The organism is Gimesia alba (assembly GCF_007744675.1).
In the GTDB taxonomy this organism is placed as follows: Bacteria; Planctomycetota; Planctomycetia; order Planctomycetales; family Planctomycetaceae; genus Gimesia; species Gimesia alba.
In genome coordinates this window covers 5626224-5683894 of the sequence record NZ_CP036269.1, presented here as the reverse complement: position 1 = coordinate 5683894, position 57671 = coordinate 5626224, and the positions used below count along the sequence as shown (strand labels likewise).

The window sequence follows — 57671 nt, the reverse complement described above, 5'->3', positions numbered from 1 at the left end:
CTCTGTAAGTAGAAAATAGAGCCCTGTTAAGAAAAAAGCGGCTTCTGTGAGAGGCTTAATGTCTCTCACAGGAGATTTGCTTAATTTGAAAAGGCGATCTGCAGGCTATCCAGAATATCCTGTTCCAGTGCCGGGTCGCGTCCCAGAGGAAGCCAGCCAGGAGTATCACTTCGCTGTTTGACCAGGTTTAAATCGCGTCGTAAGCTCAAATCCTGTTGAAACGTGGCTCCGCCGGGGGCGCTTGAAGTCTGGGTCGGCACGTCTTCAATTTCTTTGAAGGCCTCAACTCCCAGCAGATAGCCTCCTTCGACGGGTGTCACGCTGACAAAGACACGACGACGAATTGATTGCAGGCTGCTTTCCAGTCGATTATCAAAGCCGACAGAATCACCGTGCCAGGGCTCCAACAGATTTGCCCCGACTTTGTAATCGGTCTCAATTCTTCCATCCAGCTTATTTTCTCGTGCAATTGCGAATTTATAGTTATGAATCGTATCAACGACCCGCTCCCAGACCACATCCTGATTTGTGCCTGAGATTTGAATCGGATTTGACAGCGCAGCAGGCGCAGCCTGAAACCCACCTGATGCACAGCCAGTGCATAGAACACATAACATGATTAAATTGATAAGGTTACGAGTCATTACCGGTTGCCGTCACTCAGACTGCGATGCAGTAAATCTATGCCAAGACAGGCGAAATCAGAGTGTTTTCATCTGTTGTGTTATTCGACAAGGCAGGTGAAAGGGGATTGGCTGGGATTTCTTAAACAGCCGCGAAGTTTCCCAGATTGAGAATTTTGAGGCAAGATCACTTTGAAAATCCATTTGTAATGTTTGTTCAATAACTTCCCGAGCCTACACGCGGCAATTGATTCTGTTTAGAATCCTTGTTTGAAGTGATTGTCTTAAAACGTTTTAACCACTTTACAGGTAAGCACCATGGAATACTTTGCAGACGTCCCCAAAATTGAATACGAAGGCCCTCAGAGCAAAAATCCACTTGCATTCAAGCAGTACAACCCGGAAGAAGAAATCGAAGGCAAATCGATGCGAGATCTCTTTCGGTTTAGTATCTGTTACTGGCACACGTTTCGGGGTACCGGAAGTGACCCGTTTGGTGCAGCAACGCTCCAACGTCCCTGGGACGATGGCACTAATTCTGTAGAAAATGCGCTGAAACGTGTGGATGTTGCGTTTGAATTTTTTGAAAAGCTTCAGGCTCCTTATTATTGTTTCCACGATAAAGATGTGTCTCCTGACGGCGAGACCTTGAAAGAGGCAAACGACAATTTCGACCGCATCGCCGATAAGCTGCTCGAAGCCCAGGAACGAACGGGCATCAAGCTTCTATGGGGAACAGCCAATCTGTTTTCACACCCCCGCTTCATGCACGGTGCTGCTACCAGTCCTAATGCTGATGTGTTTGCATATGCAGCCGCTCAGGTCAAAAAAGCGATGGAAATCACACATCGTCTGGGGGGAGAGAACTATGTATTCTGGGGCGGCCGTGAAGGTTACATGAATCTGTTCAATACCGACATGAAACGCGAACTGGATCATCTAGCACAGTTCATGCATATGGCGGTGGAACATGCTCAGAAGATCGGTTTCACAGGACAGTTTTTGTTCGAGCCGAAACCAAAAGAACCCACGAAGCATCAGTATGATTTTGATGCGGCTGCCTGTCTGAATTTCCTGCGCGCTTACGATCTGCAGGATCATGTGAAATTGAATATCGAAACGAACCACGCTACGCTTGCCGGTCATACCATGATGCATGAGTTGGTTTATTCTTCGATACAGGGAGCACTCGGAAGTATCGATGCCAATACGGGAGACCTTTTACTCGGCTGGGATACAGACCAGTTCCCAACGGACATTTATCTGACCACGCAATGTATGCTGGCCATTCTCGATCAGGGTGGTCTGGCTCCCGGCGGTGTCAATTTTGATGCCAAAGTCAGACGCGAAAGCTTTGAGCCGATCGATCTGTTTTATGCTCACATTGGTGGTATGGATGCATTTGCCCGCGGTGCAAAAATTGCAGCACAGATTCGTAAGGACGGCGTGCTGTCCGACTTCGTCGCCAAACGCTACGCCAGCTACAATGAAGGAATCGGAAAGCAGATCGAGGACGGTAGCGTTTCTTTTGCTGATCTCGAAACCTACATGCTGGAGAAGGGGGATTCCGCTCCGAATCTCAGTGGTCGTCAGGAATGGATTGAAAACGTGATCAACGAATATCTCTGATCGCCTGCTTTTCCAGAAAATTGAACGAGAATAACCCTCTGTATTCGCTGAGATTACAGAGGGTTGTTTGTTGTTGATTCTCAAGAATAATAACTTTTCACCACTAGCTTCCGAATCACGAACTAAGATTAATAAAGGCTTCTATAGTACGCTTTCTAAAATGATGGGTTTATCGATTATGCCGTTTATTAAATCTGTACTGATTCGGCATGAAAATAAGATTTTGATCTCGTTGTCAGAAGATGACCTGTTGATTTCACGTAGTGGGGGGGTAAGTGATGATCGAGTCTATTATGGATACCTGTCGTGAGTATTCCACTTTTTATATCAATTACCTGAATAAACGGTGGGATAATATTTCTCCGATGGAATACGGACTGGTTCTGGTTGCGATTGCCTTCATTGGCTGGGTTTTGATGAGAAACGGTACCCGCAAAATCTGAATCCGATATTGAACTGGTTGCGCAATACGCAGGTTGAAAAAATTAAATTTCCCCTGCCGAACCCGTTCTATTTCTTCTCCTCGAATTCCCCTTGCCAGCATCCCGAAAATGGTTAAGATTCCTGCTCTTCCTGAGGCACGACTGTTTGACGGCATCGTACAGGATCGACTTGTTTTTTCGTTTTTTTTGAAAAACGATGCAATCAGTCAGACCACTGAATGCCGATGAATTTTACAACCTTTGGGAAACAGAGACCCACTTTCAATCAATCTGTCGGAGTTGTGGTGAAATTTTGGTTTTTGAATCAAATCACCCGTCGACGACAAGATTGACACCGCATACAATGGAAACAGTATTCTGTCATTTCAAATTCCGTCGGAGGATCCTAAACCTTAGCATGGACCGGAATCATTAGTGGTGAGTGCCAGGCACTACCCGATTCACCGTCCTTCTTGCAGCGACCCCACCGTCGCAATGTTATGACAGCAATACGACAAAAGTCGTGACCTCCTGGAGGCACGGCTTTTTTTATTGAGTGACAAATTTGCATTAACTCCCATCGTCGTGGTGGTCCGGTTCTCAAAGAAAGTCCATTCGGTTCTTGAAGCCTGCTAGGGAACATGCCACAATCAAAGCTCATTGTTATGTTTCACTCATTCGTAGCGGGCGTTTTTCCATAATTGGGGGCTCTCAAGGTTTGGGAGACGGAACCGGATTCGGGGTAGTGTCACGCATCAGAATTCTCTGAGATCGATCTTTTTTCATGAATGCATCAAAGTCTTCGCTCGGTAGATCTTTTTCCCAGTCGTTTATGAAGTCCTTTTCCCGTTCCCGACTTTTTTCGAAAGGGAGCATGTGGGTCTGGCCGATTGCCGGGACTGTCCTGTTACTGGTCCTGGCATTCATCGTTCGCTCCGTTGTAGAACAGTCGAGTAAACAGACTGTTGCTGATAATCTGGAGACGATTCTCAACGCGGATGTGGCGGCTTTAAATATCTGGCTGGAACGCGAAGAATCACTGGCAGAAGTTTTAGCTGAAGAACCGCGCATTCAGAAATTGACAGCCGAACTCATTGATATTTCCCAGCAGAACCCGGATGACCGTGAAGCCTTGCTGCGTTCAACTTCGCTGACAGAACTCCGGGCTGAGTTCGAGTCCGAACTGGAACATCTGGGATATCTGGACGTCGGGCTCTTTAGTCTGAATGGGAGAGTCATCGCTTCTTCGCGAGATGAACCGATCGGAAGAGCCGATCTGCCGATTCAGAAATCCGCTTTAGAAAAAGTCGCTCAGGGAGAAGCCACCGTCACGCGCCCTTTCGAGAGCCTGTTTGCACGCCAGACAGATTCGGGTGAATTAAAGGCAGGCCTGCCGACCATGCTGGCGATGGCACCGGTCAAGGATGATGCTGGAAAGCCAATCGCAGCATTGGCCCTGTTGATTCGACCTGATGTTAATTTTACACGAATTCTGTCTGTGGCGCGAGCAGGAAAAACGGGAGAAACCTACGCCTTCGACAAAGAAGGGCTCCTGTTATCTCAAAGTCGCTTTGATGAAGATTTAAAAATGATCGGTTTGATTCCGGACCGCGAAGATGCTCACTCGATTCTGAATATTCAAATTCGAGATCCTCAAGTCGATATGGTCAGTGGGAATCGCCCTACTTTGAGGCTGGCAGATCGTCCGCTAACGCACATGGCCGCTGCCGCCGTTCAGAATCAGAGTGGTGTGAATGTCGACGGTTACAGAGATTATCGAGGCGTCCCCGTTGTGGGCGCCTGGACGTGGCTGCCCGAATACGAGATGGGTGTCGCGACAGAGATGGACAAGGCGGAAGCGTTTCGTCCCCTGTATTTATTACGCTATAGTTTCTGGGGGCTGTTTACACTCCTGGTAGTCGGGGCAATCGCCATCTTTATCTTTACCGTGATTGTCGCCAGAAAGGAACAGGAAACCCGTCGCGCCGTGATCAAGGCGAAGCAGTTAGGACAGTACGCACTAGAAGAAAAACTGGGTGAAGGCGGCATGGGCGTTGTGTATCGTGGTCATCATGCCATGCTCAGACGGCCGACCGCGATTAAACTTCTGGATATCGAAAAAACAACAGATGAAGCCGTTGCCAGGTTTGAACGAGAAGTGCAGTTAACCAGTCAGCTAAACCATCCGAATACGATTGCCATCTATGATTACGGCCGAACGCCCGAGGGAGTGTTTTATTATGCGATGGAATTGCTGGAAGGCATCAATCTGGATGATCTGGTCAAACAGTTTGGTCCCTTGCCGGAAGACCGTGTGATTCATTTGCTGAAGCAGATAGCCGGTTCGCTTTCTGAAGCACATCAACTGGGTGTGATTCACCGGGATGTCAAGCCGGCCAATATCTTTTTGACACATCGCGGTGGCGTCTACGATTTCGTCAAGCTGCTCGATTTTGGTCTGGTCAAAGCCGTTGATGGACGCGAACAGGCTTCGTTGACTTCGACGAATGCCATGGCAGGTACCCCCATGTATCTTTCGCCGGAAGGCATCAACCACCCGGATCAAGTCGATGCCCGGAGTGATATTTATGCGTTCGGAGCCGTCGGGTTTTATCTCCTGACGGGAACAACGGTCTTTGAAGGGGACTCCATTATTGAGATCTGTATGAAGCACAGCCAGGAGCAGCCGGAAACTCCTTCTAAACGACTGGGAAAACCTGTCGCGGAAGATCTGGAACAGATTATTATGAAGTGTCTGGAGAAAGATCCTGCAAAACGACCTCAGACGGCAGCAGAACTCGTCCAGTCACTTTCTGAATGCCAGTCTGACGGAAAGTGGACGATTCAGGATGCCAGCGACTGGTGGAGGCAGAAAATGGAACAGAAACTGAATGCGACGTTGATTCAATCCGCGTCTGCGGTACAGGCAACAACCTCTTCGAGCGCGGATGCTACGTTGATCGTTAATCTTTCGAAAGAAGAGTAAACCGGCAATCCAATGGGGGCGTCTCTTTGGTTAAGCAGCCAGATTGGCTTACTTTTTCATTGCTTCCAATGGAATGAAATGTGGTGGATCATCACTTGCGTTAGCGGTAGAACTGGCTTGATTCGCCAGAATGCCCGGTGCAGCTGTCTGGCTATGATCGGCACCCTGGTAGACGCCGAAATCGTTAAAGAAGAATTTCTTGGCGATCCGATAGACGAGACTCTTTTCGGGAACCTCGTTTCCGGGAGAATATTGTGATGTTCTCGTTTCCAGGTTTTGCAGTTCCTGCATCGCCTGCTTTCGGGCAGTGGAGTCTTTGGCGCCATGTTTTTTGACGAGATTTTCCAGCAGATCGGGGCGTTCCAGAATGATACAGCCACGCGTGTTTTGCTGCACCACCTCGCGAAAATCTTTCAGGAACTCGGATTGCACGAATTTTTCTTTCAGCGTTTTGGTTTCATCGTGAATCGAATCGGTGGCAAACTGGATTACAGGACAGGGTTCGATATCGCCCCAGGGATTGATGTGATGGCTGAGCCCGGTTGCCGCAGGGCAGAGGGCTGTGCCGTTATGATCAAAATAAGCATCGATCACGCCGATTGGTTTTTTGGCCCGCATCTCTACGACAAATTTTCGGGCGCGTAATTGCTCTTCCGGAGAAAGTGCCAACTCGGGATTTGGTTCCGGTCCGGCGACGCGATAGATGTGATACCAGGTATACATCACACCCATGTCGATCAGCTTATCAACCCATTCTTCGGTAAGCAGATCGTCGATGTTGGATTTGCATAAGCTGGTACAGACACCTGTGAGCAGTTTATTGTCCAGGCAATTCTGAATGCCACGCATAGTTTTTTCATAGACATCATTGCGACCTCGGCGCTGGTTGCTGATGATTTCGTTGCCTTCCACACTGATCAGAGGAGTGGCATTCCCCAGCTTGCGAAGTTTTTTGGCGATTTCGTCGGTAATGAATTGGCCGTTGGTAAAAATCTGAAAATAACAGTCGGGGTGGCGTTCCAGAATTTCCAGCAATTGAGGGTGCATGAAAGGCTCGCCCCCCAGGATTCCGAAAAAGGAGTTCCCCATTTCTTTCGCTTCTGAAATCAGACGCGACATTGCTTCGACGTCGATTTTTTCCTGCTTGGCGGCGACATCAACCCAGCAACCCTGGCAGCGCAAGTTGCAGCTGTTAATGACAGAGACGTAAAGAAACGGGGGAAAGAATTCACCGCGTTTCAGTCGCTTTTTGTGCTTGTGAACTGAGAGCGCGCCTTTGAAACCGAAATTATAAGCCAGCTTCCAGACAAGTCGTTTGTCTGTCTCTAGTAAGACGCGTTTGGCCATTTTGAAATACATGCAAGGGCTCAGTTCTGTAGGATAAGCTGGGGGTAGTGAACAAAAATGGTTCTGTAGTTAATTTTACTCACTCGGGGGTCAGGAAGCACCTGTTTGTCTTAAAAAATACTTAGAATTTTTGCATAGTACACAAACATTTCATCTCTCACTGTAAATTGCATGAATTTCATGGTATAACGCATTGTTCTAAAAATTCTTTTTTTGACTTTGGAGTATAATTCTTATACTTTCTAAGTTTAAATAAAACAGTTCTGCCGCTCAGAAGTAAAACCCTTTTTCATTTCGATTCAAATTGTTTAAGAGCTCGAGGCAATTGATGGAGTTAGTTGGACGACGATACGATACATTTGAAGCTGTCAGCATTAAGATCAACGGAGATAAAATTACTTCGATTGAACTGTTGCCCGACTCGGAAGCAGCAGGCTTACCTTTTATCGCTCCCTCAATGTTTGATCTGCAGATCAATGGATATGGCGGCATCTGGTTTAATAAACCTGGTTTGACGGTTGATGAAGTCTGTCAAGTTTTGGAAAAACATTATCAGTATGGCATCACTCGACTCTGCCCGACATTAATCACCAGTTCTTTTGACGATTATGTCAGTGGCTTTACTGCGATTCGAGAAGCGTGTGAAGCATTTGACTGGGTAAATCAAATGGTTCCTGGTTGTCATCTTGAAGGGCCTTATATTTCACCGATTCAGGGGCCGCGCGGTGCGCATCCGTTAGATCAGGTGCGTCCTGCTGACTGGGATGAATTCTGTAAACTTCAGGAGCTTTCGGGGAATCGGATTCGACTGGTTACATTAGCGCCTGAAGTTGATAATGCAATTTCTTTTATCAAGAAAGCAGTCGCTTCAGGGGTCGTCGTCTCGATTGGTCATACTGCAGCCGAGCCTGAGCAGATCACCGAAGCCGTTGATGCAGGAGCACGATTAAGCACTCATCTGGGCAATGGCGCGCATGGCACACTCCGCAGACATCCAAATTATATTTGGGAACAATTGGGCGAACCCCGTCTGATGGCCAGTATTATTAGCGATGGATATCATCTCCCTGCCAGCGTGGTGAGAACCATCATCAAAACCAAAGGTGTCGAGAATACGATTATTACCTGCGATGCTTCCGGTTTAGCAGGTTCACCTCCCGGGATTTATGAAGAAGGTTCCGTCAAAATGGAAGTCCTCGAAGATGGTCCGATTGTGATTGCCGGTCAGCGGCAACTCCTGGCCGGGTCCGGGGTGGAGACGGATACCTGCGTTACAACTGCCATCGATATGGCGGGAATTACATTGCAGGAATCGCTCGATATGGCGGGGTTAAATCCCGCACGATTATTAGGGTTTGAGGAAATTCGGCTCGAAGTCGGGGCAAGGGCGGATCTGATTCTGTTCCATTATGAAGGTCCCGGATCCCGGATGAATCTGCAAACCACCTTATCTGGCGGTGCTGTGAAATATGGGACCCTGCTGGTCAATTCCTGAATCTGTTCTGTCTGGAACGAATACGCTCACCGCGCCGCAGAAAAAATGAAAAAAACTTTCTGCTCGCGTGTTCACTGATTCCCTTCCCCTATTTTTGATGTTATAATTGGGTATTCTTACTCTGGACATTGAAACTTCATACGAAAAATTTTGTATCTATTTCAGGGCCGTCTTTATATTATTTTATTGGCTCTTTCTACAGATAGAGATGACATCAGGCTGTTGGAATTCAGGTAAACGAGGCGCTTTTTTATTATTCGCGAAACTTTCAGGTCATTTTGATCAAATGTTCCTGTTCTGTTTCCATCAGGTTTACAGCAAATTTCATTAATTGTCAGGTGTGCATCTGCAGATCATGGACCGCGAATGATTTTTTTTAATAAGAAGTCACCAAAGAAAAAACTCAGTGAGCAGATCGTCGATCTTCGCCTTGTGACTCAACAAGAGATGGACGCATGCCTGCAGGAATTGCAGGAAAAATCCACTGACGATGGCAAGTTGATTCGTTTGTTAGAACGAAAAAACCTGATCACATCTTTTCAGGCTGGCCGTTTAAAAAGTAATGAATTCGAAGATCTGGTACTCGGCGATAATAAATTAATGTACCAGAACGCTTCGGGTAGTTTCGCGCGCGTCTATCGAGCTGCCTCTCTGACTGATGGTCGCATGATTGGCGTCAAAGTCCTCAGACAACGCTGGGCTCAGGATCCTGATACGGTCAAAATGTTTCATCGGGAAGCCGAAGTCTGCAAACAGTTTCAGCATAAAAATATTGTTCCCATCTTTGATGTCGGCGTTCAAGACGGCATTCATTATTTCACGATGGAATTTGTGGAAGGCGGAAATCTGCGTGATTTCATTACCATTCGCAAAAAATTGTCCCCAACTGAAGCAATCAAGTATACAGTCGATATTTGCGAAGGTCTGGAGTATGCCAACCGTCTGGGATACACTCACCGTGATATGAAGCCGACGAATGTCTTGATGTCTATTCAGGGCGTCGCGAAGCTGATTGATTTTGGTCTGGCTGGCGAAGACGATGCCAGCGGTGCCGGCGAGGCCCATCAACGGGCAGTTGAATATGGGACGCTCGAAAAGTCGACTGGCGCGCCACGAAATGATCCACGTAGTGACCTCTATTTTGTCGGTACCATTTTTTATGAGTTGCTCAGCGGCAAACCTCCCTTCCCGCGTACCAAGGACGTCGAAGAGCGAAAAAGACCCTCGCGTTATTCGCAGATTCCTTCTATCACAACTCTAGAGCCGAACCTCCCCACTCCGATTGTGAATGTTCTGGAAAAGTTGATGGCCTATCAGCCGCAAGAACGCTACCAGTCGGCGACTGAGGCGATTCAGGACTTGCTTGAAGTGCGTGCCCAGCTCGATGATTCCGATTCAGAAGGCAAGCCGCCTGCAAATACAGCAGACGTTAAGACGGCTGCTGAGCAGGAATTGCAGATGGCAATAGCTCCTCCCACAGTCTTGTGTGTCGAAAGCCGACCTAAGCATCAGGATGTATTACGGGACTATCTGACCAAACATGGTTACCGGGTTTTGATTCTGAGCGATATCGATCGGGCGATGAATCGGATTAAAGAGAATGCCCCCGATTGTGTCGTGTTTATGGAAGATTCGATTGGAGCAGGAGCCGTCGAAGCTTTCAATAATGCGTTGGGAATGAATGCGGATCTGGCCGCAGTTCTGGTGCTGTCAGAGAAGAATGCCAGCGTCAAGAAAACGCTACAAAAAACGGATCGCTCCCGGATTCTGGTTCAGCCTATCAAAATCCGGAACTTACGATCAAAAATTCAGAAAGTCTTACAGCACCAGCTCAATGATTCTGCAGAGCTCACCGCCTATTAAACTCACGAGTGCGGTTGCTTCAGGTCACTCGTATTTAGGAATATTAGGCTCAGGGATTTCTTCGATCAGCCGTGCCACAATGTCCTCAGTCACCATTCCCTCTGCCTGCGCCTGAAAGTTCGTGGAAATTCGGTGTCGGAGTACCGGGACCGCAACGCGGCGGATATCATTGAGTGAAACACTGGCGCGTCCTGACATCGCAGCAATCGCTTTACCACCGGCAATGAGATATTGCCCGGCACGAGGACCGGCGCCCCAGTCAACCATCTGTTTGATAAAGGCAGGCGCGGACCCATCCGACGGACGCGTTGCCCGCACCAGCCGGGTGACATAGTTAATCGTCATCGGCCCGACTTCAATCTGGTTAATTTGCCGCTGGAGATAGATGATCGATTTCGCCGACAACACTTTGCGAATCTCCGGTTTTTCACTGATACTTGTCGAGGCTAGAATTTTTTCTTCCTCTTCCAGATTTGGATATTCGACTTTGATATTGAACATGAAACGGTCTAATTGTGCTTCGGGAAGCGGGTAAGTCCCTTCCTGCTCAATCGGATTCTGAGTGGCAATCACAAAAAACGGATCGGGTAAATCATACGTCGTCTGTCCCACGGTCACTTCACGTTCCTGCATCGACTGCAATAACGCGGCCTGAGTCTTAGGAGGGGTTCGGTTAATTTCATCAGCCAATAGAATGTTCGTAAAGACCGGGCCTTGCACAAATCGGAACGAACGTCTGCCGGAATCTTCTTCTTCAAGCACATTCGTTCCTGTGATGTCGGATGGCATCAGGTCCGGAGTAAACTGAATTCGTTTGAACTCACAGTCAAGAATCCGGGCAATTGTACTCACCAGCAAGGTCTTTGCCAGCCCGGGCACTCCAACCAGCAGACAGTGTCCGCCGGTAAAGATGGCGGCCAGAATCTGTTCAATCACATCGTCCTGCCCGATAATGACTTTATGCAGTTCGTCGACCATGACATCATGGTGGCGTTTTAGCTTTTCAAGGAAATCGTCGAAGTCGCGTTTTTCGTTAGCCAATGTTTTTCCATTCTCTTTATTAAATGATGAAGCTGGTCTGATTTGACTCCGCCAATCTTTTTCCAACGTCGGCAGTTGCTTCTGGCTGAAGTGAAAATATGCTGTCCGAGAACCCAATTATAGTCATCTTAAATGCCAAGAGAAACAGAGACCTCTGTCTTGCACAAGCAAATCTGGTACAATTAGAAAAACCACTCGAAAAGGGCTGGAATCACAAAAAATAGCATGATTTTGGTAAATCGGGATATTTGTTAAACTATAATAGGTTTCATGTCAGTTCTAGATCATGTCAGCTTCTGCTTTTGTCTAAAAGTCTTCTCACGGCATAGAAAGAAAGATGCGATGGATCGTTCACATCTTAAACCAATACAACGGGCATTGCGCTGGATCTTAACAGGTGCCATTTGCATCTCCTGGGGATTGCAGCCTTTGAGGTCAGTGTCCGCACAAGAACTTACTGCCAGATCGGTCTCTGATTCCATAGAACGGGGACGGGATTTTCTTGTGAAGAATCAGAATGAAAATGGCTCATGGCCCGTTTCCGGCAACTCTTATAAAGTGGGAATGAGCTGCCTGGCTTTGATGGCTTTGATTAATTGTGGGATGAAAGCCGATGAGGAACCAATTCAGCGCGGTTTGAAATATTTAAGATCACTGCGGGCTCCCAGCCCCAAAGGAACCTACCAGACCAGTCTGATGATCATGGCTCTGGCTGCTGCCAAGGACGGGAAAAGGGATTTAACCCTGATCTCATCACTTGTTCAACGTCTGGAAAAAAGTCAGGTAACAACAGGGCCTGACGCCGGAGGCTGGGGCTATGGCCCCGGTATGGCGATTGGTGGAGGCGGAGTCGCAGATCGGAGTAACAGTCAGTATGCCGTGCTGGCGCTGCGCGATGCGGTTCACGCAGGAGTCCCCGTTAATCTCAAAACATGGAGATTAATCAAACAGTATTGGAGCACACAGCAAAGCGGTGATGGCGGTTGGGGATATCAGTCAAGAGCTGGCAGCAGTCGAGGCAGTATGACTGTTGCTGGAATTGCGACAATGGTGATTGTCAATTCCATGATGGGAGATGAACTGGAAATCAATCCGGATGGGACTCCCGTTTGTTGTGATCAAAATGAAGCAGACGAATCGATCGATCGAGCTGTTCGCTGGATGGCCAATCATTTTTCAGTGGGTAGTAATCCCGGTGTCAATTCCTGGTTACTCTATTACCTGTATGGTCTTGAGCGGGCTGGCCGACTCAGTGGGACCCGATTCTTTGGTAAGCATGACTGGTATCGGGAAGGTGCTGCATTTCTGATCAAAAGGCAGTCTCAACGAGATGGCTCCTGGAGAGGTACGGGACTGGAATCAGATCCCATTTTAGGGACCAGTTTTGTTTTGCTGTTTCTTTCCAAAGGTCTGGCACCCGTTTTGATCAATAAACTGGAATACAAAACGAATCAGCAGGTGAATCTGAAACCGGGTAGCATTCCGAACTGGAATCACCATCAAAATGATATCCTGAATTTGACCGATGCCTTATCAGGCCGTCCAGACTGGCCGAAATTGCTCACCTGGCAGACCGTCAACCTGGAGCTTGCCATTCAGGGAGGGGGCGTGCAGGTTCTTCGGCAGGCTCCTGTGTTGTTTATCAGCGGATTAGATAATCCGCAATTCGGCGAAAAGCAGGTCGCGATGCTGAAACAGTACGTCGAGCAGGGCGGCTTCATTTTTGCGGTGGATAATTGCAATGGAGCTGGTTTCGATCTGGGTTTTCGTACCTTGATCAAAAAAATGTATCCACAGGGAGAGGTGCAGCTCAAAAGACTGACTGCAGAGCACCCTGTATTTCGCTGTGAATATCTGCTCGATGCAGAAAGTGTTGAACTCTATGGAGTGGATGTCGGCTGCCGCACTTCGATTATTTATTGTCCTGATGATCTGGCCTGTTTGTGGGACAAGTGGATGCGATTTCCAACGAAAGCTCGCACTCCCCAGGCCAATTCGATGATTACACGGGCCATCCGGATTGGTACGAATGTCATCGCTTATGCTACCGGACGTGAACCACCGAACAAACTGGATCAGGAAGAGCTGGCGAATCAGGGAGGGGCGCAGGATCAAATTGAACGAGGTTTTTTGCAAATCGCTAAGCTCCGTCATACAGGGACCTGGGATGCTGCTCCGCGAGCGCTGCGAAATCTGTTGAAAGCGCTCAATCAAAAAGCAGGTATGATTGCGTCAACCAAAACACCAACGTTACCCGCCAGTGATCCCAACCTGATGAAATACCCGCTGCTGTATATGCACGGGCGGAGTCAGTTCAGTTTTTCCAAAACAGAAATCGCGACCTTGAAGCAGGCATTGGAAAACGGCGCTGTCCTGTTTGCTGATGCGTGCTGTGGCTCAGAGCCCTTTGATCGGAGTTTCCGACAATTAATGAGCGAGATGTTTCCCACCAAACAGTTGAAACGCATTCCTGTCAGTCATCCATTATTTTCAGATCAGACTGGCTATGATGTTCGCAAGGTGAGACGCCGCCAGATGGAAGTCGATGATGTCAATCAACCGCTCAAGGCGAAAACGCTGGTTGTGGAGCCCTTACTGGAAGGCATTGAAATTGATGGGCACCTGGCTGTGATCTATAGTAAGTACGATATCAGTTGTGCCTTGGAACAGCAGGCTTCGGTTGCCTGCGCAGGTTATATCCCTCAGGATGCAGTGAATCTGGCGTTAAATATCGTCCGCTATGCATTACTGCAGGATATTGCCTTCAAAGAAAAAGTAGAGGGAATGAAAGTCGATTAAGTTCGCAACGGAAATGACAGAGATTCAAATCTGGAAAAAGAAATAGAGAGATGAACGATCAGGAAGAGTTACAGAAAAATATTACAACAGGCGCCAGGTTTGTTGGAGCGGTGATCGGTTGTGTGTTTGCCGGGATCGGTATTTGTGTAATCGGCTTTTTGTGGTTACAACCCTTTGGCAGCTTTCACTCCCCTCCCTTGTTTTTTCGAGTTTTTGGATCGTTTGTCGCGATTCCCTTCATCGCGATTGGAAGTTTCACCGCCTATAGTTCAATCAAGGCGAAGGGGATTTTACCAAAAGCAAATTTTGAACGGTCCGAATCGGCGAGCGCAAAATCCGTTTCTTATACCTGCCCCAAATGTAATGCACCTCTGTCAGATAATATTGATGTTTCACCTCACGGAGATGTGAAATGTAATTACTGTAACAGCTGGTTTAATATCCATCATGAATAGTGGATCAAAGCGACCGGTAAGACGACCCTCATTGAAAGTCGTCGTCCCCGTCATCTTGTTTTGTACTTACTATCCTTATTCCTGGTTAATTTTATCTAAGGGAAGCTGGACCGGCTATCGCTGGACCTGGATCAAGATGTGGCCCGCCTTACCGGGGTTAATGCCACGAGCGATGTTATTTCATCACATTCCAGATGCTCTGGCGCTGGCAGGTATGTTGGCGATTACTGTTATACTGGTAGGGCTGCTGATTTATCTCGCCTCACGACGTAACTGGCTGTTTGCCGTCGTGGCACCGCTGACGTTTATTCTGTCGGCTTTGAACTCAATGGTCGCGTATAGCCTATATCGCATGTAGAAAATGAAGTGGAGAGAAAAATCTTAAGCAGCTTTGCGAGTCTCTTCTCTCGCCGATGCAGCGGCTAGTTCTGCAAATGGGGCTTTGATCGACGGCCTGAGATAGTTCCAGTAAATCGAACTCAGCTCGAAAAATGCTTTCAGGAAATCATGCGGTTTGACTTTCGAACCAGCGACGTCCATCCAGCGGGGCAGGGGAAGTTCGTAAACGGTTTCTTCCAGAGCCGGGCATTGATAGAATTTTTCCAGCTGGCGTGCCCGCGCCAAAAGTTCCACATCGAAAATCCAGTTGGTGAGAAACGGAGTGGCAAAGAGTGTCTCACATTCCGGCGTTACGCGGAACAGTTTCGCCCCGCATTGAGAATCATAAATGGGAAGTTTCAAAACGATCGAGGCTGCGGTCGCAAACGTCCGGCCCAGATAGTGTCGCAACCGTTGTCGTTCAATCTGCCTGCCCAGAAGTTTGACCCGCGCTCCGATGACCATTGAGAGCTGAGGAGTCTGATCCAGTTGAGCAGCAAACTCCGGAATCATATCCAACGGCGTCGCCAGATCTGCATCCCAGAAGCCTGCGTAGTCAACTTCTGCATGCATCGCCTGCAACATGCCCTGCCGGACGGCTTCCGCTTTGCCTTGATTCTGAGGCAGGTGCAGCACATCAAATGCATCAGGGGCCGCCGCTTTCAGGTCGTCCAGAATCAATGCGGTCCGGTCGCTGCTGCCATCATTTACGAATAAAAACTGATGGTTCGGGTGCGTGATCGCATGCTTGCGAAACTGCAGAACCTCTAATCGCTTTTCTTCATTGAAGCAGGGGATGACAATAATCGAGGCTGACATAAATTCGCTGATATCCGATTCGGTTCAATCGCTGGCGAAATGCACATTGATTGAACTGGTAAGACTGGTTGGGCATCCACATCAGTCTGTGTCTCAGATACAAACACGGACTTTGGTGAATAGGGGTGAGACCGGGGTGTATCAAAAAAGCGAATTTATGTCAAAACCGATTTGGAGAAAGAGGTCTCAGGGGCGCATAAAAAACAGAAGTCTGATTGGCTCAGACTTCTGTTTTAAATTTTAGGTGATCTGTAACTCTTTACTCTTCAGTAACTTGGATCGAGTAGAGTTGAGATCGGTCAGACACAAACATCTTGCCGTTGGCAAAGGTGGGTGTGCTGTAGATTGAAGAATTAAAAGTCTTCTCGTCCAGCAGTTTCTTTTCCTTGCCGGCCTTGAGAATAATCAACATTCCATCTTCGTTTCCGATAAAGACTTTTCCGTCAACAACCATGGGAGAACCCCAGCAGGCTGCGAACATGTCGTATTCCCAGTAACGCTTCCCGGTTGCGAAATCGAGGCAGTGCACGAATCCACTGAGGTCAGGAGCATAAACCAGTCCGTCGTCAATCGCGACAGTGGACATCGTTCGTCGGAATAACAAGTCACCTTTTTTACCGGTCAGCTTGCCGTCAACGTCTTCACCACCGTAGTGCCAGATCTGGCCTGAGTTCGGGTTATCTTTCCAGCCATCTTTACCATCAGAAATCTGTGGGCTGATGTCGCCGGTTTTCGTCGCATCAATTCGATAAATGTGACCGACGCCTTCGCCGTGCTCAGGGTCTTGCCCCACACCCAGTACAACGCTGTTGTCTTTAAAGACAGGCGTACTGATGATCGCATTTCGTGTACCACGTCCCCCCAGTTCCCATTTTGAGTCTTTGGGGTTCAGGTCGAACTTCCAGATCAGCTTGGCATTTCCATCGCCGTCTCCTTCAGGAGAGAAAGCGTACAACCAGCCGTCTCCACCGGGGAAGTAGATTTGCGTCTTGCCATTCACTTCGCCAATCGCAGGTGAAGACCATTGACCGTGCAGAATCTGATCGAAGGGAGAGTTGTCTTCCCAGAGAATCTCTCCTGTCTTTTTGTTGACAGCCAGGAAGCAGGGAGCACGAGGTGCCGGGACTTCCAGGTGTGCTTCGTCAACGCCGTTTGAGGTGAGCAGATAAACGTAATCACCGTGAACCACAGGCGAACTGGTTGCCAGGTTGTGCGGGAAGACGCCCAGGTCTTCAATCATATCCAGCGACCAGATGATATCTGCGTCTTGTTTATCAGTATCTTTTTCGTCTTTATAAGGACCGTCGTTTTCGTTGTCGTAAAACCCATCTGCATCCAGACACATCAGTTCACAACGATTCGTGACAACCCAGACACGATCTCCTTCGACACAGGGAGCAGCACAGATACCCTGTTCCGGCCAGTCATTGACACGACCCTGGGGAAGTTTTTCACGAGACAACTGCCATTTGAAAGCACCTGTCTTTTCGTCGAAGCAGAGTACGACCCCCAAGTCGTCTTCGTACTGGGGACGGTACTTTCCACCATTGTTGGTTCCCACGTAAACCTGTCCATTCGCAACAACGGGGTTTCCGTAAGTTTGTGAGCCCAGTTTAGCGACCCAGTTAATGTTCTCTCCCTTTTCGTCCCCTTCACCGGGTTTGAAATTCAGAGAAACGCCGGTCGTTTTATTGACCATGTTTCGGGAGGGATGGCCGCCCCACATGGCCCAGTCACCAGTGATGGTTCCTTTTTTACCGGCAGCCGCTGTTTTGCTCTCTGCTTTGGCAGGAGCAGGCTTCGTTTCTGAAGTTTTTTCGGGTTTGGGTTCTGCCTTCGGTTTGGGCTCCGCCTTGGGCTTTGTTTCCGCTTTTGGCTTTTCTGGTTCCGGTTTGGTTTCAACCGGATTTCCGTCAGGATCTAAAGCCGGGCCTGGTTTCATTTCAGGTTTCGCGTCGGGAACATCCACTCCCGCTTCCGCGGTAGTCGAGCCTGCTTCTGGTTCACCCAAAGGAGCGGCGCCACCTAATTCGGTTTCCGTTCCAGGAGCAGGTTTCGTCGCCGAGTCTTTGGACTCGCAACCTGTTGTCATCATGACTGCACAACATGCAAATGAGTTGAGCAGAGCAAATCGTATGAGTAACTTTTTCATTATTTATCCTCGGAGACAATGATGTTATCGACGTAAGCATCGGCAAGACGGTAAAGATAAAGCCCGGGGCTCCCCTTCAAGTTCGCATGGGGGTCTGAAGCTTCAATGGTCCATTCTTTCGGCTCCGGTTTATCGCGAGGCCATACTTTACCTTTTACCAAAGCCTGACCGTCTTTGACGTCGACCTTAAGCTTCATAGTATACCAGACGTCTGGATCAGCACGGAACCGAACTTCCTTAGCCATTCGCTTGTGCGGCGCCCAGCTTTGAATCGCCAGCTTACTGGAGTTCCCTTTCAGGATCAGGTCGTAACGATTCACGGTCACACCCATGCTGGACAGTTTCCGCTTTTGTTCTTTTAGAAAGACATCAGCTTGAACTGTATATCCGTTCGGGGCAAGCTGGCTCATGTCAGAAGGACCAAGCCAGATATTGGCGCTCGGACGTCCCTTACCAGGGCTGGCTTTGAGAGCCGTTGTTCCATCCACTTTGTTGGGTTGCAATTTCAAGAAGGCATTGATCCACGCCGGTGGAACGGCCTTGCCTTTCAATTCTTCTAAATCAAACTTCCAAGGCAGGGGAGGAAAGACTCGGATACGAGATTCCGCTGTGGCATCGCCGACCTTCACTGAAATCGTTCCCGCTGCCGGTACTTTCAAATCAGTAGGCGTCGTTACGCTCATTCCGTCTACTTTCGCAGCTTCGAGCCCTTTTCCAAGAGTAATCTTGGCATCAACCTTTTTGATAAACTGGCCGTTTGCATCATAAGCCAGAATCTCATAATCGACTTTTTCTCCTTGACCGACAGCCACTTCATAGGGGACCAGTTGAATCGAAGCGATTTTATCCTGTTTTGCTTTTTCTTTTCCTAGTGGCGGAACAGGATCACTGGTCGGTTTTTGGGCTTCATCGCCAATGCAGATGGTTCTATCGCGAGTGACGAAATAAATGCGGCCGTCGGCAATCGCCGGAGACGCGTAAATTTCGTCCATGCCTTTATCAACACGGGCCAGTAGTTGGACGTGTGAAAGCTCTTCACATTTTTCGCGGCTTGGTTTGAGGATATGAATATTACCATTCACTTCCATCACATACAGTTTGCCATCCGCCCAGACAGGAGAACCTTTTCCAACCGTACCCAGGTTGTAGGTCCAGAGTTCTTTGCCGTTTTTGCTGTCATAGGCATACATCCGGCCGGTGTCCGCGACGGCATACAGAATCCCGTCTTTGACAAGCAGACTGGCATAGCCGGCTTTGATCCCATCAACACGCCAGACACTGCCGGTTTTGGTGATATCACCACGGAGTGAACCATCGATGCATTGAATCCGACCGAAGTCGACGGTGTCGATGTTATCTTCCCCGTGTGAAATGTAAACGTATTTCCCATCGGCGACAGGAGAGCAGTTCAGGCCGCGCTTGGACATTTTGAAGCCCCACAGCTTTTCACCAGTGCGGGCATTCATCGCGTAGCAGCCACCATCGGCGTTTCCAGCGATCAGCATTCGTGTCCCATCAATCACGGTCACGATTGGCACGGAATAGTTGGTGTCGTAAGGTGCACCGCCGGGCGCTGCTGTCCAGAGCAGTTTTCCAGTCTTCTTATCGAATGCATAGTAAGTCTGTTTTGGAGGAGGTGCAGCCGTCTTGCCCCAGTTCAGTTGCAGGAAGCTGACAATCACCCGGTTTTCATCAACAATGGGAGTTTGCGTTCGCCCACCATAACCGGAGATCTTTCCATAGTCTTCTGCCAATGACGTTTCCCAAAGCACTTTCCCTTCAGGAGAGTAGCAACGGAACAAGCCGCTGACCGAATGTACGAATACATTCCCGGTTTCCGTATCGCCGGCCATGCTGGCCCAGCCAACGCGAGGTGAGGGGATGTCGGTCTGGAAAACGTTAAACACATCTTTCCAGAGAACTTTTCCTGTTTTCGCATCCCAGCAGACAACCTGTTCCTGGGCATTGATTTTATCTTTAGGGTCTGTCACATCATGGTGTGTGCGACAATTCAAATAGACGCGCCCGTCTAAAACAATCGGAGCTGAACGTCCGCCGATATCGGATGTCCAAAGTATGTTTTTGCCGTCAAGCGACCAGACATCAACCAGATTGGTTTCACGGGAAATACCATTATGCTCGGGGCCTCGCCAATGAGCCCAGTCGCCTGCATTTGCAAGAGAGGCGGTGAAAAACAGCATAACGGAGCCGACAAGCACCATGTTCATTCTTCGCATAGAAGATCCTCACTGTTCATTTATAGAATGTGGTAGCACTGATGAAGGAGTACAAACCCTTTACAGGCCTGTTATCTCAGCTCTTTTAAGGTGGGAGGGTCCATCCCCTACATATAATACAGTATTGAAGTTGTCTCGCTAATGCAATGGTCTAATCTGAACTCTCAACCAGATTTAATAAGAGCATATTCCTTTATAATTAGGACTGTTTCGGCCATAATCAAGGTTTTGACGCTAATATTTGCACGCATTCTGATCCTTTTTGATTGACAAGGGTTTAATATATTATGTTTCCTCAAGTTCGAATGAGGCGAAATCGCCGCACAGATTGGTCTCGACGGCTGGTTTCTGAAAACCAACTCTCTGTGAACGATTTAATCTGGCCTCTCTTTATACAGGACGGCGCGAATCAGAAAACTGAGATTCCCTCTATGCCGGGAGTTCAGCGTCTGACCATTGAACACCTGATCGAAGCAGCCCGGTCTGCTGCAGAACTGAAAATTCCCGTTATTGCTTTATTTCCGGCAACAGATCCCACTAAAAAAACCGAAGGAGGCGAAGAAGCATTCAACCCGGACAATCTGGTCTGTCGTGCTGTCCGTGCATTGAAGGCAGAAAATCTGAACCTGGGAATTCTCTGTGACGTCGCCCTCGACCCTTATACCAGTCATGGACAGGATGGTCTGGTAAAAGACGGGTATGTCGTCAACGATGAAACCATCGAAGTCCTCTGTCGGCAGGCTGTGGTTCAGGCGGAAGCCGGTTGCGATATTATTGCCCCTTCAGACATGATGGATGGTCGCATTGGTGCGATCCGGGAAGCCTTGGATGAAGCCGGTTTTCAGCATGTCCAGATCATGGCGTATGCTGCCAAATACGCATCTGCGTTTTACGGTCCGTTCCGCGATGCCGTGGGATCGGGCACCAATCTGGGAACCGGGGATAAACGGACCTACCAGATGGATCCCGCCAACAGCGATGAAGCGATGCGCGAAGTCGGCCTGGATATCAACGAAGGGGCCGATATGGTGATGGTCAAGCCCGGGATGCCTTACCTCGATATTGTCCGGCGCGTCAAAGCCGAATTTGAAATTCCCACGTACGCCTATCAGGTAAGTGGCGAATATGCCATGATTTCGGCCGCAGCCCAGAACGGCTGGCTGGATCGCCAGCGCTGCATCCTGGAAAGCCTGCTTTGCTTCAAAAGAGCCGGCGCGGATGGGATATTAACCTATTTTGCTAAGGAAGTTGCGGAAATACTGCAGGCAGAATAGATGAAAATTTAGTGAGGAATCGGATTCTTTGCCTGAGATTGATGCCCCAAACGGAGTTTTTTGCTATAATCTCCGGCTTCTTTTTGGTCAGATGTAATTCCTCTCGATATGCCTGAACGAGTGTGGTCTTCACGAGTTTGGAAAAGTTTGCTGTTTTTTCGAACTTCAGTTTGAGAAATAGTGTCACAATTCTTTTCCGAGAGTCCGATAATCAATATTTACGGAATTTTAAACTAAACGAGGTGCATCAGTGCAACTAACGGGACATGCCAGCAGTCAGGAAACGATTGCCTTATTCGACAAATACGTCATTCCCAATTACGGTCGTTATCCGATCAGTCTGGTGCGCGGCGAAGGCAGCTATGTCTGGGACGCCGAGGGCAAACGCTACCTCGATCTGTTTCCCGGGTGGGGCTGTAATATCCTCGGCTATTGTCCCGAGCCGGTAGTCGCCGCCATTCAGGATCAGGTGTCTCGACTGATCCACGTTCCCAATACCTGGTACACCGAAGCCCAGGGGCGATTTGCAGAATTCCTCTGTTCGCGAAGTTTTGGCAAAGCCTTCTTCTGTAACAGTGGAGCGGAAGCCAACGAAGGTGCGCTGAAGCTGGCTCGTCTGCATTTTGATGGAAAACGTCCGAAAATTATTACCTGCGAAAACGGCTTTCACGGCCGAACATTCGCCGCCGTCACCGCCACCGCGCAACCCAAATACCATGAAGGACTCGGTCCGTTGGTTGCCGGGTTTCGGTATGCTCCTTTTAACGATTTGGAAGCTATCGCCAGTCTGGTCGACGATGAAACCTGTGCGATTATGGTCGAGCCGGTTCAGGGAGAAGGGGGCGTGAATATTCCCGATGACGGATACCTTGCCGGCTTGCGAAAGATCGCCGATGAAGCCAACTGTCTGCTGATTTTTGATGAAGTGCAAACCAGCATGGGACGAACTGGCACCTGGTTTGGTTATCAGCAGTGGGACGTGCAGCCCGATATCATGACGATGGCTAAAGGCATCGCAGGCGGTGTCGCCGCGGGAGCCATCATCGCCACAGATGAAGTCTCACCCAGCTTAAGGCCCGGCATGCATGCCAGCACCTTTGGCGGAAATCCTCTGGCGATGGCAGCCGGACTGGCTACCGGACAGATGATTGAAGAACAAAACCTGCTGGAAAACTGTCAGGCGATGTCGGATCAGTTTAAACAGTTTTTTGAACAGCTTCAGAATGAGTTACCCATCATTCGCGAAGTGCGCGTGCGTGGGATGATGATCGGCGTCGATTTAAATATCCCCGCGGGTCCTGCGGTTGGAAAATGTATGGACCGCGGGCTGCTCATTAATGCTACACATGATACGGTGGTTCGTCTGCTCCCACCATTGAATGTCACGGCCGAACAAGTCGAAGAAGGCTGCGATTTAATCGCAACCGTGCTGCGGGAAATGGCTGACGAAGCATAACAAATCAAAGTCATTTCAGAAAACAATTTGATCCATTCACACATTCCTGTTCGAATCTTAATTTAAGAAGCGAACAGGAATTCCTGTTTTTAACAAGTCATTGATTGAGATATCCAATGAGACATTTAGTCACGTTACACGATTTGGAATCGTCAGAAATCCTTGAGATTTTTGCCCTCGTCCAGGAACTGAAAGACAAGCGAAACTCAGGCGAACGTCCCCAGCTGCTTCAGGGACGAACAATGACACAGGTGTTTGAAAAACCCTCCCTCCGCACGCGGCTCAGCTTTGAATCAGCTATGTGGGAACTGGGAGGCGGCGCCAGTTTCTTTACCTGTAAAGAAGCTGGCCTGGATGGTCGCGAATCCATTGAAGACGTCGCCCGAGTCATCGGCCGATTCTCTGATGTTGTCACGATGCGAACCTTCTCACATGAGTTGATTGAAACGTTCTCACAAAATTCCGAGGCGAGTGTCATCAATGCTCTCTCCGATTTAAGCCACCCCTGTCAGGCGCTGACCGATCTGTATACGATGCAGGAAATCGCCGGCGATCTGTCGCAGCAGAAGCTGGTGTATGTCGGGGATGGCAATAACGTCGCTTATTCGCTCGCCAACTGCTGTGCCAAATTAGGTGTTCCCTTTGTAGTCTCCTCGCCTGAAGGCTTCGAGCTGTCATCCGAGTTTGTGAACGATCTCAAACAGAAAATTCCCGCTGCTCAAATCGAACTGGTAGCCGATCCTCAAAGAGCGGTCGCCGGTGCCACCGTCATTTATACCGACGTCTGGGCCAGCATGGGACAGGAAGCTGAAACCGAAAAACGCAAGAAAATCTTCGCCGCTTATCAGATCAATTCCAGCCTGATGTCAGCAGCAGAGAAAAATTGCCGCTTGATGCATTGCCTGCCCGCCAAACGCGGTCTCGAAATTACCGATGATGTTCTCGATAGCAAGCAAAGCATCGTTTTTGAACAGGCGGAAAACCGAAAACATCTGGCAAAAGGGTTACTGGTCTGGCTCATGCAGCAAGCATAACTCACTTGAGATCAAATTCCGTTCTGAGCCCCGGCGGTTTTCGTCGGGGTTCTTTTTTTACTACTCCTTTCTGAATTCACTCTGATCGTTCAGTTGAACGAACTGGCCTTGACGGGGACACGCCAGCAGCGAAACTCCGTTTCTGCGTCGCGCGCGAGAAAACACTTTTTTCAGTACTTCGAAATGGTTCTCCCTGTCGAAATCAGCACTATAAAACCCGCTGGTTTGACGCGTATTTTGAGAAAAGTCGTTCGTGACATGTGCTGTTTGAGCACATGTTTTTTGCGACAAACAGCGACAAAGTCTGCACAATTTTGACCAATTCCGACAAAGGTTCAAGCCATTTCTGATTTTCAAATGACGCTCATTTGACTTGACGAGGTGATGCCGATCACGAAGATCTTCCTCAGTTGCAAACAAGGCAGCAACGTGCGACAGACAGCGACCTGGAGTCTCAGCAACGAGTGAGAAACAAATCCACCAAAGAGAGTAAAAGAATAGAACGAGCATGCTACGTCTGCCTGAAAAGGGAAAATGAACGGTAGCCCACGGTTGGCTGGCCTGTACCGGTTGACTGACTGAGAGAGACAGGCAACCGGTCGTGTATGCATTTTACCCGAAATAACTCAGACCGCGGGACATGAAAATTCCGCACAGATCAGTGTTTGTGTACCAGGTAGCGTTTATTAATTCGAACGGCCCTTACCAATGACACACAACCGGGGCTAACGCCCTGCGGCTAATGGGCCTTTTCTGCTGTCATAGTCCAGTAAACAGAGGCAATAACACACCGCCGGCTACGGTGAATTCTTACATAGCTAACTCTGTCGACCTCAAAATCAGGATCAGAACTCGTAATTAAACGCTACCTGGTAGTGTCAACTATTTGCTAAAGACTTCGTTTATTTGCTAAAGACTTCGTTGACGACATCTTTGTAGAACACCGAGAACATCAACCAGGCCATCAGCAGCGTCAGTAGCAGGTTCAAAGATTGACCGCAGACATACAGGATCAGCGGCTTGCCCCCTTTGAGGAATTTCGCCAGCTCGCGGAAGTTGGTTTCCAGACCAATGCTGATAAAGGCCAGGCAGAAGAACCAGCCTCGAAAGACCTTGGACGATTCCTTCACCATCGCCGGAACAACAGTGTCTCCCCCCTGCATGAAAACATAAAGCAGCGAGAAGATGGCCGACGCGGTGATAAAGCCCAGCACGAATTTGGGAAACCGATACCAGATTTCCCAGGCATCTGGTTTGATGTTGGATTCTTTGGTTTCAACAAAACTAACCCAGTAGACGGCGACACCGAATGCTGTCACGCCGATCAAAATGTTTTGAATCATCTTAATGGTCACAGCGACCTGCTCTGCTTCATCTCCCAGAATTGCACCTGCAGCAGCGACTGCCCCGGTTGCGTCAATCGTGCCTCCCATCCAGGCACCCCCGAGAATCGGTCCGATGCCCAGGGCTTTAATTACCGCCGGCAAGACGATCATCATGATCACAGTAAAACTGAGTGAGAGACCAATGGCAAACGACAGCTCTTCTTTTTTTGCTTTACAGGAAGCGGCCGTCGCGATCGCTGCGGAAACACCACACACCGACATGTCCGCTGAGATGACCATGTTCAGCGAACGCGATTCCATTTTCAGGAACTTTTGACCGAACGCATACGTGCTGATCAACACGATGGGTGTCACCACCCACGCGACATAAATTCCCGGCAGTCCCAACACCAGCAGGCGGCTGAAGAGCACACTGGCGCCCATGACGACCAGCCCTGTTTTGATATACAACTCCGTCTTCAAAGCCGGTTTCATCCAGTTCGGCGTACCAATCGTATTGCTGATCACCAGCCCGATCATCAGCGCCCACAACGCATACTCCAGGTTATAACGTTTGACAACTGCCTGTCCGGTCAGAATATATGCCAGCGCCGCCAGTAGAAACACGCCGATAAACCCGATCGCGAATTTCGCCACCGATTGCTGCATAGCTTTGACCCCAATCGAGAACGCGCACAGGCTGATCAGGAACACCACGCCTAACGGAATCAGCAGATTCGTTTTCTCTGGAGGAAAGATGGAATCCAGCGGATTATCAGACCAGGACCCCGGTTTCGCCAACCAGGTTTTGAGCGGACTGTGCACACTGACTTTTTCACCGGCTGCTTTTGCCGTCGCGACCTGTTCTGAGAAATCAGCGGGCAAAGAGAAATACATGGCCAGAAAACAGATCAACAACAGGCCTCCGCCAATCCAGACCGCCCACCAGTCTTCCGCCGTCTTCATCTCGGCCCACGTCGAACGACGGGGCGCTGCTACAACAATGTCACTCTCTTCAGGTTCGGGAGTCGGTGCGGTATCTGATGGCATCGAATTCAATACTTTCTGAGCGGAATGGCGCTAGCCACCGTTAAACTGGCATCACAGAAACGGCGGCTAGCGCCGAGCCGCTCACTTAAAGTGTGAGAAGCAAACTGTGAAAACAAACATATCTCGCTTTGTGACAGAATGGATTACGTTCTGTTGCAAACTTCGAATCCATACCATACAAAAAAAATAAGGAATCGAAAAGCGTTGATGCGTTTGTTGTTCGCAGAATCAGCGCATCATTGATGCCGAGTGACAATGGGCTACTATTCTCTTGTTGCGGTCAGCAGGCTCAGTTTGAAGCAGGCGCGACGGTTGATGCCATTTCCTTCTTACTGGTTTTAGCCGGTTTTGGCGGTTCTTCGACCGCCTGTTTGAGTGCCTCCAGCAGTGTGTCCTGGGTATAGAGGTCGCGGATGATAATCGGCTTCTTCGGGTTGTTCGCCGGGAAAATGACAGTCAGCGGAATACTCACACTCTTAAATGTCTCCAGCCACTCTTTGATCTCGGGCGAGTAGTCCGTATAGTCGGCATACATGGGAACCACATTGTGCTTCTTGATCATCTCCAGCGTTTCAGGTGTGTTGAGTGCAAACTTTTCATTTGTTTTGCAGGTCAGACACCACTCGGCAGAAAAATCGATCAACACGGTTCGGTGATCAGCACGTAACTGATTCAATTCCTGCGTACTGAACGGGACCCAGGGGAGATCGTTGGTCGACTTCTGACTCATGTTATAGCCGAAGAAACAAATACCGGCTGTCAACGCGAGCGCAGACACACGGACCATCGTTTTCTGCCGGAACGGAGAATTATGTGAATACAGACTGCCGATCATCCAGAGTCCCGTGGTGATCCCCAGCAGCATGATCAAAACAGGAATCGTCAGCGATTCGTCCAGGAAGGAAATGATAAAGATCACTGCCCCCATCAGCACGATGCCGGAGAACTCTTTGAATCGCACCATCCACATTCCTGGCTTGGGAAGAAAGGCGATCGCTTTAGGGAAGACACTGAAGACCAGGTAAGGCGACGCCATTCCCAGTCCCATCACCAGCCAGACCAGATAAGTAATATTCGGCGTCTGTTGAACCGACCAGGCCAGTACTGGCCCCAGGAAAGGACCGCTACAGGGCGTTGCCAGCAGTGTTGCCAGGATGCCTGTCAGAAACGCTCCGGTTAAACCCTCTTTCTGTTGACCGCCGGCTGCTGAACCGACCATACCCGGCACCGGAATTTCAAAGACGCCCAACATGCTCAGCCCCATCGCATACACGATACAGGCCATTACGATATTGAACTTGGTACTTTGAAACAGACCGCCCCAGCCCAGTCCCGCGAAGACCGCCAGAGAGGCCAGGCTCAGAAAGACCGTTAAGACCCCGAAGGAATAGAAGATATTCAACAGGAAGATTCGCATGCGGCTTTCCCCCGCCTGCTGCACGAAGCTCATGACTTTAATCGCCACGACCGGCAGCACGCACGGCATCACGTTCAGAATCAAACCACCCAGAAACGCGAAAAACAGATAGGAAGAGAGCGTCTGATTTGTGTCATCGGAGGCAATGATAATCTCATCGTCGTCTGCATCGTCCGTTGCTTTGAGCTCGGCAATCGATGACAGCGCCACCGGCGTGGCGTTGGTCAGATTCCCCAGTTTGAATTCGACAGGCCAGGGGCGGCGACAACTTCCCTTATTACAAATCTGATACGTCAGTTTGCCTTCGACGCCGATTTCGCTGGCGCCGGGAATTCGCTCAAATTCACGTGACCAGACCACTTTGTCATAATGTGTGCGTTGTGTGTATTCGTCATGTGTTTCGACTTTCGGGGACGGGCTGGATGTAAAGCGTTTGGAAACCGGCTTCAATCCTTCCAGCTTAAACAGTTCAATGTGCGTCGGCAGTCCCGCATTTTTCTTGTCCTGATCCAGCGCGAACGTATGAAATTCTTTATCCAGTGTCATTGTAATACTTAGAGTGACCATTTTTTCCGGATCTGTTTTCGCCGGTGCCAGGTCAAACGTCAGTTCGACCGGATCGGGAACTGATCGGCGTTCGGGAGTTGTCTTAAACGAAAGTGGTGCGCTTTCCTGTTTTCCGGATAACGTCGCCGTAAACGCATACTGTGATGGGACACAGTTTTTGGCATCACAGACCTGATACAGCATCTGTCCTTTGATCAGCACATCGGCTGGATTTTTCACGTCCGCATTCACTTTGAAACGGCGGCTCCAGATCACATGTTTCGTATACTTGTCGATTTCTTTTCCGAACAGCGGCTCAAAGACGGTCTTCGGAGGATGATCGGCGTTGAAATGCTGATCAACGGGAGTCAACCCTTTCGATTCCTCGATCACAAATTTCGTCGCACCACCGAAGGTCGGATTGGTGGAATAGGTATAAGATCCTTCCGGAATGATCATTGCCAGTGAAAGTGTGACGGTATCGCCGGCTTTCGCATCCTGAGGCAGCAGACTGACGCTGATCTCTGCTTTCTTGGCGGGTTTTGTAGCCGCGGCCTCTTTCTGGCCGAACAGATCCGGCAGGGAATTTTTTTGCGCAGCTAAGTCCAGCGTGGAACAGACCAGGGCGGCCAAGATGGTAAGGCTGGAAACGATGGTGGTAAGGCGGGGAGTTTTCAAAATGAAACCCTTCCAGAAGACTCGGAAATCAGAAGAACGGGCCCGTGAGCCAACTTATTCCATTATATCGGTGTCGGGGCTGTTTTCTTCTGTGAAGTAAGTCACAAATTCTGACTGATACATACGGATTTTAGTTTTTTGAGTCAACATTGACAACAAATTACGAACCTTATGCAATATTACTATCTTTTAGTCCGAATTTGCTTTGTAATACAGGTTAGGGGAGTTGGTACCATTCGCGCTCCCAGTTTAAATGACGGAACTCGTTGGCACGCGGAGTCTTAATAATGTTAACCCATCAAAGAATTTTGATCAATTGTAGATACAGATCAAAGTCAAAGCGGTTCTATTTACTCGCACTCTTGATCCTCAACATCTCCGTCGCCGCTTTCGCTGACGAACCCCTGATCGCACGCAAACCGACAGAAGCCCGCCAGGAAATTGACTTTAAAGACTCCATTCCCTTTGGCTTAAAACCCGTGGAATACGGAAAGGGAGCACTGTCTGACCCCGTTTCGGTCATGAATCAGCGACTCAAAGCGAAAACGCAGAAACTGGCCTATGATGCCGAATGGGGGTATCTGCGCAATGTTTTGAAGTCGCTCAATATTCCCGAATCGTCACAGTTGATGGTCTTTTCCAAAACCGCCCTCAACCCCCGTTTGATTAAGCCGACCAATCCACGGGTCGTCTATTTCAATGATGATGTGTACGTCGGTTGGGTGCCCGGTGCACGAGCGATGGAACTTGCGTCCGTTGATCCACTGCGCGGCTCTATCTTTTATGAACTGGAGGCCAAAGCCGCAACTCAGCCCCAATTTGTCCGCTCAGAGCAGTGTCTCTCCTGTCATGGGGGAAGTTCCAGCCTGCGGATTCCCGGCTTATTGATCCGTTCATTCCTGACCGATCTCCACGGTCGACCGATCTCGGGTTATTCACAAATCTCACATGACAAGCCATTGGCAAAACGCTGGGGGGGCTGGTACGTCACCGGGACTCACGGCGACATGGTGCATCTCGGGAATCTGTTCGGCAAGGAAGTGATTGAGGAATCAAAGGAGAATCCCGCCTTTCGCTCGAATCTGGAATTTGTTGATGTGTTCGTGGATACGTCAAAATATCTAAATCCGCATTCCGATCTCGTGGCGCACCTGATTTTAGACCATCAAGTGCACGGCCATAATTTAATCACCCGCGTCAGTATGGAGCAGCAGCTGGGGCTCAAATCCGACGTGGAAGATCGGTTATTGCGATACCTGCTGTTTCTGGATGAAGCAGAATTGACAGGTCCTCTGAAAGGAACCACCGATTATCAGACGTGGTTTGAAAAACAGGGCAAACGCGATGCCCAGGGGCGTTCGCTGAAAGACTTCGATCTCAAAACCAGACTGTTTCGCCATCGTCTGAGCTACCTGATTTATACAGACAGCTTCAACAAGATGCCGGCTGCCGCCCGGCTGCGGATTCTGCGAGAGATCTACGCTTTTCTCAATGCGACTGACGCGGAGCTGGAACAGGCCTGGGATGTCACCCCGGCAGAGTTTCCCGTTTCTGAACGGCGGGCGATTCAACAAATCGTCGCGGAAACACTGCCTGACCTGCCGGAATTCTGGAAACAGCCTGAAAAACAGCAATAAAAGGCCCTTCTGACCGCCGCCGACAATCTTTTCCAGTCCAAGAAGCGGGCATTGCCTTAAACCCTCATCAGCCACTATGATAGAAACACGGGCTGCCCCGACATGCGTGCGTTTAGATACGGTGATCGGGTTTTTCATCAGGGTTTAACCAGCTTGAGGTACAATGCTTCGTTTCAATCATCCATCCCGTGAGAATCGTCTTTGCTGGACGCTGTTCTGTTTTCTCTGCTTCGCCGGCTTCATTACTTCCTCCGTCTCAGCGGCTGAAGAATTTGACGGCCTTAAGGTCCCCGAGGGCTTTCGCGCGACCCTGTATGCCGATGATGATCTGGCACACGACATCTATTCCATGACCATTGATTCCCAGGGGCGCGTTGTGGTATCTGGCCCCGGTTATGTGCGGATTCTGATCGATGCCGACGGAGATGGCGTCGCGGAATCGTTCCAGCAATATGCCGATGGACCCGCCACCGGTGCACAAGGCATGTACTTTCTCGGTCGCGATTTACTCTGCACCGGAGATGCCGGCCTGATTCGCTACCGCGATCAAAACGCCGATGATCGTTCCGATGGCAAGCCGGATATCTTTTTGCGAACCAAAACGGGGGGCGAGCACAATACGCACTCCATTCAACGCGGCCCCGATGGCTGGTGGTATCTGCTGCTGGGAAACACCGCCGGCATTAATGAAAAATATATCACCCGCAAAACCTCGCCCGTCAAAAAACCGTACGCGGGCACACTCATGCGGCTCAGTCCCGATCTTACGGAAGGCGAAGTCATCGCCGACGGATTTCGCAACGCCTACGATTTTTCTTTTTCGCCCAACGGAGATGTCTTCACCTACGACAGTGACGGCGAACGCGATATTTCACTCCCCTGGTATCGACCGACGCGCGTGTTTCATGTGTTGCCCGGCTCGAATGCCGGCTGGCGGAGTCGTAGCTGGAAGCGCCCCGATACATTTTTTGATATGCCGCCCGCGGTCGCCGCCTTTCATCGTGGCTCTCCTACCGGGGTGACCGCGTATCAACATATCAGATTCCCAGCTCCTTATCAGGGAGCCCTGTTCGTTGCCGACTGGACCTTCGGTCGCGTGCATGCAATTCCGCTCGAAAATTTTGAAGGCACTTATGCCAGTGAACCGATTGACTTCATCACCGGAGTCGGGCAGTTCGGCTTTGCTCCCACTGATCTCGAAGTCGGCCCGGATGGTTGTCTGTATGTCAGTGTCGGCGGTCGAGGGACACGCGGCAGTGTGTTTCGTATCGAGTACACAGGACCGGTAGAAGCACAGAAGCCGATTTTGAATTCAGATGAAGCTGCAGCAAGTGAGGAGTCGGATATCGAAGCGGCACAAACGCTCGACTCTTGTCTTTCCGCACCGCAACCGCTCAGTAGCTGGTCCCGTGAAACATGGCTGCCTTTAGTGAAAACTCTACCCGTCGAAGCCTTTTACCGGGCTGCCCTTGATAAAAATCGTCCCGAAACACAACGCATCCGGGCCATCGAAATCGTCACAGAGCTTCTGGAAGGATTTCCCGATCGCATCGCCGAACAACTGCTGCTCGATCCATCAGAGGCCGTCCGCGCGCGACTGGCATGGTCGTTGGGCTATCAGGATCAACCCAAGCAGAAAGCAGAATGGTTGAATGCCCTGCTCAAAGATGAATCGCCGCTGGTGACTCGATTTGCCTTGCAGTCATTACTCCAGTTAGGAGATCAGATCGATCAAAGCCAATGCCTGACCGGTTTACAGAAAACATTGGGCGCGCAAGAGCGTTATGTCAGACAGTCTGCGGCCCGTGTCGCCGCGCGACTGAGCGAAGACAATTTCAAGGACCTTTCTGAAAAGGTCACCAGTTCCGAAGGTGCTGCGCTGATGACACTCGCGTATGCTACGATCCTCAAGCAGGGGGGCGTGGTGCCTCTCGCGGTGCGAACTGGTATCACTGTGTTTGAAGGCGACTATCAAACCGACCTGCGGCTGGATGCGCTGCGATTGATTCAGTTAGGGCTCGGCGATCTGGGGCCGCCAACTAAAATGGCGGCTGTCTTTGATGGCTATGCGAACGGTGTTGATCTGTCCGAACATGAACGCCACCTCGATCCGATTCGCATTCGTCTGATGGAAGCGTTTCCCAGCAGTCATGAAGTACTCGATTATGAACTGGCCCGCGTGCTGTCCATGCTTGCCCCTTATAATCCGAAACTGCTCGATCAGATTCTGAGCCGCATTACCGAAGAGTCCGACCCGGTCACCGACATTCATTATTTGATTGTTGCCGCTCGGATTCCCAGCGATCGTAGCCGGGCGCAGTCGAAGAAAATTGCCAATGCGCTGGTCCAGATTGATGAAAAGTTACTCCGCCTCAAGCTGCCGCAGGATACAAACTGGGATGACCGTTTTAAGGAACTCTATGCACAGCTCGTCAAAATCGACGCCGACCTGCCTCGGCAGATTGTCGAACAGCCGGGCTTCGGCCTGCCGGGACATGTGTTGTTCCTCAGTCAGTTGCCACCGCAATTTCTGGGAACCGCGATTGAAGCCTTTGACAAGAAAATCAAAGCCGATCCGGACTTTCTCTGGAACAGCGATGTGGTCTTCGTCTTCGGCGAATCAAAGGACCCCACGCATCGCGAGATGATTCGTGACCTCTATGAAGATTATGCCCTGCAGGCCGCCGTGCTGGCTGTCTTAGCGGCGTCTCCTGAAGAACAGGATCGGGATAAGTTCATTGCAGGCCTGGAATCGTCGCAAATTGAAATGCTGGAATCCAGCATCGCGGCGCTGGAAAAACTGATGCCCGCTACCAAACCTGAAGAAACAGTCCGACTGTTTGCAGCATTAAGACGTCTGGGCAGCGATAAACGAGAACAGAAACTTCAGGCCCGTATTGTCACTCTGTTACAGAAGTGGACGGGGCAACAATTGGGGTTGGCCGCGGACGTTGATGATTCTCAAAAGCGACGGGCCTTGATTCAAACCTGGGAAGACTGGATTGCGAAACAATACCCCGAAGTGTATACGGCACTCTTAAAACAGAGCGGACCGGAGACTGAGAAATTCTTCGCGCTGCTGGAAACTGTGAACTGGGACGAAGGCGACAGCGAACGGGGAGAAGCCTTGTTCCGGAAACGGGCCTGTGTGCAATGTCATGGCAACCGCAGCGCGTTAGGACCCGCTTTAGCCGGGGTTGCCAAACGATTTTCCCGCAACGATCTGTTTACCGCGATCGTCGCACCCAACCGTGATGTCTCGCCTCGCTATCAGACGACGGTTGTGGGCACTGTGGACGGCAAAGTTTATACCGGTCTCGTAGTCTACCGTTCGGTAGATGGTCTGACGCTACGCAATTCCAATAATCAGACAACACGCATCGAAGCGGATGAAATCGATTTCGAAAACAAAAAGAGCACTTCATTGATGCCCCAGGGACTGCTCAAAGATCTCAAGCCAGAGGATCTGGCCGATTTATATGCTTATTTGCAAGGTCTCAAGTGAATCCGCACGATAAGAGTAAAAAAAGGTATCCAAATTCAAATTCTTAAGTAGAATAGTCACTCTAAAGTGGAGCAGGATGGTTACCGCTTCAGAACTCAGTTGAAGAGAGAATTCATTTCAAGAGAGCAAATCTCAGTTTTCCAGCAGGAGGCTTTCAGACGCGTGTCGACTTCTGAAGAATCACCGGCGAAGAAAAAACGAACGCGAAAAATGCCCGAGCCCTACAATGCGCTCGATGGCAAACGCTGGATTCAGAATTCGATCAGTGTCTGGAGTGATCTCCGCAAGTCGACCGAAGAAGTCCGGCTCAAGCATCCGGCGATCTTTCCTGAAATGCTCGTGGAACGTTTGATTGAAACCTTTCTGCCGCTCAAGGGAGAAACGATTCTCGATCCTTTTGCCGGTTCCGGCAGCACGATTGTGACTGCGGAAAAAATGGGAAAGACCGGCATCGGCATGGAACTCTCAGAAGAATATGCGGCGCTGGCCCGTCAGAGAATTCTAGACGTAGCCAGCCATAAGTCAGAACAGGCAGCATCTGACTCGGATCAGGCCGAAATCAAATCGCGCGTGATTCATGGTTCGGCAATGAGCCTTGCGGAGCATGTCGCGCCGGGCAGCATTGATTTGTGTATTACTTCGCCCCCTTACTGGAACGTGCTGAATCAGCGCCGTTCAGCTGACCATAAAGCAGTTCGTCATTATGGAAATCACGAGCAGGATCTCGGCGTTGTCGAAGACTATGAAGAGTTCTTGACCGAGTTGACAGAGGTCTTCGGACAGGTCCTGGAAGCGCTGCGTCCGGGGGGCTACTGCTGTGTAATCGTCATGGATTTACGAAAGAAAAGCCAATTTTTCCCATTTCACAGCGATTTAGCCGCCCGACTCCAGCAGATAGGCTATATTTATGATGATTTGATTATCTGGAACCGTCAGTCCGAATATAACAATCTCAGGCCTCTCGGGTTTCCTTCGGTTTTTCGGGTCAATAAGGTTCACGAATTTATCTTATTGATGCAAAAGCCAAAACAGTAAATTGCAATTCAACAACGAGTGTCGGTATAACTCGTTTTTCCATTCCGAATTCGATAAAAGCGACTCCCGTTTATTCAGAGTGTCATTCATGATAGTATACTCGATCCAAATTGCTCTGAAGATGCGATATTAACTCTGGATAGAGTCTAGGAACTGACTCTTACATTTGTCATAATAGAAGATTGAAGCCTGAATCTTGCTGAAATCACTTAGAAGAGAGTAGACCCATGCAAAGCCTCGATTCCATTTTAGTTGGCGTAGATTTGACCCACGCAGACCGACTGGTTGCCGCCGATTTGAACGAACAGACTAAGGAAGCTGTCGAACGTGCAATCTGGCTGGCGGGCCTCTTTAATGCGAGATTGGAATTTTTTGCTGCCATTGATCTCTCGGCACATACCAAACATCTGCTGGAAGAAGATCGGCTGCATCTGACAAATAATGTGGAAGATGAAGCCCACAAAGTGATGAGCAGTCTAATCGAACAGGCAAAAGAACGGGGCGTCGAAAGTACGTCTAAGGTAGCCATCGGCTCACCGTGGCGCGAAATTGTTCTCGAAGTCATCAAAAATAAGCACGATATGGTGCTGGTGGGTACGCGACCGCACGGCTTTACCGGTCGCTTGTTTGGCGGTACGGTCATGAACCTCTTCCGCCAATGCCCGTGTCCCGTCTATGCCGTTAAGAAAGATGAAGAACCGGACGTTCCCGAAATTGTCGTTGCCAGCGATATGAGCGAAGTCAGCAGCGATATTCTGCATTTTATCGTTTCAGCGGCTCAGGTTGCCGACATGAAAATTCATCTGGTACACGCCATCGATACCCAACTCGATCAGCGACTCAAAGGTCTGGGAGTCGGGGAAGAGACGCTCAAAAAATGTGCCGAGGATATCATGGAAGAGGTCAAGAACGAACTCAACGAACAACTGGCACAGACCGACTACCGCACGCTCTCCTACGGCGTGCAGGTGCATGTGCTGGAAGGTTCTCCCGACGTCGCCATTCCCGCATTCATCGAAGAACACAAAGTCAACCTGCTGGCGATGGGCACATTGGCCCGTTCCGGCATCAGCGGCTTCTTCATCGGCAATACCGCCGAGCGTATGCTGGAAAAAGTCAAATGCTCCGTGTTGACGTTCAAACCATCTGACTTTGTTTCGCCGGTTGTGCCCGAGTGACGAGAACATGAGAACGAGCAAGCTAACTCCAGTCACAGCTAGCTAGCCAAGATCGCTTAGACTCTAAATCCAAATTATGAAATTGTCATAATTACTCGGAATCTTTAAGTCACCGAACTTCAAATATTAGATTTCGTTGTTTTTTGGACCGTGATTTCTTTGTTGAGGGCTTCGCATTTCTAGTGCTGCCAAACAAGAAGTTGCTCTCCAAATAGTTGAGTATAGAAAAGTCAGATCATTGATCTTCTATTTCAGGAACAACATCAATTTCTCTTAAAACTGAAGAGCGGAGTTTTCTGAACTTTGTTTAGCGATTAGAGGTGCTAATCGAAAGTAAAAAGTGAGTAAGTGTAATCACTTTTTTTGCGTTGTCACTTCTGGATTCTGGTTTCACTATCTGGTAATGTTGAAGTTCATTTGCACACACGCACATACATTGAACTTTTTAACTGTGGATTCAGAATAGAGGTTTGCAAGAATGGTGTTTTTCCTGATTGTTCAACGGTGGTATTGCTCTTGTGTCAGCGGTGTCATCGTTTTTTGCTTCATGGTTTCTGTGCTTCCTGGTGCCTTTGCTGCAGCTGCAAATATATCAAATCCAAGTGCATTTCCTTTTTCTGAACAGGAGCTGAATGAACAAGTTTTCTCACTGGCGAAAGACTACTTTGCTGACTTCCAACATCCTGAGACATATGCCCTTTATGGGGCGCGGATGTCAACAAAAAAGAGTTGGTCGACACCAGCCGATGTGAAAGCTGAAAAACCAATGCCCTGGGGATATGGATCACGGTTTGCAGATACGGCTCTGCATACCGGTCATGTGCTGATTGCACTCTTAGACGCTTATGAAGCAGAGCCGAACCCATTCCTCAAGAAACAGATCAAACGTTGTTTTCAGGCTTTGAAAATGATTGGTTCTCTCCCGGAAACGCATCCGAAAGAAGGGAAACCTGCTTTGGTAGGTCTTGTTCCACGGGGGCCACACCCTGACGATAAAAGTGCCTACTATGATGATTCTTCGATGGATCAACATACTACTTACATCATTAGTCTGGCTCGATATTCACTCTCTTCATTAGCGTCACAAGACGAAAAAAAATGGATCAGCCAGTCACTGGAAAAGGTCGGCCGACGCTTGGAAAAAAATGGTTGGTCGATTAAACGTGCTGATGGAGTCACTCAGGCGCATGTTGGTTTTGCCTGGACGGGCTATAATTCGCAGCATGTCTCCATTTTGCTGCCATCCGTTTATGCACTCTATCAAGGAACAGGAAATCAACATTGGTTGGATCTATATCATCAATTTTTAGCAGACCGTGATGGTTTGCGTTGGCAGAAAATGCATGTTGGTCCTCACATTAAAATCAATGGGCACCCCATTTATGCTAATCAAGGTGCATTTCGTGTGAACGCTTTGTTTCATTTTGAGACAGACGCAGATAAAAAAGCGATCCTCCATCGTTTGTTAGAGCACATTGCCAAAATTCAAATGGAACGCAGTTTTCCCGGAGAAATGTATCGCAAATTTCATACTGAAGAACAATGGCAGAAACTCCAGCAGAAATGGGACTGGAAAGAACCTGAGTTAAAGGGAAGTGAACTAGCCTGGAAGCTTTATCAACCAGCGATGCTGGATGACCAAGCTCTCGCGGTATTGGCCCATGTTCGGTTTCCATTGACTGGTTATCATATGGTAATGATGAGCGAAAATCCGGAGTTGATTCATACACACTTACCAGAAATCTGGAAGATGTTGAACTCGATTGACCTCAAAAAAATCAGTGCAGGAGAGACGAATTATCTGTTTACTGTGGTTGGGCTGCATGCGTATGCCTTTTATTACAATCAACAAAAGAAATTGAATCAACACAAACCACAAATATCAAAACGAAAACCAACAGCCGTTACGAAACTGCCAATCGTCACGAATGCGGGAATCGGTTCCACCATTGATGTGACCATTGATAAACATATTGCGTATGCCATTGGCAAAGGTGCGTTACGGATTCTTGATATCTCGGAACCGACAAAGCCCAAGGTAGTTGGCAAAATATCAAAATTAGGAAATACCCGGCAAATTGCAGTCAAAGATGGGATTGCGTATGTCGGCTCGCGTGAAGACGGCGCCTTTATCATCGATGTGAAAGATCCGTCAAACCCGCGGCTGCTGGCACATTATGATTCCGTTGAATTTGCCACCGGGGTGGAAGTATCGGGCAATATTCTCTTTCTCGCATTACGTCACTATGGCGTGGAACTCGTCGATGTTTCCAATCCGGAAAAGCCGCTGCACTTAAGCATCGTCCGGACAGGAGAAGCCCAGTCAATTTCTGTCCGCAATCAATTCGTCTATGCGGGAGTCTGGGCGACGTCGGAAGTCGTTGTGATTGATATTTCAAACCCACGCCAGCCTCAAATTACCGAAAAGGTAAAACTGGACGGATTTGGCGATGGCCTGGATGTCAAAGGCAAGTATCTCTATGCGGCAACCGGACATCACTCGCATGAAAAACATCGCCAGCCAGGCGATCCCGGATATGGGCGCGGGCATGGGCTGGAAATCTTTGATCTCACAGATCCCGCCCGACCCAAATTTCTGTCACGTGTGAAATTTCCTCCCTTTTACGATCGGGGAAACGACATGTGGGGAGTTACCGTAGTGGGAGATCATGCCTTTGTAGCCGATACGCATAACGGCATGTTTCTGGTTGATGTGTCTGACAAAAAAAGTCCCACTGTGCTGGCTCGTACTCTGCTGCCTCATGTGAAAGGACGCGAGTTGAGGAGTCACGTCGGTTCATTGGCGTTAACCAAAGATTATATCTATGTGGCAGGCGGCTGGTCCGATTTACATATTGTCGCCGCGCCAGGAATTGCCCGGGTTCCTCAAAGGGATCCCAATGTGCCGCCTTCGATTCCACCGCTGAACCGTTCCTCTGAATCAAATCGGTATCGCCTGTATCAAACAGACGGGCAAATTCATGCCGTGGACTTTGCCGGCGATCTTGCCATCGTTGCCTGTGGAAACGGCGGGATCGAAGTCTTGCAGGTTTTCCCCTCTTTTAAGCGGCTTGCAAAGTACACTACCGGCGGGTTCGCCACCGATGTGTACGTTCAAGGTACGCGAATCTATGTTGCGGAAGGGGTTGCCGGGCTAGGAATCTATCAGCTTACTAAAGATCACCAACTCGAGGAAATAGGACGCTATCTCCCCAGGCGCGGTACCATTAAACAGGTGGAAGTCCCCGGCAAAGGGCAATTTGCACTGATTCAAAACGGTGCCAATACACTTTTGATTCTGGATGTAAGAAACACGGCTGATCTCCGATTGATTCTGAAGGAAAACCGTTATGGATTGCTGTATGGCGATCAAATCATGCGGGGGCTTGTAGAAGATCGTTATGCAGCCGCGTTCTGGCATGTCTCGGGAACGTACTGGTATGATTTGCAAAATGATTCAAACCAGGTCCCCAAATACAGTGGGAATAATCATCCGGAACGATTTGGTGCTGCAAACGGATTAATCGCTGTCGGCAAACAGACGCTTGTCACTACCCGCGGTGGTTATGTGCTTCTCGACCGAACCGAACAACGCCCATTCAAGGAATTAACGCGTTATCAATTAGGAAAGCGGCGGGAGCATCTGGGGAAGCCGACAATTTTTAATGACCGACTCTATACTGCAGATCGCGCATCCGGCCTGATTACGATTGCCGATATTTCTAATCTCACCAAACCAGTATTAATCGAACAGTTTCACACGATAGGAAACCCCGGCAGGATCTGTATTCAGAATCAGAAGATGATCATTCCGGACGGCCCGCACGGCTTAATGGTCTTCGATCAATGAGCCGATTGATTACCTGTGGGTATTTTTAGAACCGACATTCTGATGTTTCGATTCGCAATTTAAGACAAACTCGTTGACGGAATACTTCAATGGGCATCAAAATAGATCTAATTGAAAAATTTCTGTCCCCGTTTTTTTAAAGAGGCGCAAGTATGGCTGACTCACTGGAAGCATTTCTTGCAGAACATTCTCGGTTATCGCGACGGTTTTTTTTAAGATATGGCGTAGCAGGGGCGGCTGCTTTTACTGCCGTCAATCAATTACAGGCAAAGGTTCAGGATCGAGACCCCGCACTACAACAGGCGATTGACCAGCTCGAAACCAATCTCACCATTCCGAAATCATTTCGTGATGTCTCGCGGGGAAATCCCAAGCCGCATTCTTTGAGTGAAGAGAAACGGAAACAGGTCGGTTTGACGCGCGAGACCTGGTCTCTCGAAGTGATTAGCGATCCGGAAAACAAGGCCCGGCTGGGAAATCCCCTCACCAAAGAGAATGGAAACGCACTTGATTTTGAAGCGTTACTCAAACTGGGAGAAAAACACGCGGTCCGGTTTTCCAAAGTGATGACCTGTCTGAATATCAGAAACCCTCTGGGTACCGGTGTCTGGGAAGGGGTTCCCTTACGTGAAATTCTCTGGCTGACGAAACCGCGCGATAACATCCGCCGCGTGTTTTATAACGGGTACCATAACGACGATCCCAAACAAATCTTCAAAAGCTCGCTGCCCATTGATCGTGTGCTGGAAGATCCCGCAGGATTACCACCTGTGATACTGTGCTACAAACTCAATGGCCAGTGGCTGAGCCCGGAACGTGGTGCGCCCGTGCGGATGGTGGTTCCCGAATCATACGGATTCAAAAATGTGAAATGGCTGACTCACGTTTATTTTTCCAATTTGTTTCACGCTAACGATACCTATGCTAACGGGAATAATGACATCGACAGCACTCTGAAAACGTTCGCGTCCACGCTCTCCTGCCCCAAACAGGTCAAACCGCTTCAGCCGATTCCGATTACCGGCTATGCCCAATCGGGCACTGCAGGATTGGCGAAAGTTCAGGTCTGGATTCAAAAGAATGGCGAGAGTTTACCCGACGATGATAAATACTTCACCACCGCGCCCTGGATCGATGCGGAAATCCTGTCTGCACCGGCTTCCGATCAATGGGGCGGCGATCTACCCGATCACAAAATTCCGCCCGAAACCATCGGCTTCGACAACAAAACCGGAAAACCCAACGCATGGCCGATGCCATTGATGAAAGCACACTGGGCGATTCTGATGCCCGGCTTACCGGCAGGGAAATATACGCTCCGCTGCCGCACGATCGACGCCAACGGCAAAGCCCAACCCATGCCGCGCCCTTTTAGAAAATCGGGACACGTTTCCATTGAAAAGAAGGATCTCGTGGTGACGGCTTAACCTGTTCTTAAAATAAGAAATTTCTTCAAGCGAGATCTATAAATTGTGATGAATATCGTTCACTCAGAAAATCATTCAGGTTAGACTTGATCGTGGTTTGATGAGAGGATGTATCGAATCGCTTCTTCATGGTCAAGCATTCTCACGTCGCCTAATTCCGGAGTAAAACGCATGCCAGTTTTTCTAATCACCGCAACCGATAAAACTGGCAATCGCGAAACTCATCGCGTCGAAGCGGAAACCGCACAGGAAGCCTGTGAGAAACATGAGTCTCTGGGGTTCACGGACATCGTCCTGCACGACGATGATGTCTTTGCTGTTACGAATGCCCTGTTTCCCCCGAATGCTGATGTGGAAAAAAGTTTCACACCAGCAGAACTGGTCGAAATGCGGTATCTTTCAAAATTCGACAATTTTCTCTTTCTGGTGAAAAAGAATTTTCGTCAATATCAGTGGTCGCTCCTCTTGATGACGATTCTGGTGCTTTTCAGGTGGGGAGAAAGATCAGGGCTGAAATACTTTGACTATGTTCTAATTGGAATCTCAATTATTGCCTGTTTCTGTGCGAGTTATTTATCACCAGCAATCAAATACAAAAAGATGATTGATGCTTGTTTCTGGGGGCGTTGGCAAGAGACGCTTGATCGCATTCCCGGACTAAGAGGCATCGTGCCGGAGTATGAACTTTCAATGCGTGAAGCATGTGCATTGGCTGGTTTAGGGAGAAGTGAGGAAGGGCTGGCATTGATGCAACCCTTCTTAGATTCCCCCGAAATACCTCGTTGGATGTATTTCGAACGATTAGCCGATTTATTTGAGGTCGGGAAACAATTTCCACAGGTCATCGAATGCTTGCGTCTTGCCTATGAAGAAGCACCAGAGAACCCGACCGTAAAAATCGACTATGCTTACGCGATTCTCAAGTATGGTTCAGATTCAGATATCGAGTTGGCAACTCAGTTGCTTGAGAGTACAAAACAGCAACATTTGAGTGATCTGGTGGAACTGTTCTGGTATCACTATTATGGCTTCCTCGAATTATCCCGGGGGCAGTATCGAGAAGCAGAAGCCCATTTTCTCGTCTGTCAAAACGGTATGATCCCTTTGGCAGCAGACGAGCCTGCGCTGCAGCTAACAATCGATATTTGCAGAGCCTATCAGGCAATCGCAACTGCCGAACTTGGCGAAACAGAAAAAGCCGAAGCCCTCTACCAACAGGCTTTACCACGCTTGCAGGCACTCGAGGAAAAACGCATCATGGATCGTTACGCAGCCGCTATTGCCTAGGTAGTGTTTCTTAACTCGAATTCGTATTTGTAAATTGGGAGAAACCGGGGCTAACGCCCTTCGGCTAATAAGTCATTCCGGCTGGCAAAGTCCCAAAAACAAAATCAGCCGCACAGCGTTAGCCGCGGTTAAAATCGAACTGGGTTAGGTTGCGGTCCTGGGAATCACATACAAAACCAATAAATAAACGCTACCTGGGTTTTGTCTAATCTGAACAATGCTATTTCTTCCCCTTCGCCTGTTTCGCCTGCTGTTCACGGTTGGCTGATTCGGCGGCGAAGACTTCTTCTTTTTCCTTTTCCATTTCGCTTTTGACCTCGGATGTGATTTCACCGGAATCTAAGGATTCGTCTCCGGAACCACAGCCGGGAAGCAGGCACAGAGCGAGAAGTAATAGACGATATGACAACAGTTTCATGGGAATTCCTCTTGATGAGATCTAAGTAAGAACAGGTGGATGAAAAAAGATAAGGGAACAGCTCCGTTAACCGCAGGGCAACCTTCGATTCCGGAGGAATGTTGGTTACCCTGCGAGTTCACGATCGAAAATTACGGAGCCTGTTCGAAATTAATGCTGCTTAATACTCACCAACAGACTCGCGGTCATTCGTCAGGCTGATGCGACGCATGATTTCGCCGTCGATGTTGTAGCTGATGAGTCGTACCGAGCCATCGGCCAGGCAGGCGTTCATGCCGCCCTGATGGGCTGAGCCGAAGAAGGGATGCCAGTTCGTCCAGCTGACGCCCCCTTTATCAACCACGGCGACCGTGTTAGTGGGAGCATCAGTATCGTAGAGCGGGGTTAAACCATATTCCACGCCTGCACTATTCTTACCGGCTCCATGGCGGATGACACATTCGTCCCAGCCAGCATTGACCCAGGGTTCGTTGTCGCCGCCATCTTGTCCATGTCGATCCGGATGCAATGCTTTCTCCGCCACCATGATCGTGTTCGAGGCACCATCTTTGATATCGTTGATGCGAATTTCACGTGAATCAGTTCGCACAACCACGCCCCGCTGACCAAGGCTGAGAGTCGAAGTAATCCCGCCCTCTCGCTGTCCCCCATTGCCGGCATAGTCGCTGCGATAATAACCACTACCATAAGAGGTCGGCTTACGACGGGAAGGGCAGTAATAGGATTTGATTCCTGTTCGGCCAACGAGCGGATAGGTTCCCACAGGATCGGCATCCGTTCCCAGTTCATACACGTTCGACTGCTCCATGTAGGGCAGAATGTGGTAGAGCCAACTCCAGCCGGCTCGTTCTTGAGCATTACAGCAGGCATACGATGAGCCGGCGCCATCGCGGGCACCCGTGGGAAGTCGGTCGTGTACATCGTGAAAGTTATGAAAGGCCAGACCAATCTGTTTCAGATTGTTTTTGCACTGTGTACGGCGGGCTGCTTCGCGTGCCTGTTGGACGGCTGGCAAGAGCAGGGCAATCAGGATCGCGATAATCGCAATCACGACCAGTAATTCAATCAGCGTAAATCCGCGTCGACGTTTGGAAGAATGTTTGAGCGCACCGGAAGCCGGGGAAGAAAATGGACGTAACGTCATCATTTTCCGATCTCCTTAATGTGAAAAAGAAAAAGAATGTAAAACAGTTTTTCAACTTTTCAAGGCAGGTGATGCCGGTGGTGGGTCTTGACTGACCTTAATCAGGAACAGGGAGCGAAGCCCTTTCCTGTTGTTGCGGATATACTATCTTTGAATTGTTAATAAATTGTGAGCGATCGATGAATTGTGAGACTGTTAACAGCGACCCGGGGGGAGCTTGCCTTAAAAACAGTACTGGGCAAAATGCCAGACGTGCGATCAGAAATGGGCGAGAGGAGGGGACAACGCGTTAGATCAATTGACAGCATCATTGTCGCTAACAGTCCGAGGCTTCAGGCGTGCGTTTTCTTATTCCCCCGGATTACACTGTACCCGATTCCGCACAGGCCACCGATGAGTCCACTGACTGGCATCCCAATGATGATAAAGAATCGGCTGTGGGCAGCCAGCGCTTTACCGGCAAAGATGCCATGTTGAGAGGCGAGCACGGGGGATATAATCCAGACTCCGATGACATAACCAGTAATGAGTCCGATGATGCCGCCTACGATCAAATGTTTGAACCAGCCGGTCAGTTTTATCTGGCCAAATCGACTGGAAACGAGCGACAGCAGAACTACTCCCAGTAAGGGGCCAATGAAAGGGAGACGGACACCGTTACTGAATCGGATCATCGGTCCGGTTTCGAGCCAGGACCAGCTACAAATAAAAGTTTCGGCGATTAGTCCCAGAAAGAGTCCGCACAGCGGTGCGATGAAATAGTTCTCCATGTCTTTACGGCATTCTTCGTCAGTTGTAGTCATACTATTACTATTACTTTGACTTTCGCAGATGAAATGAAATCGGACTAAGATTGTACCACACAGATAAGCTGCACCGTCAATATGATTTCATCTTTCCGATTTTTCTCGCGAATGAAACGATATTTTTGTTAAACTGGATCGAAGCAAGATATTCATCTCTAGAACCACGCGTGAGGAAACAACGATGAGCACAGAACAAGCCGCAGCAGCGGAAACACAGCCCTCCCGATTTCACTGGCAACGGATGATCCTGCTGATTGTGGGGCTGATACTCATCGCGGTGGGCGTTGCCTGGCAGCTCAAGCTGCTGCCTCTGGGGAACAGTCTGCCGCGTGAAAACGCGATCATGGTCATCGCCCCTTATCGGCATCAGGGGACCTGGGTCTTCGACGACAGTTCCGCCGGTCTGGTACAGGAACCGTTTGTGGCCGGCGTTCCCGAGATGATCGATGTGATTGTGGCCGACATTCCTGACGCCAATGAAGGGTTTCGGCTGCTGTTCTCTGCCAAACCCTTCCCGAAGTTTCAGAAAAAACTGATCTGGCTGCGCGGCGATCAGGGGGGCAACTATTACCGCTTCGAAGATTCCGACATGGAAGGCTGGATCTGCCCCGCCATGTTCAAATATTACGAGACCGCTCCCAAAGCGCTCTACGTCAAAGCCGAGCCGATGAAATAAGCGTGCAAACCGAGCCAGGCTGGCCTTTTTTGTGTCACTCCCGAAACACGAGCGGCAGACATTTGACGAAACAATAGAACCCCTACTATAGTAGGACCATTCACAGGCCCCCGTAGCTCAGTTGGATAGAGCAATGCTTTCCTAAAGCATAGGTCGCAGGTTCGAACCCTGCCGGGGGTAATGAAAATACCCACGATTTGTAGGGTTAAATGGGTTTGCTGTTTTTCGGTTTTTGGCTGGAATTCAAACTGGTACCAGAATTGGTACCTAATTCCGCATCAGCTCCCCAAATTACTTCTGCTGCCTTCTGAGCATTCCTACCAACATAATATTTCATGGTTGTATCAATGTCTGAATGGCGCATGAGCAACATAAGCACATCTGGCATGACTTTCAGGGACCATCGTTCACCGAATGAACGCCGTAAATCATGGGCAGACGCAAATCGGGGTTTTCTCTTACCGGTCTTCTTGTCAATGTTCCCTTTATCACCGACCACGATATTAGCTTTCTCTCCTATGTTGGCTATCTGCTTTGATATCGTCGACGGTAACATTCGTTCGGTTCGCTTCTTTCTAGCCAGTGGGTTGAACACCGGCCCGGTTCGCTCGTCCTCTGGCACCTCTTCAAGAAGTGTAGCGAATTCGGGAACGATAGGAAGCAACCGGTCTTTGTTGCCTTTCTCTGCTTCCATACGAATCCTGAGCATAGGGCGCCTGCCAGTGAGATCAATTGATAATTTATCTTCTCGATCCCAGTACAGTTCTAAAGACTCTGTGAGTCGTAATCCAGAGCACCACAAACCCCGTAAGTGAAACCGCCATGATTCGGTCTGTTTTTCTCCACAGACGCTTGGGACGGCTGATAGCATCCTTTCAAATTCCTCTAAGCAGAGAGGGCGCCCGCGCATCGCCTTTTCTTCCCGAATACGTTTAAACTTGGGAAACTTTGGGACTACCGGAATTAACCCTACTGAGTGCGCCCAGTTCAGAGCAGACTTTGTGTAAATTAAATAGCCTTTGATGGTCACTTCTTCAAGCCCCTGTGACCGCATCTCTTTGACCATTTTGCTGATTGCGGTAGCATCAATCTGCATAAGCAAATTCGGCTTAATAATCCTCTCGATATGCCTGAAAGTGATCAACGCTTTTGCTATTGAACTATCTGCAAAGCCTGGCATGACTTCTGTTTCGTATCGCTGCAGAAAATCTATCCATGTCGTTTTGGGAATTTCAAAATAGGTACCTTCGTTGAGTTCCTTTTCCAGGCGATCAGCGAACCTTTCCGCATCACGTCTAATTTTAGTGTGGGTACTCTTGCGTTTCTCACGTCCTGTCGCAGGATCAACCCACTTCACATAGAAATTATTACTGTTGTCTCTCTTAAATAGGATTGTCTTAATTACTGCCATTATTTCAACTTCCCCTTTAATCCGCCTATTAACAAGTTGGTATTCATCCAGTTTCATTTCATCGTGTTACAGGGGCTCCTATGTGATTCTGTGTGCCATAGTGATGAGGAGGATGGCTTCCAAGATTGCCCAGTTTGTAGACCGCTGAAAACGTTTTTTAACTGAGGAAACCTGGTGAGTGTTGGAGACGCAATAGGATGTGAAAGTACTCATGATAAAGCACCTTTCCACACACTGAGCACAGTGCGCAAAAAAGAACCCATACTCTCACGTGCAGCTTCAAGGGCGGACAAGTGCCGCCCCGGGGGCCTTACGGCTACCCCACTCCGCGCAAGAGTATGGATTCTTAGATACTTGTTGTTTTTTGAATTAATCACTCGTTGCCTTTCGGCTTTATGAAGACTCGATTTTCTATGCGAACCTCCCTATTGTCAATATTAGCTTGTACCCGTTAAGTCATGAATCAAAATGTTTTTTCAATGCTGATACTCGCAGACACTGCAGACACCTGACACTTGTGTCAGAAACGTTGGTTTCAGAGTGATGTTTCAGGGGTGATGATGAAAAGGGTCAGCTTCAAATCAATCCCTGTGCCATGATTTATCCCCCCATTTGTTGTCTTCACTCCTGCCAGACCCGAAATAATAAAACGAAAGGCGAGTACAAAAGCCGGCAGTTCCCTATGGTATCGAATACTTTTTAACTCCAGGAAGGACCCATGACATCTCTAACACCGCTTATTTCGAACCTGGTAACTCTCGGGCAGAATTACAGGATTTTATCGAATATATAAAAAATTACTCCTTATCCATTATGCTTAAGAGCAGAATCCACTCTACGAATTCGTCGTCATCGCATCTTTGAGGGTTCCATCAGTGGTTGCATTTTCTTTTCAACAAAACCAGTCTTGCAGGGGCGTTTATTTCCCAGGAAATAATTTCAGTATTTAACTGATGTGTGTACATGTTTATGTGTTGCGAAAGTGGACTACCTCAGGAAGCCCCAACATGAAGTGTTCTGCTCAGTTGCTGAATCTGGATTCACTCAGAATACCATCTTGGTCAGAATCTATTTGTGATAACTTTCTCTTCTTTGGAATCAACGAGTTCGTGAATATCCCTCTGTTTACAAGCCGACTCAGACACATGCACCGCCACGGGACGGTCCCCCTTATAGGGGGGACCTATCCCGCCGTGGTGCTCAGAGGAAAGGGATATCTCATTATCCCGCTGTGTACCGTTGCGTCCCGCCATTACCGTTGAAAGGCTGTAATGTTCACAAGACCGTCCGTTCCCGGCTTTCTTAAAAGTGGACTCGATACTTTTAGATTCCTCAAGTTCAAGTAGTGCTGTATTAGTTCGTTGCGTTGACAGCTTTGCTTTATCACGAATAGTTGAGGCTGGAGACGGTTTTCCAAGTTTCTCAAGGGCTATAAAAACCTTATTTATATCTGATTCTAATTGTTCTTTCTTGGCCCGATGCTTGTCTTGCTCTTTAGACGCACGTTTCTCGGCTCTGGCCTGCTGAGAGGCAAACAATCTGGTTTCCCACACTCGCCCGCCCTCGTTGTCGATGGAGCCCTCATTGATATCGAGTGCCCATCCCTGAGAATGCCCAGCAGAGCCACCAGCAACGAAATGGAGCTTGTGAATGCCAGCGTTATCTGGGCGGTATTCTTCTCGACGATTCAATAGGATCCATTGCCTTGCCCACTCCTGAAAACCAGCAAAAGCGATTTCCTCAAGTTGTGGCTCTGAGAATTCATTCCGGCCGTTACTCTTTCGCGTGTGATGAACCAGAATGATTGTACAACCTGTTTCCTGTCCCAACCTGGAGAGCAGTTTCAATTTTTCACCGACTGAGAATAGATTGCTGGCCCCGTCACCTAAACTAAGGCATAGGTAAGCAGGATCAATAATTAAAACGTCGAGATTTTTATACTCTATGGTTCGCCTGATATGCAAAAGATCTGGTTCGTTTTCGATTGCAGGTAACTCAAAGCAGAAATGAATCCCTTCTATCTGATCGGGGGGACATCCCATACTCTTGGAGATTCTTAGAAAAGTCTCCTGAATAGTTGCAGGCCCTGATTCACCAGACATCACACCAACATTCCCGTTTTTTTCTACATAGAACTTACCAAGAAATGGTTGTCCGGTTGCAAGACTTACTGCTAATGCAATCAGTATGTTTGTTTTAAGACATTTTTTAGGACCCGCAATGATGCAGGGTTGACCTTTGAGTAACACACCATTGATCAGATACTCGTGTTTAAAGTTGCTTTTAATTAGTTCTGTGGACGTTAGGAACTCAAACCGTTTTTTACCTTGTACTTCAGAAGATAGATTGAGCTCACATAGGACTTTATCGAGATCTTCGCCGCTGTTGAGTGATTCCCCCGCTTGTAGAAGCTTCCTACTGAGATCAGCCCGCCAACGTCGATCTATTACCCGTTTTGCATAGTGGCTATAATGGGCTGTTTGTGGGGCTGATTCCATTAATGCGATCAGGTATGGCACACCGCCAATTTGGCTTAGGTTACCTTGATTGGCTAAATCTTCGGCAATCGTGCCGGTATCAATTGGTATTCTGTTTTTCCGAAGACGATCAATAGACATCAGAATTGTCCTGTTTCGATCACTATAGAAATGATCAACAGTTAATTCTGATACTTCATCTCTGCACTTTGGATCAATTAACAGACAACCAACGGCATAGTTTTCCATCTTTCCTGGTTGAGCAAGTTCTTCTGAGGTTTTTGATATCACCAAGCATCCTCCCGAATATAGTGTGGTGATATATTCCGATAGTTTTTTCTCATAATTGTGCTTTGTGAAATGATTTATGGTTGGTCGCAAGATTGAAACTAAAATCATCCCGGAAGCAGTTATGCTTGGGGATTGTTGGCATTCTGGGAGTCCAGGAAATTAATGAATGCTTGTCCTTTGACAAACTTTCTATTCCCGACCTTTAGCATTTTTAAGCCGGCTTTACGTGCCTGGCGTAGTGCCCAGTTTCCCATGCCTGATACTTGTTTGAATTCTTCGAGAGAGTAGAGAGTTTGCGGCTCTATTTGTCCTGTTGATTTTGTCATGAATTCACCTCGTTCACAGAGTCGTGTGAGATGCAATCAATACTGTTTTGATTGCTGTTGAGGTGATTAAAGCAAAATGATTTCGGAAGAAAAGCTGGAAATAGAGCGCGAACACCTAATTGTTCGCACTGTTCGCGTGTGGTAAATAACAGATCAAATATGGTCTGGATGCCACAAGTGCCTATACCGTCTGGCCTGCTGCAAGAGGCTGTCTGCATTAAGGTGCTTAGCATTACCTATAAATTGGCGAGCAACCTCAGCTTGCGTGATCATAGGATACAACTTTTTAAGCATCTTGCAGAGATCTAAAACATCCGGGTTTTCAGGCAGTTTTATTTTTGAACTGTTCGCGGTGTTCGTGCCTGTTGTTGGTTGCTCAGACCGCAATGATTTTTCAGCTACCCTTAATTGCTGCTCGAGCTTAAAGTGCAGCATTTTGACAAACTCGTCATTGATTTCCGAAAACTCTTCTAAGAAACTTCTGATATCTTCGAGTTCTGTTTCAGATTCGACTCTTTCTTCGGCCCAGGAAGCTATTTGGAGAAAATCACTGCTGTAGAACCTATTTGCCATATCATCAACGGCTTCAAGGGCGATTAGCGATTCATATCCTTTAAATGAAATGGGGTGTAACCATTCTGCATTCGCTTCTGTTACGAGTTCAATAGCAAAATTGAGTCTACTTCGATCAGACCAATATGGTTCGTAGATTTCTTCCAATTTTTTGATGTGTGTTACACAATGAGCAAAGCATTTTGTAAGTTCGCCGCGAAGCACCCAGCCAAAACGTGAATAGCCTTCATTGATAGGGAATCTTCGGCTAACACGTTTTAGGGAATTGAAAACACACTCAATATGGTAAAGACAAGAGTAAGCGAAATTGGTCATTTCGCGAATCAATTCATTGGGATCCTCATAGTCACTTTCACTATTCATAGTTTTGTGTTCTTCAAAACCGGGTTGACTGCTCATCAAAGTGTGGCATTCGAAATATTTTGATAATCAGCCGAAGCAGGGGTTTAACCTGCATCTGGTTAAAATCATAGCACTATAGATTATGATATTGGACGATCCTCTTGTATCCACACATCTTTCAAGTGCCATTCTACAATAACTCAAGTGTCGCCACAAACAGAAATTCGATCTTTCGAACTTGGTGTTTTCACTTTTGGTATTTCGGGTGATTAGATCACATTTTTTAGCCCAATCCGATAACGTGGTGACCTTCCCCTCCCGATTCCTGTTCCATGCAAATTGCGAGAACTTTTGTTATCTTGTATTTTTCGCAGGAGGATCAGACAGCATGAAACGGAAACGATTTTCGAAGGAGCAGATTGTTTTTCGGCATCATGAGTCCGGTACTTCGATAGCAAAGTGACCTTCCCCCCATTTCTTGATCCATGCAGAATGTGAGAGATTTTGTTATCTTATATTTTGAGAAAGGACCAGAAAATGAAACGAAAACGCTTCACAGAAGAACAGATTGCCTTCGCTTTACGTCAGGCAGAATCAGGGACCCCGGTGGTTGAGGTGACTCGCAAGATGGGCATCTCCGAACAAACGTTCTACCGCTGGAAAAAGAAGTTTGCCGGGATGGGAGTCGCTGAAGTACGCCGCCTGAAGCAACTCGAAGAAGAAAATAAAAAGCTGAAACAGCTTGTAGCCGATCTCAGCCTGGATAAAAAAATGTTGCAGGATGTCATCCAGGGAAAGGTTTAAGGTCTGATCGTCGCCGAACGGTTGTTAAACGGCTACAGCATGCTTACGAAATCAGTGAACGCCGAGCTTGTCGTGCTTTACGGTTTCTACGTGCCAGCCGCCGTTACAAAAGCGTTCGAGACGAGCGGACCGAATTACGAATCCGGTTACGTGATCTGGCCAGTAGTCGTACGCATTACGGTTATCGGCGATTACATATACTCCTTCTTCGTGAAGGATGGAAAGTGAATCACAAGCTGGTTTACCGACTTTATGTCGAAGAAGGCTTGCAAATGCGTCGAAAACGTCCACGACGGAATCGGAGTTGTCAGGTTCGTGTAACACGACCGAAAGCCAGTAGCACTAATGAGAGTTGGAGCATGGACTTCATGACCGATCAGCTGTTTGACGGGAAACGATTCAGGCTGTTGACGTTAGTCGATAACTTTAGTCGTGAGAGTCTGGCCATTCAGGTGGGAACACGGCTGACTGGAGATGATGTGGTGGCAGCTCTGGATCGCGTCAAAGAGGCTCGAGGCTGTCCCCAGTCAATCCGTGTAGATAACGGTCCCGAGTTCATTTCGAAGAGTTTGGACTGGTGGGCTTACTTCAACAACGTGACTCTGGATTTCAGTCGGCTTGGAAAACCGACGGATAATGCGTATATTGAATCGTTCAACGGACGAGTTCGCCAGGAATGTTTAAACCAGCATTGGTTTTTAAGCTTGGCAGATGCTCAAGAACAAGTTGACCAGTGGCGGCTGGACTACAACGAAAACCGTCCACACAGCTCACTGGGAAATCAAACCCCAGTGGAGTTTGCGAAAAAATCATGCCCGGCGCGCCGGGCATGATTACCTTGGAGTTCTAACATTCCAACTGGCTCAAGGTTGGGGGCAAGGGCACAACTTAAAATTGTAACATTACAACTGGTACCGTCCGTGGGGGCAGATCAAGTTTTGGTTTTTAACCGTCGAAACACGGCGGGCGAAAAAAAAGACGCCTGCGATGACGTTGAATCAGGTCCGTTTGGGGATCGTGTCGATATTGAGACGAGAGATGGAATACGATTCACCCCGCAACGTGAGATGGCGAACCGAGCAACGATTACTTCGAAACCAGCAGGCAAGGCTATATCATTGGAAACAGCATAACAGGCTCCCACCAAAGAATCTGGAGCGAAAAAGGATCTAGGACAGTCGAACTAGAGCTCTTCATTATTTACAATGAATAAAGTCCTGAATCGATCTACTGAAATCCGCCAGGAAGCAGACAGTGGAACGAGGGCGCAGCCCGATTGGAGACTGCACAGCGAAATTACCTAACCCAACCTAAATCCAGCAGCCACCATATCTGAGGAGCTCCGTAACAGGATTTCATTGACTTGTATTTTAATAAATGTATAGTCGATGGCTTGTCATATGTGTAAATATTACAACAGAGGGGATGATGTGATGTTTCGATTATGTAATTCTCAGCACAAGTGTCAAATGATTGCTTAGGAATCTACTCTTTTGGAAAATCAATCTGGTTTAGCAAAATCGGTGGTGATCAACATACAAAGATTATTTGAACGCATTTGTTCAAATAATCGCTTAGCGGGCTTGTCAGTGTCATTTCTACTCCTAGTACATGCTGGAATGTTGGCATATTCAGCAACAAAGCATAGTCCAACCATGCTTGAACCTGCATTTCTAGTGGCTGGATTACACCATTGGGAGTCTGGGCAATTTGAGCTGTTCCGAGTCAATCCACCACTAGTCCGCATGTTGGCTGCATTACCTGTAAAAGCAGTCGGGTATGAATCTGACTGGAGCGGTATAAATCAAAAGCTTGGCGCAAGACCTGAGTTTAGGATTGGAATTGATTTTGTCAGAGTCAATGGAGAACGCTCTATCTGGTTATTTACTATTGCTCGATGGATGTGTATTCCTTTTAGTTTAATAGGAGGACTAATTTGTTTCTTTTGGTCGAAAGAGCTTTGGGGTAACAATTGTGCGGGGTTGTTTTCACTCACACTATGGTGCTTCGAACCGAATATTATTGCACATGCAGAATTGATATCTACTGATTGTGCAGCTACTACATTCGGACTTGCTTCTAGTTACGGTTTTTGGAAGTGGCTAAAAAAACCTACCTGGTTACGTGCCACATTTGCTGGCGTTTTACTAGGGCTTGCTGAGTTATCTAAATCAACTTGGATCATACTATTTGGGCTGTGGCCTCTTCTTTGGTTGTTTTGGTGTAGTGTGGAATGGAAATCGAATAAGATGAACTTATCCCCTCAACCACGCCCGAAATTCTCGCAAATTACATTTATTTTATTGCTTGGACTTTACTTGCTTAATCTAGGATACGGATTTGAGGGGTCGCTGACAAAGCTAAATGAATTTACTTTTATTAGTAAAACAATGTCTGGTATAGAAAAAGACTGCAAAGAAGGTAACCGATTTTCTGGAACTATCTGGGGAGAATTAATGGTCCCTCTTCCAGCAAATTATTTACGTGGAATAGATATACAGAAAAAAGATTTTGAAGACTACGAACAGCAGAACTACCTCAGAGGTGAATGGAAAGATGGGGGATGGTATTACTATTACTTTTATGCCCTCTTAGTGAAAGTTCCAATTGGTATGTTATTGCTTTTTCTCGTTGCGCTTAGCACTTACTTTTTGTTCCCAGTAGAAGTTCAATCACATTGGCGGGATGAGATTATTCTTATCATTCCGGCTGTTGTTTTATTTATCTTTGTAAGCTTGCAAACAGAAGTTAATGCACATTTAAGATATCTTTTGCCAGCTTTTGGATTCGTGTTTATTTTTATTGGCAGACCTTTCTTTTGGTTGACAAACAATTCTATTCCTGCCATTGTTTATAGTTCTGTTCGTATGCTATCTTTCCTTTGTACTGTTTGGGTTATCACCTCTTGTGTTTACGTGTATCCTAATCAACTTGCATATTTTAATGAATTTGTTGGTTATATGAAAAATGGAAGCAAACATCTACTTGGAAGTAATTTGGACTGGGGGCAAGACTTATTGTATTTAAAAAAGGCACGACACCAATCAAAAGATTTGAGACTTGGATATCATGGCTCAATAGACCCCACATCATTAGGAATTAGTTTTTCACAACCACCAAACTTCTCAGATATTGAAGATGTAAAAATTTTTTTTGATGCAAACCCACAAGCAGTATGTGCAGTGTCAGTAAATAAGTTATTTGGAACTGGAGGCTACATTTTTAATGGTGATAATAGGCTTGCCATTATTGCACCTGATTATTTTAAAGGTCTTAGATCTTATAAAGCTTCATCTCAAGTTGGAGGGTCGATTTGGATTTATACTGCTTCTTCGCTCAAGAACAAGAATGATACTAATCAGATAGAATTCTAACTTTCAGAGAGGTCATAATGAAAATACTCTCAATCATCTACATTCCAATACTAATTTTTTTTGGGGGGGGGGCTACATGGTTTTTAGGGGGCTACTTTGGAGAAGTTCTAATATCAGAGCAGTTAAAGGATAGAAAACCATTAATAAAAATTTCGGAGCAATCACTTACTTTAGGTAAAGTTTGGGAACAACAACGTTTTGAACATAAAATCTGGATTGAAAACTTGTCAGATCAAGGGCTTAATGTATCGCTCTCCGCTGACTGTAATTGCACAAAGCTTTCTACATCGAGAATCTATATTCCCCCCAAAGCCAAAAAGAATTTCATCGCGGTATTCGATTTGATAAGGGGTGATTTAAGTAACTCTGCCCAAGCGACTGAACCAGGGAAATTCGAAACTACAATCAAAACAACTATTCATTCACCCTACTTTGAGATTAATAACTGGAAAATCAATGCTGACTTACTCCCTCCCATTTTCATGAATTCGAGATCACTAGTTATTGATACATCAGACACAACTAAGAAAGAAGTAGAAATAAGAGTGCCGGTTACTACTCTTAATGAGATCGAGTCAATTAAAATTGAAAATACACAAGAGGATATTTGCACTGCGTTTATTAAAAACTATACCCGTCATGACAGTGATTACATTATAACACTGAAACCGAATTTAACTCTTTTGGCTGGTCTCTATAAGGGCATGATTAATGTCTATGTCAAGCCGGTGGACCGTAAATATTTTCTCGCACGAAGCCTAACATATAAGGTAAATGTTGAGTCAGACTGGCTTGTGACTCCAGACTCTATTCTACTGTCAAATCTTTCGATTGATGATAAGCGAAAGATCGTGGTGAAAATCAAATCAAAGTCAAAATCACCATTTAAGATTATGAAGTGTGCTTTAAAAAAACACTTCGGAAAAAACTATAATATAGAACTTGAGCATGTTGAACAAGATGACTCGTCACCTCACTTTTCAGTTTTATATTTTACTCTATATGCACAATCGGCGGGAGTTCACTCTGGTATTTTAGAAGTTTACCTTAAACTTAGTAATGGGAAAGAGCGTTTTCTAAAATTGCCATTTTCTTTCTCAATCTCAGCCCATGATGTAATATTGAAATCCTCGTAATACTTCTCAAGTATTATCAGCATAAGTATAGATGAAGTTTTACCTACATCCATTCACGCTGTTTTTTTATTTGAGAAAGAAATAAGGCAGTAAAATGAACCGCATATTTACCCTGCATCTTATTTGTATTATTTTTGCAAACTCATTTTGTCGGGTTTCACTTGCGTCAGAAAACTCACCTCTACAAATTGACGAAATTCTTACCGTTTGGAAACAGCGAAGTGAAAGAATTCAGAGTGCAAGCTTTGAAGTATCAGTAAAGCAAACACGAAGCAAACGCCATTTTAAGTTAAATTCGGACGAAGAAGAAGAAAAGGCAGTTAATCCGGCTCCTGTGGAGGAAGATAAACTTGCAAAGGATTATATTACATTTAATTTGAATTATAGTTTATTATTTGATGCACCTCGAGTATTTTGCCGGATTAAGGGGCAGTGGCCAGATAAAAGTCTACAATCAAAAGACTTTGGAAGGACAATGGTGACAGATGGAAAATATGCTTCAGACCTTGGTAGTTTTCAAGGTCACCCAACTGGGACAATTTATGCTGATTCAGGGTGGAGAGGAAATTCCATCTTTGCTCTTAAGCCTATTCGATGGGCGCTTTGTCCATCTGATGCCTCTTTAGGAATTCCGTTGAACGAGTTCAAGCCCATACCAGAGTTGCAATCCATTGATAACATCCAATGCACAGTTTTAGAGCGTGATATCTCACAAAATTCAGAAGCACCTGGATATAGAAAAATAATTTTATGGATCACTCCGGAACAAAATGATTGCGTTGTCCTAAAGTATGCTCTTCAAGAAATGGGGCGTACAATCGTAGCATACCATTGTCAATATGATTTTAGTCAGCCGGTGGGAGCTATTCCAACATCATGGTTTACGATTTGGTTTTTTAAGGATGGCGGAACAAGAATTCGTATAGATGCAAATGTAAAATCACATGA

39 protein-coding genes and 1 tRNA gene (2 of these 40 cut by a window edge) are annotated in these 57671 nt (G+C 47.9%); 25 read left to right on the top strand and 15 right to left on the bottom strand.

Translation table 11 applies throughout. The features are described 5' to 3' along the window. Positions 1–12, top strand: partial view of a hemin uptake protein HemP gene (gene hemP, locus Pan241w_RS21140; RefSeq protein ID WP_145219666.1) — the 3' end only. Its footprint begins 168 nt before the window's first position; 12 of the gene's 180 nt are visible here — the last part of the coding sequence; its start codon lies off the left edge, out of view; it ends in the stop codon at positions 10–12. A 68-nt stretch (positions 13–80) separates the two neighbouring features. Here hemP and Pan241w_RS21135 read toward each other — a convergent pair whose 3' ends face one another. Next, positions 81–644 carry a hypothetical protein gene (locus Pan241w_RS21135; RefSeq protein ID WP_232107222.1) on the bottom strand — a complete coding sequence of 188 codons (564 nt, stop codon included), beginning with the start codon at positions 642–644 and terminating at the stop codon, positions 81–83. 297 nt (positions 645–941) lie between these two features. On the opposite strand from Pan241w_RS21135, the gene xylA reads away from it, so the two are divergent. The 3 genes from xylA (at position 942) to Pan241w_RS21125 (ending at position 5660) form a co-directional block, all read left to right on the top strand. Then, a complete protein-coding gene (gene xylA, locus Pan241w_RS21130) occupies positions 942–2252 on the top strand; it encodes a xylose isomerase (RefSeq protein WP_145219664.1) in 1311 nt (436 codons plus the stop codon). 278 nt (positions 2253–2530) lie between these two features. Beyond that, positions 2531–2695, top strand: coding sequence for a hypothetical protein (locus Pan241w_RS29475; RefSeq protein WP_198000059.1), 165 nt, complete (start codon positions 2531–2533; stop codon positions 2693–2695). 763 nt (positions 2696–3458) lie between these two features. Further along, positions 3459–5660: a serine/threonine protein kinase gene (locus tag Pan241w_RS21125; RefSeq protein ID WP_145219663.1), complete on the top strand. Its 2202-nt coding sequence runs from the start codon at positions 3459–3461 to the stop codon at positions 5658–5660. A gap of 48 nt (positions 5661–5708) precedes the next feature. Here the strand turns inward: Pan241w_RS21125 and Pan241w_RS21120 are convergent, their stop codons facing one another. Continuing rightward, entirely contained in the window at positions 5709–7019 is a 1311-nt protein-coding gene (locus tag Pan241w_RS21120) for a radical SAM protein (protein WP_145219661.1), read from the bottom strand. A 316-nt stretch (positions 7020–7335) separates the two neighbouring features. Here Pan241w_RS21120 and Pan241w_RS21115 point away from each other — a divergent pair, with 316 nt between their 5' ends. Both Pan241w_RS21115 and Pan241w_RS21110 read left to right on the top strand, forming a co-directional pair. Then, positions 7336–8502 carry an N-acetylglucosamine-6-phosphate deacetylase gene (locus Pan241w_RS21115; RefSeq protein ID WP_145223460.1) on the top strand — a complete coding sequence of 389 codons (1167 nt, stop codon included), beginning with the start codon at positions 7336–7338 and terminating at the stop codon, positions 8500–8502. Positions 8503–8868: 366 nt separating this feature from the next. Further along, positions 8869–10365 carry a serine/threonine-protein kinase gene (locus Pan241w_RS21110; RefSeq protein WP_145219659.1) on the top strand — a complete coding sequence of 499 codons (1497 nt, stop codon included), beginning with the start codon at positions 8869–8871 and terminating at the stop codon, positions 10363–10365. Between the two features lie 24 nt (positions 10366–10389). On the opposite strand, the gene Pan241w_RS21105 is transcribed toward Pan241w_RS21110, so the two are convergent. Continuing rightward, complete coding sequence (locus Pan241w_RS21105; RefSeq protein WP_198000058.1) at positions 10390–11406, bottom strand: AAA family ATPase; 1017 nt, start codon at positions 11404–11406, stop codon at positions 10390–10392. Positions 11407–11748: 342 nt separating this feature from the next. Between Pan241w_RS21105 and Pan241w_RS21100 the strand changes: the two genes are divergently transcribed. From Pan241w_RS21100 to Pan241w_RS21090, 3 genes are read left to right on the top strand one after another with little or no spacing between them, the layout of a single operon-like run. Continuing rightward, complete coding sequence (locus Pan241w_RS21100; protein ID WP_145219658.1) at positions 11749–14205, top strand: DUF4159 domain-containing protein; 2457 nt, start codon at positions 11749–11751, stop codon at positions 14203–14205. A 50-nt stretch (positions 14206–14255) separates the two neighbouring features. Continuing rightward, positions 14256–14660 carry a hypothetical protein gene (locus Pan241w_RS21095; RefSeq protein WP_145219656.1) on the top strand — a complete coding sequence of 135 codons (405 nt, stop codon included), beginning with the start codon at positions 14256–14258 and terminating at the stop codon, positions 14658–14660. Beyond that, a complete protein-coding gene (locus Pan241w_RS21090; protein ID WP_145219654.1) occupies positions 14653–15018 on the top strand; it encodes a hypothetical protein in 366 nt (121 codons plus the stop codon). Before Pan241w_RS21095 ends, Pan241w_RS21090 begins: the two co-directional genes overlap by 8 nt. A gap of 23 nt (positions 15019–15041) precedes the next feature. Here Pan241w_RS21090 and Pan241w_RS21085 read toward each other — a convergent pair whose 3' ends face one another. From Pan241w_RS21085 to Pan241w_RS21075, 3 genes are all read right to left on the bottom strand, one after another. Next, on the bottom strand, positions 15042–15857 hold the full coding sequence (locus Pan241w_RS21085) for a dolichyl-phosphate beta-glucosyltransferase (protein WP_145219652.1): 816 nt from the start codon (positions 15855–15857) through the stop codon (positions 15042–15044). A 259-nt stretch (positions 15858–16116) separates the two neighbouring features. After that, positions 16117–18009, bottom strand: coding sequence for an outer membrane protein assembly factor BamB family protein (locus Pan241w_RS21080; RefSeq protein ID WP_145219650.1), 1893 nt, complete (start codon positions 18007–18009; stop codon positions 16117–16119). After that, positions 18009–20246, bottom strand: coding sequence for an outer membrane protein assembly factor BamB family protein (locus Pan241w_RS21075; RefSeq protein WP_232107221.1), 2238 nt, complete (start codon positions 20244–20246; stop codon positions 18009–18011). The genes Pan241w_RS21080 and Pan241w_RS21075 overlap by 1 nt, the downstream gene beginning before the upstream one ends. Positions 20247–20533: 287 nt before the next feature. On the opposite strand from Pan241w_RS21075, the gene hemB reads away from it, so the two are divergent. The 3 genes from hemB (at position 20534) to argF (ending at position 24010) form a co-directional block, all read left to right on the top strand. Beyond that, positions 20534–21520: a porphobilinogen synthase gene (gene hemB / locus Pan241w_RS21070; protein WP_145219648.1), complete on the top strand. Its 987-nt coding sequence runs from the start codon at positions 20534–20536 to the stop codon at positions 21518–21520. A 250-nt stretch (positions 21521–21770) separates the two neighbouring features. Further along, positions 21771–22976: an aspartate aminotransferase family protein gene (locus tag Pan241w_RS21065; protein ID WP_145219646.1), complete on the top strand. Its 1206-nt coding sequence runs from the start codon at positions 21771–21773 to the stop codon at positions 22974–22976. Between the two features lie 116 nt (positions 22977–23092). Then, positions 23093–24010: an ornithine carbamoyltransferase gene (argF, locus tag Pan241w_RS21060; protein WP_145219644.1), complete on the top strand. Its 918-nt coding sequence runs from the start codon at positions 23093–23095 to the stop codon at positions 24008–24010. Positions 24011–24912: 902 nt separating this feature from the next. On the opposite strand, the gene Pan241w_RS21055 is transcribed toward argF, so the two are convergent. Together Pan241w_RS21055 and Pan241w_RS21050 are read right to left on the bottom strand one after the other, a co-directional pair. After that, the gene (locus tag Pan241w_RS21055) at positions 24913–26385 is read right to left on the bottom strand and encodes a YeiH family protein (protein WP_145219642.1); all 1473 of its coding nucleotides are present in this window, start codon (positions 26383–26385) and stop codon (positions 24913–24915) included. Between the two features lie 289 nt (positions 26386–26674). Further along, positions 26675–29026, bottom strand: a complete 2352-nt coding sequence (locus Pan241w_RS21050; RefSeq protein ID WP_145219640.1) for a protein-disulfide reductase DsbD family protein — start codon at positions 29024–29026, stop codon at positions 26675–26677. Between the two features lie 287 nt (positions 29027–29313). Between Pan241w_RS21050 and Pan241w_RS21045 the strand changes: the two genes are divergently transcribed. The 7 genes from Pan241w_RS21045 (at position 29314) to Pan241w_RS21015 (ending at position 42945) form a co-directional block, all read left to right on the top strand. Beyond that, positions 29314–30663, top strand: coding sequence for a hypothetical protein (locus tag Pan241w_RS21045; protein ID WP_145219638.1), 1350 nt, complete (start codon positions 29314–29316; stop codon positions 30661–30663). Between the two features lie 163 nt (positions 30664–30826). Then, positions 30827–34168: a DUF7133 domain-containing protein gene (locus Pan241w_RS21040; protein WP_145219636.1), complete on the top strand. Its 3342-nt coding sequence runs from the start codon at positions 30827–30829 to the stop codon at positions 34166–34168. A gap of 162 nt (positions 34169–34330) precedes the next feature. After that, a complete protein-coding gene (locus Pan241w_RS21035) occupies positions 34331–35203 on the top strand; it encodes a site-specific DNA-methyltransferase (RefSeq protein WP_145219634.1) in 873 nt (290 codons plus the stop codon). A gap of 227 nt (positions 35204–35430) precedes the next feature. Continuing rightward, the gene (locus tag Pan241w_RS21030) at positions 35431–36381 is read left to right on the top strand and encodes a universal stress protein (protein ID WP_145219632.1); all 951 of its coding nucleotides are present in this window, start codon (positions 35431–35433) and stop codon (positions 36379–36381) included. A gap of 712 nt (positions 36382–37093) precedes the next feature. Next, the gene (locus tag Pan241w_RS21025) at positions 37094–40231 is read left to right on the top strand and encodes an LVIVD repeat-containing protein (RefSeq protein WP_198000057.1); all 3138 of its coding nucleotides are present in this window, start codon (positions 37094–37096) and stop codon (positions 40229–40231) included. 152 nt (positions 40232–40383) lie between these two features. Further along, entirely contained in the window at positions 40384–41658 is a 1275-nt protein-coding gene (locus tag Pan241w_RS21020) for a molybdopterin-dependent oxidoreductase (protein WP_145219628.1), read from the top strand. A gap of 171 nt (positions 41659–41829) precedes the next feature. Then, positions 41830–42945: a tetratricopeptide repeat protein gene (locus tag Pan241w_RS21015; protein ID WP_145219626.1), complete on the top strand. Its 1116-nt coding sequence runs from the start codon at positions 41830–41832 to the stop codon at positions 42943–42945. 220 nt (positions 42946–43165) lie between these two features. Here Pan241w_RS21015 and Pan241w_RS21010 read toward each other — a convergent pair whose 3' ends face one another. The 3 genes from Pan241w_RS21010 to Pan241w_RS21000 all read right to left on the bottom strand — a co-directional run bounded on the left by Pan241w_RS21010 (position 43166) and on the right by Pan241w_RS21000 (position 45310). Beyond that, complete coding sequence (locus Pan241w_RS21010) at positions 43166–43363, bottom strand: hypothetical protein (RefSeq protein WP_145219624.1); 198 nt, start codon at positions 43361–43363, stop codon at positions 43166–43168. 160 nt (positions 43364–43523) lie between these two features. Then, on the bottom strand, positions 43524–44510 hold the full coding sequence (locus tag Pan241w_RS21005) for a DUF1559 domain-containing protein (protein ID WP_145219622.1): 987 nt from the start codon (positions 44508–44510) through the stop codon (positions 43524–43526). A gap of 329 nt (positions 44511–44839) precedes the next feature. Continuing rightward, entirely contained in the window at positions 44840–45310 is a 471-nt protein-coding gene (locus tag Pan241w_RS21000) for a hypothetical protein (RefSeq protein ID WP_145219620.1), read from the bottom strand. Positions 45311–45494: 184 nt separating this feature from the next. Between Pan241w_RS21000 and Pan241w_RS20995 the strand changes: the two genes are divergently transcribed. Together Pan241w_RS20995 and Pan241w_RS20990 are read left to right on the top strand one after the other, a co-directional pair. Then, positions 45495–45989: a DUF6717 family protein gene (locus Pan241w_RS20995; protein WP_198000056.1), complete on the top strand. Its 495-nt coding sequence runs from the start codon at positions 45495–45497 to the stop codon at positions 45987–45989. 106 nt (positions 45990–46095) lie between these two features. Next, positions 46096–46169, top strand: a tRNA-Arg gene (locus Pan241w_RS20990). Positions 46170–46194: 25 nt separating this feature from the next. Here Pan241w_RS20990 and Pan241w_RS20985 read toward each other — a convergent pair. The 4 genes from Pan241w_RS20985 to Pan241w_RS20970 form a co-directional block, all read right to left on the bottom strand. Next, positions 46195–47457 carry a tyrosine-type recombinase/integrase gene (locus tag Pan241w_RS20985; protein ID WP_145219618.1) on the bottom strand — a complete coding sequence of 421 codons (1263 nt, stop codon included), beginning with the start codon at positions 47455–47457 and terminating at the stop codon, positions 46195–46197. 1004 nt (positions 47458–48461) lie between these two features. Further along, the gene (locus tag Pan241w_RS20980; protein ID WP_198000055.1) at positions 48462–50168 is read right to left on the bottom strand and encodes an AAA family ATPase; all 1707 of its coding nucleotides are present in this window, start codon (positions 50166–50168) and stop codon (positions 48462–48464) included. Between the two features lie 119 nt (positions 50169–50287). After that, positions 50288–50494: a hypothetical protein gene (locus Pan241w_RS20975; protein ID WP_145219613.1), complete on the bottom strand. Its 207-nt coding sequence runs from the start codon at positions 50492–50494 to the stop codon at positions 50288–50290. A gap of 153 nt (positions 50495–50647) precedes the next feature. Next, positions 50648–51466: a hypothetical protein gene (locus tag Pan241w_RS20970; protein ID WP_145219611.1), complete on the bottom strand. Its 819-nt coding sequence runs from the start codon at positions 51464–51466 to the stop codon at positions 50648–50650. A gap of 480 nt (positions 51467–51946) precedes the next feature. Here Pan241w_RS20970 and Pan241w_RS20965 point away from each other — a divergent pair. From Pan241w_RS20965 to Pan241w_RS20950, 4 genes are all read left to right on the top strand, one after another. Beyond that, positions 51947–53046 (top strand): IS3 family transposase gene (locus tag Pan241w_RS20965; protein WP_145219610.1). Its coding sequence is split into 2 segments (ribosomal slippage): positions 51947–52211 and positions 52211–53046, totalling 1101 coding nucleotides; the frame shifts between segments, so codons are not numbered across the junction. A 660-nt stretch (positions 53047–53706) separates the two neighbouring features. Further along, entirely contained in the window at positions 53707–55587 is a 1881-nt protein-coding gene (locus Pan241w_RS20960) for an ArnT family glycosyltransferase (RefSeq protein ID WP_145219608.1), read from the top strand. A gap of 17 nt (positions 55588–55604) precedes the next feature. Beyond that, positions 55605–56723: a hypothetical protein gene (locus Pan241w_RS20955; RefSeq protein ID WP_145219606.1), complete on the top strand. Its 1119-nt coding sequence runs from the start codon at positions 55605–55607 to the stop codon at positions 56721–56723. Between the two features lie 94 nt (positions 56724–56817). After that, a protein-coding gene (locus Pan241w_RS20950) for a hypothetical protein (RefSeq protein ID WP_145219604.1) crosses the window boundary here: on the top strand, positions 56818–57671 show its 5' portion. 316 nt of this gene lie beyond the right edge of the window; only the first 854 of its 1170 coding nucleotides appear in the window; the start codon lies at positions 56818–56820; its stop codon lies off the right edge, out of view.

Excerpts from the sequence above, each read along its gene's own strand:
- Pan241w_RS21135 (WP_232107222.1), bottom strand. The coding sequence starts at position 644 with ATGACTCGTAACCTTATCAATTTAATCATGTTATGTGTTCTATGCACT.
- xylA (WP_145219664.1), top strand. The coding sequence starts at position 942 with ATGGAATACTTTGCAGACGTCCCCAAAATTGAATACGAAGGCCCTCAG.
- Pan241w_RS29475 (WP_198000059.1), top strand. The coding sequence starts at position 2,531 with ATGATCGAGTCTATTATGGATACCTGTCGTGAGTATTCCACTTTTTAT.
- Pan241w_RS21125 (WP_145219663.1), top strand. The coding sequence starts at position 3,459 with ATGAATGCATCAAAGTCTTCGCTCGGTAGATCTTTTTCCCAGTCGTTT.
- Pan241w_RS21120 (WP_145219661.1), bottom strand. The coding sequence starts at position 7,019 with ATGTATTTCAAAATGGCCAAACGCGTCTTACTAGAGACAGACAAACGA.
- Pan241w_RS21115 (WP_145223460.1), top strand. The coding sequence starts at position 7,336 with ATGGAGTTAGTTGGACGACGATACGATACATTTGAAGCTGTCAGCATT.
- Pan241w_RS21110 (WP_145219659.1), top strand. The coding sequence starts at position 8,869 with ATGATTTTTTTTAATAAGAAGTCACCAAAGAAAAAACTCAGTGAGCAG.
- Pan241w_RS21100 (WP_145219658.1), top strand. The coding sequence starts at position 11,749 with ATGGATCGTTCACATCTTAAACCAATACAACGGGCATTGCGCTGGATC.
- Pan241w_RS21095 (WP_145219656.1), top strand. The coding sequence starts at position 14,256 with ATGAACGATCAGGAAGAGTTACAGAAAAATATTACAACAGGCGCCAGG.
- Pan241w_RS21090 (WP_145219654.1), top strand. The coding sequence starts at position 14,653 with ATGAATAGTGGATCAAAGCGACCGGTAAGACGACCCTCATTGAAAGTC.
- Pan241w_RS21085 (WP_145219652.1), bottom strand. The coding sequence starts at position 15,857 with ATGTCAGCCTCGATTATTGTCATCCCCTGCTTCAATGAAGAAAAGCGA.
- Pan241w_RS21080 (WP_145219650.1), bottom strand. The coding sequence starts at position 18,009 with ATGAAAAAGTTACTCATACGATTTGCTCTGCTCAACTCATTTGCATGT.
- Pan241w_RS21075 (WP_232107221.1), bottom strand. The coding sequence starts at position 20,246 with ATGCGAAGAATGAACATGGTGCTTGTCGGCTCCGTTATGCTGTTTTTC.
- hemB (WP_145219648.1), top strand. The coding sequence starts at position 20,534 with ATGTTTCCTCAAGTTCGAATGAGGCGAAATCGCCGCACAGATTGGTCT.
- argF (WP_145219644.1), top strand. The coding sequence starts at position 23,093 with ATGAGACATTTAGTCACGTTACACGATTTGGAATCGTCAGAAATCCTT.
- Pan241w_RS21055 (WP_145219642.1), bottom strand. The coding sequence starts at position 26,385 with ATGCCATCAGATACCGCACCGACTCCCGAACCTGAAGAGAGTGACATT.
- Pan241w_RS21045 (WP_145219638.1), top strand. The coding sequence starts at position 29,314 with ATGTTAACCCATCAAAGAATTTTGATCAATTGTAGATACAGATCAAAG.
- Pan241w_RS21040 (WP_145219636.1), top strand. The coding sequence starts at position 30,827 with ATGCTTCGTTTCAATCATCCATCCCGTGAGAATCGTCTTTGCTGGACG.
- Pan241w_RS21030 (WP_145219632.1), top strand. The coding sequence starts at position 35,431 with ATGCAAAGCCTCGATTCCATTTTAGTTGGCGTAGATTTGACCCACGCA.
- Pan241w_RS21025 (WP_198000057.1), top strand. The coding sequence starts at position 37,094 with ATGTCAACAAAAAAGAGTTGGTCGACACCAGCCGATGTGAAAGCTGAA.
- Pan241w_RS21020 (WP_145219628.1), top strand. The coding sequence starts at position 40,384 with ATGGCTGACTCACTGGAAGCATTTCTTGCAGAACATTCTCGGTTATCG.
- Pan241w_RS21015 (WP_145219626.1), top strand. The coding sequence starts at position 41,830 with ATGCCAGTTTTTCTAATCACCGCAACCGATAAAACTGGCAATCGCGAA.
- Pan241w_RS21010 (WP_145219624.1), bottom strand. The coding sequence starts at position 43,363 with ATGAAACTGTTGTCATATCGTCTATTACTTCTCGCTCTGTGCCTGCTT.
- Pan241w_RS21005 (WP_145219622.1), bottom strand. The coding sequence starts at position 44,510 with ATGATGACGTTACGTCCATTTTCTTCCCCGGCTTCCGGTGCGCTCAAA.
- Pan241w_RS21000 (WP_145219620.1), bottom strand. The coding sequence starts at position 45,310 with ATGACTACAACTGACGAAGAATGCCGTAAAGACATGGAGAACTATTTC.
- Pan241w_RS20995 (WP_198000056.1), top strand. The coding sequence starts at position 45,495 with ATGAGCACAGAACAAGCCGCAGCAGCGGAAACACAGCCCTCCCGATTT.
- Pan241w_RS20985 (WP_145219618.1), bottom strand. The coding sequence starts at position 47,457 with ATGAAACTGGATGAATACCAACTTGTTAATAGGCGGATTAAAGGGGAA.
- Pan241w_RS20975 (WP_145219613.1), bottom strand. The coding sequence starts at position 50,494 with ATGACAAAATCAACAGGACAAATAGAGCCGCAAACTCTCTACTCTCTC.
- Pan241w_RS20970 (WP_145219611.1), bottom strand. The coding sequence starts at position 51,466 with ATGAGCAGTCAACCCGGTTTTGAAGAACACAAAACTATGAATAGTGAA.
- Pan241w_RS20955 (WP_145219606.1), top strand. The coding sequence starts at position 55,605 with ATGAAAATACTCTCAATCATCTACATTCCAATACTAATTTTTTTTGGG.